The following is a 55873-nucleotide window of genomic DNA, read 5'->3' as shown; positions in this document are numbered from 1 at the left end:
TTCTGCTGCGTCACCTGGTCCATGTGGGCGATGGCCTGGTTGACCTGGTCGACGCCGATGCTCTGTTCGCGCGAGGCGATGGAAATTTCCTGCATGATGGCCGTCACCTGCTTGACGGAGCTGACCACCTGCTCCATGGTGGCGCCCGCGCGGTTCACCTGCAGCATGCCGGCGCCCACCTTGCCGACGGAAATTTCGATCAGCTGCTTGATGTCCTTGGCCGCCACGGACGAGCGCTGCGCCAGGTTGCGCACTTCGCCCGCCACCACGGCAAAGCCCCTGCCCTGCTCGCCGGCGCGCGCCGCTTCCACGGCCGCGTTCAGGGCCAGGATGTTGGTCTGGAAGGCGATGCCTTCGATCAGGCCGATGATGTCGACGATCTTCTTCGACGAGGTATTGATGTCGTCCATGGTGGTGATGACTTCGGAAACGATCTCGCCGCCCTGCACGGCCACTTTCGAGGCGGCCACGGCCAGCTCATTCGCCTGCACCGAGTTGTCCGCGTTCTGTTTCACGGTCGACGAGAATTCCTCGATGCTCGAGGCCGTCTCTTCCAGGCTGGCCGCCTGCGATTCCGTGCGGCCCGACAGGTCCATATTGCCGACGGCGATCTGCTTGGTGGCCACGGCCATGGTTTCCACGTTGATGCGCACGTCGCGGATGGTGGCGATCAGGTTGCTGTTCATCTGTTGCAGCGCGCGCAGCAGCTGGCCCATTTCATCCGTGCTGTCCGTTTCAAAACTGCCCGACAGGTCGCCGGCGGCAATCGCCCGCGCGCCGTTCAGGGCCTTGCCCAGCGGCTTGAGCACGGACATGCGCAAGGTGTACCAGAGGAAAACGTTGATCAGGAAGCCGAACAGGGTGGCGCCGAAGATGGCGTAATTGGTGATCTTGCCGCCGCTGGCGAACAGGCTGATGACGCACACCAGCAGTTGCAGGCAGTTGACGATGGAGGTGGCGGCCCAGATGCGCAGGTTGAGCGACATGTGCGTCAGGTTGTGCAGCAGGTGCGCCAGGCCCGGGCGCACGATCTGCCCGTGCTTGATGACGATGTTGCCGCCTTCCTTGTTGCGGATGGCCGCGTAGGCTTCCTCGGCCGCCTTGACCTGGTCCTTGTCGGCCTTCACGCGTACCGACATGTAGCCGATGGTCTTGCCCGCTTCGCGGATGGGCGTGACGTTGGCGCGCACCCAGTAGAAATCGCCGTTCTTGCAGCGGTTCTTGACCAGGCCCGTCCACGGCGTGCCGGCCTGGATCGAGGCCCACAGGTCGGCAAACGCTTCGGCCGGCATGTCCGGGTGGCGCACGATGTTTTGCGGTGAACCGAGCAGTTCTGCCTCGCTGAAGCCGCTGACCTGGCTGAAGTACGGATTCACGTAGACGATATTGCCGTTCATATCCGTTTTCGACACGATGGCCTGGTCGTCCTGGACGAGGACTTCACGGTTAGTCACTGGCAAATTTTGTCGCATGGTCGCGGCTTCCTGATCGGTTAAATGAGCAATTGGTGAGTAAGACTTGCACGATTGCAAGAATGGAGATCAGTGTAAGGAGTCGCCTGCGCAAATTTATTGATGTAGATCAAAATCCTCCAGATTGGTCGTGCTTGTACGCATTTAGCGATAGCAATGCGGCATTGTTTTAAAGGTACTGGTTGCCGGCGGCGGCTAATCCACGCCCGCCGTCAGGGGCCGCAGGCTGCCCACGGCGTAGCCTTGCGCGTAGTCGATGCCCAGTTCGCGGATGATGGCCAGGGTGGCGTCGTCTTCCACGTATTCGGCCACCGTTTGCAGGCCCATCACGTGGCCCACTTCATTGATGGCCTTGACCATGGCGCGGTTGATGGCATTGGTGGCGATGTCGCGCACGAAGACGCCGTCGATCTTCAGATAGTCGACGGGCAGGGCCTTCAGGTAGCCGAACGAGGAAAAGCCGCTGCCGAAGTCGTCGAGCGAGAAGCGGCAGCCCATGGCCTTGAGCTGGCGCATGAACACTTGCGCCTTGGGCAGGTTGGCGATGACGGCCGTTTCCGTGATCTCAAAGCAGATTTGCTCGGGCGCAATCGCGAATTGCACGAACTGCTCGGTGATGTAGTCGTGCAAGCCCGTGTCGGCCAGCGACATGCCCGACAGGTTGACGGAATACAGGGCCGGTGCGCGGCGCCGGCTTTCGGCCAGCGCCTCGAGCGGCGGCAGGCTGTCGCGCACGCTCTGGATATGCGCGCAGACGGCGCGGATGACCCAGCGGTCGATGGACAGCATCATGTCGTAGCGTTCGGCGGCCGGGATGAAGGCGCCGGGCAGGATCAGGTCGCCCTTGCTGTTGCGGATGCGGATCAGCACTTCGTCGTGGTGTTCCGGATTGTCGCGCAGGTGCACGATGGGCATGGCGTACAGGCGGAAATATTCGTGCGTGAACGCTTCGTTCAGGCGTGAAATCCACAGCATTTCGCCATGCCGCTGCGCCAGCATGACGTCGGACTCCTGATACACGTGCAGGCGGTTGCGGCCCTGCTCCTTGGCCAGGTAGCAGGCCTGGTCGGCGGCGCTCAGCAGCTCGCTCATGGATTTGCTGTCCTGGTTGATTTCCACGATGCCGATGCTCACGCCCAGCTCGAAGCTGCGTTCATCCCAGGCGAAGCGGAATTCGCGGATGGATTGGCGCAGCTGTTCGCCGATCTGGCGCGCGTGCTCGAGCGGACAGTGCGGCAGCAGCACGCCCAGTTCGTCGCCGCCCAGGCGCGCCAGGATGTCGCTGTCGCGCATGCGGCCCTGCAGCATCTTCGCCAGCAGCTGCAGCAGCACGTCGCCGGCGCCGTGGCCGCAGGTGTCGTTGATGACCTTGAACTGATCCAGGTCCAGGTACAGCAGCGCATGCGTGTGGCCGTCCTGCTTGGCCGTGTGCAGGGCACCGGCCACCAGGTGCTCGAATTCGCGCCGGTTGATCAGGCCCGTCAGGGCGTCGTGCGTGGCTTGCCACGACAGCTGCTGGCTCAGCTTGCGTTCGTGGCTGACGTCGCGAAACACGACGACGGCGCCGAGGATCTCGCCGTCGCGCGACCAGATCGGCGCGGCCGACTCCTCGATGGCGATGCGCCGGCCTTCGCGCGTGACCAGTTGCGAGCGGGGGGAAATGCCGATGGCCTGGCGCTGTTGCAGGCAGCGCATGGCCACGTGCTCGAGCGCTTCGCCCGTGCGTTCGTCGGCCAGCGGCATGGTCTGGCCGATGTCCATGCCCCGCGCCATGTCGCTGCTCCAGCCCGTCAACTGTTCGGCCACCCGGTTCAGGTAGCGCGTCTTGCCCTGCGGATCGGTGGTGATGACGCCGTCGCCGATGGAGCTGAGCGTCACTTCGGCCAGTTCCTTGCGCTCGGCGATCATCAGCTCGCGCGCCATGTGCTCGGTGATATCCCAGATGATGCCCAGGGTGCGTTCGGGATGCCCGGCGTCATCCATGAACACTTGCGCCTTGGCCGCCAGCCAGTGTTCGCTGCCGTCGGGCCAGACGACGCGGTATTGCAGGGCGTAGCCTTCGCGCCGGCGCACGCCGTCCTGCAGCACTTTGATCACCTTGTCGCGGTCGCCGGCGTGCACGCAGTCGAGAAAGGCGCGGAACGGCTGCGTCAGCGGGCGTTCTTCCAGGCCCAGCAAGGCAGCGCCCTTGGCCGACCAGCTGACCGTGCCGTCGATGACCTGGCCATCGACGATGCGCGAATCCCAGATCGCCATGTGCGCCGCCTCCAGTGCCATCTGCAAACGTTTCTGCTGGTCGCCCATCATCCCCTCCCGACATGGATACGGAGATAGACGGGGCGGTGGCGTTTAAGTTCCCGGCACGTCCACCGGCGCGAGCGGCGTGGCGCGGGCCACGTCGCGCACGTTCTTTTGCACGGCCACGGCGGCGAACAGGCTGAGTAAAAACGCCATGGCATAGAAACCTTTTTCGCTGTTTTGCAGGGTGGCATTCCACAGGCCGACCGTCAGCAGCAGCAAGGCCAGCAGGACGGAAATCCAGCACAGGCCGAAATACATGCCCGTCACGGCGATGCCTTCCGCGCGGTCGCGCACGGACTTTTGCAGCGAGATGGCGGCGAACAGGCCGTACATGAGGATCGTAAAATAATAGCCCTTCTCGTTGAGGGCCATGCTGGCGTTCCACAGGCCGGACAGGTAAGTGACGATGCCGATCAGCAATGCCGCCCAGGACGCGCCGATGAAGGCGCTGCTGGGGCGTGGGGCGGGGGAAGCATGCATAGGGTCTCCATGGGCAGCGGGCGCCGCCGGCATGGCCGGGGCGGCAGGCACGGATGCGCCTGCCGCCCCATCAGACCAGAAAGTTTATTTGCTGGGCTTGATCATGCGCAACAAAGCCGACACGGCGGTGACGCCGGCCAGCACCAGGCCGCCGGCGATCAGGCCGGCCACCGCGTTGATCAGGCTGGGCGTGACGGCCGCCAGCACGGGGCCGATGCCGGCCACGCCGCCGACGGCCTCTTCCGCATGGTGCAGCATGGCGCTGGCCCACGGCCAGCCGTGCGTCAGGATGCCGCCGCCGACCATGAACATGGCCAGGGTGCCCACGACGGACAGGAATTTCATCAGTTTCGGCGCCGCCGACACGAGCATGCGGCCAAAGCCGCGCACGCCGTCCATCAGCGCGCCCGCGCCCTTGCGCGCGGACAAATAAAAGCCCGCGTCATCGAGCTTGACGATGCCGGCCACCAGGCCATACACACCCACCGTCATGAGGAGGGCGATGCCGACGACGACGGCCACCTGCTCGGCGAAGGTGGCCGCGGCCACCGTGCCCAGCGCGATGACGATGATCTCCGCCGACAAAATGAAATCGGTGCGGATGGCGCCCTTGATCTTGTCCTTTTCCAGCGCCACCAGGTCGACCTGCGGGTCGCGCAGCGCCTGCGCCAGCTCGGCCTTGTGGCTGTCGTCCGGGTGCAGGTATTTGTGGGCGATCTTTTCGAAACCCTCGAAGCACAGGTAGGCGCCGCCCACCATCAAGAGGGGCGTGATGGCCCACGGCGCAAACGCGCTGATGGCCAGCGCGGCGGGCACGAGGATGGCCTTGTTCTTCAGCGAACCGACGGCGACGGCCCAGACGACGGGCAGTTCGCGCTCGGCGCGCACGCCGGCCACTTGCTGCGCGTTCAGGGCCAGGTCGTCGCCGAGCACGCCGGCCGTCTTCTTGGCGGCCACTTTGGTCATCAGGGAAACGTCATCGAGGATGCTGGCGATGTCGTCGAGCAGGGCCAACAGGCTGGAGCCGGCCATCTCAGCGCGCTCCCACGGTGGCGGCAGGAAATTGTGGAGCGAGGAAAGTGTTATTTTTCATGGTGTTGTTCTTGGTTGTACGGCAAGGGATGGCGTCGGTAAGGCGTGACTGCGATCTTACCCCAGGGCGGGCCGGCAAGGCCGCACTGACCGGGTTAAAATTGCCTCTTGCCACCATTTTTTTGGGAAACCGCATGCACTTCGCCACCTGGATCGCCTTTGTCTTCGCCGCCACCATCATTGCCGTCTCGCCGGGATCGGGCGCCGTGCTGTCGATGTCGCATGGCCTGTCGTACGGGGTCAGAAAGGCCAGCGCGACGATTCTGGGCCTGCAGCTGGGGCTGCTGGTGGTGCTGGGCATCGCCGGCGCCGGCGTGGGTTCGCTGCTGCTGGCCTCCGAAGTGGCGTTCAATATCGTCAAGACGGTGGGCGCCTTGTACCTGATCTACCTGGGCCTGTCGCAATGGCGCGCCAAGGTGGCCGTCACGGGCGACCTGCATGCGGACGCCGTGGTGCCTTCCATGGGCCGGCGCGTGCTGACGGGCTTTCTGACCAATGTGACGAATCCGAAAGGCATCATTTTCATGGTGGCGGTATTGCCGCAATTTATCAGCCCGGCAGCGCCGCTGCTGCCGCAGCTGCTGATCCTGGCCGTCACCATGTGCACGATCGATCAGATCGTCATGCACAGCTACGCCTTTTTAGCCTCGTCGATGCAGCGCTTTTTCCGCGACGCGCGCGCCGTGAAAAAGCAGAACCGCTTCTTTGGCGGCTTGCTGATGGCCGTCGGCGCGGCCCTGTTCTTCGTCAAGCGCGGCAGCCAGGCGGCATCCTGAGCCAAGGCAATATGCAAACCAAGATGCAAACATTTGTAAGCCCGCTTGCGATGCCGGCACGATGCGGATGTAATCGGTAATATGTCTTCCTTGTAAGTCCTGCCTGGAGCGCTGCCATGCGTCCTACCCTGTCTTTCCCCCTCCTGAACGCCGTGTGCGCCGTGCTGCTGTCGTCGGCGTGCGCCTTCGCCCTGGCGCAGGACCCGCCCGCCCGCGTGGGCCGCATTTCCACCGTCGAAGGGCAGGTGCTGGTGCGCGCCGGCGATGGCGACGCGCAAAACGCCCTCTTGAACTGGCCCGTCACGACGGATAACCGCTTGACTACCCTGCGCGGCGCGCTGGCGGAATTTCGCGTGGGCGCCGCCGCCGTGCGCCTCGATGGCGATTCCGAGCTGGAAGTGAGCGAACTCGATGACGACAGTTTCAAGCTGCACCTCGGCCATGGCACGGTCAGCGTGCGCGTGCGCAATCCCGATGCGCTGCGCGGCTTCGAGCTGACCACGGCCCAGGCCCGCATGAGCCTGACCCAGCCGGGCTGGGTGCGCATCGAGGCGGGACGCCAACCCGGCACCAGCGTCGTCAGCGTGCTCGACGGCGCGGCCGACGTGGATGGCGCGACGGGCAGCGTCACCTTGCGTGCCGGCAAGCGCGCCGAGCTGACGGATGAGGAATTGCGCACGGGCGCCGTGCAGCGCGTGGCGTTTGACAACTGGCCCGAAGCCTTGCCCGCCGCCGCGCCGGCCTTGCGCTATGTCACGGACGATACCACCGGCTACGAAGAGCTGGACCGCTACGGCGCCTGGCAGGACGATGCGGAGTACGGCCCCCTGTGGCTGCCCAGCGCGGTGCCGGCCGGCTGGGCACCGTACAGCGACGGGCGCTGGACGTGGATCGCGCCTTGGGGCTGGACCTGGGTCGACAATGCGCCGTGGGGCTACGCGCCCTCGCACTACGGCCGCTGGGTGCTGCTGGGCCACCGCTGGGGCTGGGCGCCGGGCCGCGAGCGCGTGCGCGCGCCTTGGGCGCCGGCCGTGGTGGGCTGGGTCGGCGGCAACCACTGGCAGCAGCACGGCCAGCGGCCGGGGCCCGGTGTCGGCTGGTTCCCCCTGTCGCCGCACGACCGCTATGTGCCCGGCTACCGCGCCAGCGCGGACTATGAGCGCCGCATCAACCGCGTCGCCGAGGGCCGCCGCCCGATCATGGGTGAGCGCGAACGCCGCGCCGGCATGAGCATGCTGCCGGGCGAGCGTTTTGGCGGCGCGCGCACGGTCGACGTGCCGCGCCGCAACCGCACCACCATGCCGCCGCCCGTCATGCAAAGCTTGCCGTTGAGCACGGCGCCTGCGCCGGCGGGCAACTGGCAGCGTCCCGTTGAGGCGCCGCGCGGCGACCGGGAGTCCCGGCGCGATTGGGTCAACCGCCCTGGCCGCCTGCAGACGGACGATGGCCAGACGCACCTGGCGCCCCGTCCCATGCAGCCCAACCGGCCGCCCGTGCCGGCGCAGCCGCAACAGCCGCCCGTGCCGGCCCAGCCCGTGATGCCCGCGATGCCGGCCTTGCCCCCGGTGCAAGACCATGTGGCCCGTCCCGGCTGGCGTGGCGAGGAGCGGCCCCGCGCCGATTGGCCCCGCGCCGAACGTGGCCCCCGCCGCGAAGTGCTGCAGACGGCGCCGCCGCCATCTTTGCCCGCCCCGCCGCCCGTGGCACAGCCGCGCCCAGCGCCGCCGCCAATGCCGGCCCCTGCAGCCCGTCCGCCCCAGGAGGCGCGCAGCGCCGAGCGCGCCAATCCGCCCCGTGAACGCAACAATGAGCGCAACAACGAGCGCGGCGGTCCCGGCCGCAATGGCCGGATGCAGGAAGTGGAGCGCTGAGAGCGGCGGCGCGCCCGTCTGTCGCGCCGTATCGACGTTCAAGCCGCAAAATGCGCAGTTCGTCACATGCCGGAGGCAAAGCCGCCGTATTTTGCTTACAGTACGACCACTGCTTATCCTCCAAGTGACAGCACGACTTTTCCGGCTATTTTGTCTAAACGAAATAGTTTTCCGCCAGCTTACCCAGCTGGCTTTTTTTTGCGCCAGGCCGGCGTCATGGCGGCGGGCGCATCCGCCCCCAAAGTTGGCTACAATACGTCTTTATGCAGCCGCCGCGCGATAAGCGCTGCCTGTTCTGACCGGCACTGATTGGATTTCCCATGCAAACGACCCCACCGACCGAAGTGACGATTCCTCCCAGCGAATCGCTGATCGAATATCCGAGCGACTTTCCCATCAAGATCATGGGCCCGACGCATGTCGATTTCGCGCCGACCATGCTCGAGCTGGTCATCAGCCACGATCCCACCTTCCACGCGGGCCGCATGGAAGAGCGTCCATCGGGCAAGGGCAATTACACGGGCCTGACCGTCACCGTGCGCGCCATCAGCCGCGAACAGCTCGACGCCCTGTACACGGCGCTGTCGGGCCACCCGATGGTGAAGATCGTCATGTAAGGCTGGCTGCCGCCACGCTGGCCCGGCTCTTCGTGAGCAGCCAGACGGCGGCAAAGGCGCCACTGGCCGCCGCCGTCACCCACAGCAGCGGTTTTTCGCTGCCGTCCGTGATGGCGGCGATGACGGCGCCGCAGGCGGCCGTGATCGCCATCTGCACGAAGAAGAACAGGCCCGAGGCGCTGCCCGCCTGGGCGCCATACGGCTGCAGCACGGCCAGCTGGCAGGCGGGAATCGCCATGCCCACCGACACCATCACCAGCAGCATGGGCGCCACCAGCGACGCCACGTGCTGCGGCGCCAACGTACCCGCCAGCAACAGGCTGGCCGCCCCCGCCACATTCAGCAGCACCGCCACGCCCAGCATGTGATCGGCGCCCAGGCGCGGTCCCAGCGCGCGGAACAGGCTCGACCCCGCGATATAGCCGCTTACCGTCAGCCCGAACACCAGCGCATACGCGCCAGGCGACAGGTGCATGCCCCTTTGCAGCAGCACGGACGATTCCGCGATGAAGGGGAAATACGTACAATACACACAACCGATGGCCAGCGCATAGCGCAGGAAATATCTGTCGCCCAGCAGGCGGCGGTACAGGGCCAGGGTATTGCCTTGCAGCACGACGTCGGCCGGTTTGGTTTCCGGCACGTATGCGGCGATCAGCCACAGCGACAGCGCACCCAGCAGGCACAGCACGCCAAACACGGCGCGCCAGCCGAACGCCGCGTCGAGCACGCTGCCGGCCAGCGGCGCCAGGATCGGCGACAGGCCCATCACCATCGAGATTTGCCCCAGCATGCGCGCCTGCGTGGCGGGATCGAAGCGGTCGCGCACCATGACCCGGCCGATGATGGTGCCGCTGCAGCCGCCGAACGCCTGCAGCACGCGCGCGGCGATCAGCACGTGCACGTCGGAAGTCACGGTGCAGACGATGCTGGCGAGCACAAAAATGCCCGTGCCGGCCAGCAGCACGGGCCGGCGTCCGTAGCGGTCGGCCAGCGGCCCGCAAGCGAGCATCGAGGCGGCCGAGCCGGCCATGAACAGGCTCAGGGTCAGTTGCAACTGGGCATCGCTGGCATGCAGGGCATCGGCCATGGCCGGCAGCGAAGGGAGATAGATGTCGATGCTGATGCGCGACAGGCAGACCAGCAGCAGCACGATGCCGCCCCAGGCCCATACAGCGATGTGTTTCTGCATTGTTTTATACGATCCTTGCAAACGTGCGCCCCGCTGGCGCACCGGAACGGTGAGAATAGGATGGTTGTGGTGTAATGCGAAGTGCCACTCATCAGAAAACGCATTGGACCACTTGGACGATTATCATGCCGCGAGGAAAATCACCACACGCCCTGGACTTGCCTCGCCCCACCAGCTGGCTCGACAAGGCAGGCGTCAACAAGCAGGATGGCGCGTATGAAGCGCTGCGCTCGGCCATCCTGACGAAGATGCTGCCGGCGGGCAGCCGGCTGCCATCGAGCCGCACCCTGGCGGAACGGTGGGAGTTGTCGCGCGGCACCATCGAAACCGTGTTCGACCGCCTGCACGCGGAAGCGTACGTGACGCGCGTGCCCGGTTCCGGCACGCGCGTGTGCGCCGTGGTGCCGGAGCGTTTTTTGATGGCAGGATTTGCAGAAACCACCCCGGCCGCGCCGGCCAGCGTGCCCGCGCCCGCCCCGGACACGGGCGTGCGCGACGGCTTGCCCTTCGTGGCGCGGCGCGCCGACGCCAGCCTGTTTCCCATGGCCGCCTGGTCCAAGTGCGCCACGCGGGCGCTGGCGGCCGCCACGCCGGAGCAGCTGTGCAGCGCCGATCCGGCCGGCTTGCCCGAACTGCGCCAGCAGATTGCCGATTTCCTCGCCAAGTACCGCGGCATCCGCTGCGATCCGCATGACATTGTCGTCACCACCGGCATCCGCCACGCGATCGACTTGCTGGCGCGCGGCATCGTGCGCGCTGGCGACAAGGTGTGCCTGGAAGAACCGGGCTACCCGGCCGCGCGCGCCCTGTTTGCCCTGGCCGGCGCCGTGCCGGTGGATATTGCCGTCGACGCCGAGGGCATCGATTGCGCCGCGCTGGCCGCGCAGACGGACGCCTGCCTCGCCTACGTGACGCCGGCGCACCAGTCGCCGCTGGGCGTGACCATGTCCGTCACGCGCCGCCTGGCGCTGCTGGAATGGGCGAACGACAGCGGCGCCTGGGTGGTGGAAGACGATTACGACAGCGAATTCAATTACCACAGCGCGCCGCTGGCGGCCCTGAAGGCGCTGGACCAGTACCAGCGCGTGATTTATTGCGGCAGTTTTAACAAGACCCTGTTTGCCGGCCTGCGCGTGGGCTTCATGGTGCTGCCGCCCGCCCTGCGCCCGCAGCTGCTGCGCATCGTGCAGTTGACGGGCCGGTCCGTGGGCGTGACGGAACAGCTGGCGCTGGCCGCCTGGATGGAGGAAGGCGCCTTCGTGCGCCATCTGCGGCAGGCGCGGCTGGCCTACAAGGAGCGGCGCGACCTGCTGCTGGCTTGCCTCGAGCAGCTTGCCCCCGGGCGCTACACGATTTCCGGCCAGCAGGCGGGTTTTCATTGCGTGCTGTGGCTGCCGCCCGATGGCGACGAACGGGCGTTTTGCGCGCGCGCGGCGCAGGAGGGCCTGGCGTTGCAGCCGCTCGGCGATTTTTGCCACAGCGCCAGGCTGGCGCCTGCCGTGCTGCTCGGTTACACGGCGCTGAGCCTGGCCCAGGTGCGCCACGCTGCACAAAAAATGGGCAGATTGTTGCTGTTGCCGGCGCCCTTGGCTGAATGAAACGGCGGCCTGGCTTATAATCACGGCTTCGCCGCAGCGTCCGCAGGGCGCCGGCAGCTGATTACAGAATCTGTCATGACCACCACCCGCACCGAAACGGCGCTGATCCGCGAGCTGGGCCGCGTCGATTACGAGCCGACCTTTGCCGCCATGCGCGCCTTTACCGACGCGCGCACGACCGACACGCGCGACGAACTGTGGATCGTCGAGCATCCGCCCGTATTTACTTTGGGCCTGGCGGCCGACCGCGGCCATCTGCTGGCCGGCGCCGAGAGTGTGCCCGTGGTGCAGACGGACCGGGGCGGCGAAGTCACCTTCCACGGCCCCGGCCAGGTGGTGATTTACCTGCTGATGGACTTGCGCCGCAACAAGCCGGGCGGCAAGCTGTATGCGCGCCAGTTCGTGCATAAAATCGAGCAAGCCATCATCAACGTGCTGGCGGCGTATAATCTCGCTGGCGAGCGCATCGATGGCGCGCCCGGCATCTATATCGCCGGCGGGCCAGACAAGGGTGCGAAGATCGCCGCGCTGGGATTGAAAGTGCGCGGCAACGGCTGCACCTACCATGGCGTATCTCTCAACGTGGCGATGGACCTGGCGCCGTTTTCCTGGATTAACCCTTGCGGCTATTCCGGCCTGAAGACGGTGGACATGCGCAGCATGGGCGTCGCGGCGCCGCTGGCCGAGGTGCAGCGGGCCCTGGCCCATGAATTGACCGTATTACTCGATGTAAGCGAAGTAAACAGCGCCGCAGGCGCGCCTCAGGCAGCGGATGCCTGAGCAAACAAACCAACATGCCCGTCAAGGGCTTGCAGCCATGACTTCTGAGACCATTTCCAGCACCGCCCCCGCCGCTCCCGCCTACAACCCGAGTGAAAAGCAAAAAGGCGCCAGCAAGACTTCGCGCATCCCGATCAAGATCGTCCCGATCGAGCAGATCGAGCGCCTGAAAAAGCCGGACTGGATCCGCGTCAAGGCCGCTTCGGCTTCGACCCGTTTCTATGAAATCAAGGACATCCTGCGCGAAAACAAGCTCGTGACCGTGTGCGAGGAAGCCAGCTGCCCGAACATCGGCGAGTGCTTCGGCAAGGGCACGGCCACCTTCATGATCATGGGCGACAAGTGCACGCGCCGCTGCCCGTTCTGCGACGTGGGCCACGGCCGCCCGGACCCGCTGGACAAGGAAGAGCCGGCCAACCTGTCGAAAACCATCGCCAAGCTGCGCCTGAACTACGTCGTCATCACCTCCGTCGACCGCGATGACTTGCGCGACGGCGGCGCCGGCCATTTCGTCGAGTGCATCCAGCAAACGCGCGCCCTGTCGCCGAACACCCGCATCGAAGTGCTGGTACCCGACTTCCGTGGCCGCCTGGAAAAAGCGTTGAATCTGTTCAAGGATGGCTTGCCTGACGTCATGAACCACAACCTGGAAACGGCACCGCGCCTGTACAAGGAAGCCCGTCCCGGTTCCGACTACATGCACTCGCTGAAGCTGCTGAAGGACTTCAAGGCCATGTACCCGGACGTGAAGACCAAGTCCGGCATCATGGTGGGCCTGGGCGAGACGGACGAGGAAATCCTGCAAGTCATGCGCGACATGCGCGAGCACGACATCGACATGCTGACCATCGGCCAATACCTGGCGCCATCGAACAGCCACCTGCCCGTGCGCCGCTACGTGCACCCGGACGTGTTTAAAATGTTCGAGGAAGAAGCCTATAAAATGGGCTTCACCCACGCCGCCGTGGGCGCCATGGTGCGCAGCTCGTACCACGCGGATGAACAGGCGCACAGCGCCGGCGTGGAATCGGCGCTGAATTTCTAAGCACCTTGCGCCAGATCAAAGCCGCCCGCGATAGCGCTGGCGGCTTTTTTTTGCCTGATTGAAGTGATGTACAACATCCTGTACAATTATTGGCATGTACTTTCCATGGAGCGGTGGCACGGCATGAATATCCTGACTTTCAGCGAGGCGCGCGCGGGCCTGAAAAGCGTGATGGACGACGTCTGCAACGACCATACGCCTACGGTGATCACGCGCGTGAATGGCGAGCATGTGGTGATGCTGTCCTTGTCGGACTACAACAGCATCGAGGAAACCCTGTATTTGCTGGGCACGGCAAAGAATGCCAGCCGCCTGATGGCGTCCGTGGCGCAGATCAAGGCGGGCAAGGCGCAGCCACGAGCATTGGCGCGGCATGAAAAACCGGAAGACTGAAAACAAGCAGCAGGCGCGCGCCGCCGTGCTGGCCTGGACCGATCATGCCTGGGAAGATTATCTGTTCTGGCAAGAGCGCGACCTGAAAATCCTGCAAAAAATCAATGACTTGCTCGATGAATGCCTGGCCGATCCGTTCAAGGGCACGGGCAAGCCGGAACCGCTGAAAGGCGACCTGACGGGCTTTTGGTCGCGCCGCATCGACCGCCAGCACCGGCTTGTGTATCTGCCCGACGCGGGCTGCATCTACGTGGCGGCCTGCCGTTATCACTATGATGACAAATAGGCATTGCCCAGCCGTACCGTAACGCGGTAACGAACGTGACGCGGCTATACTGATTAATGATGTTTTAAAAACATGATTGACGGGGGAGCCATGGACGTACGCATCGACGCATCGTGGAAGGCGCGGCTGGAGGGGGAGTTTGCCCAGCCCTACTGGGAGCGCCTGGCCGCCTTCGTGAAGGAAGAGTACGCGGCGGGGCCGTGTTTTCCGCCGGGTAAAACCATTTTTCGCGCCTTCGACCTGACGCCGTTCGAGCAAGTCAAAGTCGTGATCTTGGGGCAAGACCCGTATCACACGCCGGGCGCCGCCATGGGACTGTGCTTTTCGATTCCCGAAGGCACGCCGCCGCAGCCTAGCCTGCAGAATATCTTCAAGGAATTACAGAGCGACGTGGGCGTGATGCGCACGCGCACGGATTTGTCCGATTGGGCGCAGCAAGGCGTGTTCTTGCTCAACAGCGTGCTGACGGTGCGCGCCGGGGCGGCCGGCTCGCACGCGGCCAAGGGATGGGAAAAGCTGACGGACAGCGCCATCCGCCACCTGTCGGCCGAGCGCGAACACCTCGTGTTCCTCCTGTGGGGCGGCTATGCGCAAGCCAAGCGCAGCCTGATCGACCCCGGCAAGCACCTGGTGCTGACGGCGCCGCATCCATCTCCCTTGTCGGCCAGCAAAGGTTTCTTTGGCAGTAAGCCGTTCAGCCTGGCGAATGCGTATCTGCAGGCGCATGGCCAGGCACCCATCAATTGGGGATAAGTCAAGACACAGTACGGCAACCGACAGCGGCAGGCGTTGCTCCCTGCCGCTGTCTTCGCGCGACTTACAACACCTGGACAGAACCGTAGCGAGCGGATGTGCGGCGTGGCCGAGAAGCGCAGCTGTGCTTTAGCACAGTGAGCATCGGAGGCCGCGCCCCACGCCGCGCAGTAGGTACTGTCAGGTGTTAAAAACTGGTGGACAGGCCTGCGTAGATGCTGCGGCGGGCGCCATACTGCGGTGCTCCCACGCCCACGCCGGAACCGTCGCGCAGCAAATACGACTTGTCGAACAGGTTGATCAGGGCCAGCCGTCCTTCCACCTTGCCCACCGGCGTGTTCTTCCACGTGTGCGTGAGCGCCGTGTTGACGGTGAAGTAACTGGGCAAATGGCCGGAATTCGGTGCGCCGCCGTCCGGCGTCATGCGCAGGCCGCTGCCGTAGAGGAAGTCAGCGCTCACTTGCGAATCGCCGAAGTGATAATGGCCACCTCCCGACAGCGTGTATTTCTGGTCATGATCGAGGTAGACATAGTGGGAGCTGATGTAGTTCAACTCATCGGCGCCAAACAGGGCTTGCCCCGAATTGATGTTGCGGCCCTGCGCCTTTTGCGTGCTGGCGTTGAGGAACAGGCCCCAGTTTTTCTCGCTGTAGATGGCGGACAGTTCCAGGCCCTTTGCGTAGCCGTCCGCATAGTTGAACGGCGTCAGGATTAGCGCTTGGCCGAACTGGCCTTCGTCGAGCAGGTTGTTGATCTTTTTATAGTACACATCGGCCGTCACGGTCAGTTTTGAATTGACCTGGTGGCTGATGCCCACGTCATAGTAGTGCGTGCGCTCGGACTTGACGTTGTCGGACTGGCCGATTTCCGGCGCATTCGTCGTGTTCGCATACAGGTCGATGCTGGCCTGCGCCGCCAGTTCCTGCGGCGGCGGCGTGAAGTAGCGCGAATAGCCGGCGTGCAGGGCCGTGCCCGGCGCGATCTGGTAGGCCAGGTTGACGCGCGGGCTCCATTGCTGCTCGTTCGTGTAGGCCGAGACCTTGTCGAAGCGGGCGCCGTAGTTCAGGGTCAAAGGCTTGCTGATATGCCATTCATCCTGCAGGTAGACACTGGCCAGGGTGCCCGTCTTGCCGCTGTTGTCCAGAATGCTGACCGGCGTGGTGGAGGTTTGCACGCCGTCCAGCGCGGGGAAGACGGCCACCGTGTTGTCGCTGGTCGTCTTCTGGCGCGTGTAGGCCAGTCCCGCGCGCACGGTGTGGTCCTGGTGCCATTTGTAGCTGATGTCGAACTGGGCGCCGGAAGCGCTGTTCGCGCGGCGCGAATCGGAGGCCACGCCGTTGTAGATCAGGTCGCCGATGGCGTCGGGCGTGAAGTGCAGTTCCGAATACTGGTGGAAGGCCGACACCTGGTAATTCACGTCGCCCAAGCTTTTTTGCAGCGACAGCACGAGAAAACGGTTCACTTCGCGCTGGTTTTCATTCAGCTGCGATGAAGGAATGCTGGCCGTGCCCGCCTGCGCGTCGCTATGGCCGGCCAAGCTGAATGCCGGTGCCTGGTCCGGGTTGTTCGGGATCTGGAAGCGGCCGTTGTACGTGCCGAACATGGCGCCCAGACGCGTGTTGTCATCGAGGAAATACGACAGGCTGCCGAACGATTTGTTCTGGCGCGTCTTGTCGTGCAGGGCGCTGCGCGTGGCTTGCGGGTTTTCCACGCCCAGTGCATTGCCGAGATAGCTGCCGGACAGGTAGTAATTGAACTTGCCCATGCTGCCGAAAAATTCGGCACTCGGCTCCACATGGTCGTGGCTGCCGACCATGATACCGATGCGCCCGCCCGGCGTCAGTCCGCCCTCCTTCGTTTCAATATCGACGATGCCGGCCGTGCGCAGGCCGAACTGGGCCGGCAAGGCGCCCGTCATGAAATCCGTCTTGTCGATCAATCGCGTGTCGATCGACTGGCCGAAGCCGCTGATGCTTTCGGGCAGTTGCACGCCGTTGATGCGGTATTGCACGTTGGCATGGTCGTCGCGCACGTGCAGGGCGCCGGAACCCTTCGAATCCTGCGACACGCCCGGCAGGCGCAGCAGCACTTCATTGAACGGCGTGTTGTCGCCCTGGCCCAGCATGTCGACCATATGGCTGTCGATGCTGTAGATGGTGGTGCCGATTTTCGGCGACAGCGCGATGCGCGCGCTTTTCAAGTGGGCGGAGGTGACTTCGACCTTTTGCATTTCCGGCGGGGCGGCATCGGTGCTGGCTTCGGCAGGCTCGGCGGCATGGGCGGAAACGGTAAACAGGCTGGCAAGGGCGAGCGACAGCGCGCTCAGGCGTGGTGTGTGTTGCATGGTAAACCTCAAAGATAGTCAACGCCAGGCGGCCCGGCGCGCAGCAAAGTGCGGCAAGGGGCAGCCTGAAAAGGATAAAAAACAGCGTGGAAACTACAGTGAGGCGGCAGGCGGGCCGCGCACGGGCGGCAGGACGAGGACGGCGATGGGCGCCAGGGTAGCGGGCGCGAGGGCTAGCAGGCGGTACGGCAGTAACTGGGCGGGCGGCTCGGCGATGGCCGGCGGCACGGCGATGTCGGCCACCTTGTCGATGGCGGTGGCGCACAGCGCGCATTCTTCCGCGTCGAGCGTCGTCTTGTGCAGGTGCGAGGCGGCCGTCGACAGCAGGAACACGAGGGCCAGCGCACTGAACAGCGCCACGCACAGCTGCCACGGCGTGCGCGCGAGGGCGGACGCCGGGTAAGGCTTGCGGGTGGGCTGGCGGGAAGACATGGGCGCATAGTAGCAAGAAAATCGCCCCGCTGTCAGCGCTTGTTGCGTCATTTGCGCTGGAGCGGGCTTACACGGTGGCGCGCAGGTCGCGCGGCGACAGGCCGTAATGCTGGCGGAAACGGGCCGCGAAGCGCGATGGCGAGGCATAGCCGCAGGCGGCGGCGATGTCGCCGATGGGTAAGATGCCAGATTGCAATTCCTGCAAGGCCAGTCCCAGCCGCACGTCTTCCAGGATGGCGCGGAAATGGCGCTGTTCCAGGGCCAGCTGGCGGCGCAGGGTGGAGGCACCCAGGTGCAGGTGGCTGGCAACCTTGGCCACGCTCCAGTCGGCGCCCGGGTCCAGCAGCAGCACTTGCTGTACGCGCGCGGCCAGCGGATCGCGGCGGTCCAGCAGCAGCGGGCCGCAATGGCCGCCCAAGGCCAGGGCCAGCAGCAAGCCTTCCGCCTGGTGCGCCAGCAGCGCAGGCGGTGTGCTGCTCGCCAGGCTGGCCATCAGCTGGTCCCAGGCCGGCGCCGCGTGCAGGTCGAGCGGCACGCACAGGCTGGCCGTGGCCGCCTGGCGCAGCTGGGCGTCGACGAGGCCGCCATGGCGCGCGCGGAAACGGGCGATCAGGGCCGGCGAAAAACTCAGCACTTCCGCCCGGTAGCCTTGCGCGCCGGGCAGGTTGGCCACGCCCAGTTCTTGTCCCGCCGGCATCAGCACCACGTCGTGCGCGCCAGCGCGCGCCTGGCGGGCACCCCATTCCAGCAGTTTCGTTCCCTGCCGCACGCGGCACAGCGCGCTCTGGAAGACGGGCACGCGGCGCAGGGTTTGCGCGCGGCGCGCCTCGATGGTGCCGTGGGCGATGCGCAGCTCGCTCAGGGCCACCGCTTCCACGTCATCTGCCATACAGTCCCGTCAGCTGTGCCTTGCCCAGCGCGTTGGCGTTGAGCATGTAGCCCAGCATGGCGCCGCTGGCGTGCCGGTCCAGCGGCAGTTTGTCCGTTTTCAGGGCCCAGACCGTGAGCTGGTAGCGGTGGGCCTGGTCGCCCGGTGGCGGGCAGGCGCCGCCGTAGGCGCTGTCGCCGTAATCGTTGCGCCCTTGTACGGCGCCGGCCGGCAAGGTGGCGGTTGTCGTTCCCGCAGGCAAGGACGTGGTGCTGGTTGGCACATTGAACACGCTCCAGTGCCACCAGCCGCTGCCCGTGGGCGCGTCCGGGTCGTACACGGTGATGGCGTAGCTTTTGGTGCCGGCCGGGGCATTGCTCCACGACAATTGCGGCGACAGGTTGCCGCCCGTGCAGCCGAAGCCCTGGAACACTTGCGCGTTCGCCAGGCGCTGGCCGGGGGCGATATCGGTGCTGGTCACCGTGAAATCGGCGGCGTGCGCGCCCAGGTGAAGAGCGAGACCCAAGGTGGCGGCGAGGAAGCGGGAGGCGGTCATAATTTTCCTTTCGATAAGTATAGGGGAAAGTGTATGCCGCGCAAGATAACCGCGCGATGCCGATGCGCTCGCTGATGGTGCCAAAACGCTCGTTTTCGCGGACTTCCAACGTTGCCATGAGCGTGTTGTGTGGTTTGCCGCTTTCTGACCGCGCATGATTTTCACTGTGGGGCTTTCATGCTATCGTTTCGCAGCCAAAATTTCCCCAAAGTTTACATGTCCCGACGCCCGATCAAGTGGTTGCTCAGCAAACTGCACCTGTATGCGGGGCTGTGGTTCGGCGCCCTGTTCGTCCTGCTGGGCTTGACGGGCTCCGCCATCGCCTGGATGCCGGAGCTCGATGCGTATCTGAATCCGAATTTGTTGCAGGCGAGCACGCCCGCGCCGGGCCAGGTGTTTCAGGTGACGCCGCGCACGGTGCAGGCGGTGGTGGACCAGCTTACGGCCGACCCCGCCTACGGCAAGCCGAGCCAGCTCAATCCGCCCGCCGACGCGCGCGACGTGTACGTGGCCTCGTACCGCCAGGCCGGCAAGCCTTCCCCCTTCAGCCAGGCCATCGTGCGCCAGGTGATGGTCGACCCCTACACCCTGCAAGTCAAAGGCGAACGCGACTGGGGGCGTTTCGGCCTCACGCGCCCATTGCTGATGTCGGGCATGTTTCATTTGCACCGCTATGTCTTGTCCGGCGACGCGGGCAAGACGGTCACGGGGATTTCCGGCGTGATGCTGCTGCTGATGGCCTTGAGCGGCATCTATCTGTGGTGGCCGCGCCTGCAGTGGACGGCGATCCGGCGCGCCCTGACGGTGTCGCATGGCGGCTCCTGGCCCCGTTTTAATTACACCTTGCACAAGGCGGCGGGCTTCTTTGCCGCGCCCGTGCTGGCCGTGCTGGCCTTTTCCGGCATCTATTTCAATTTGCCGCAATTGATCGTGCCCCTGGTGGAGCTCGTGTCGACGGTGCCGGACACGGCAAAGTTGAAGAATGTGGCCCAGGATGGCGCCCTGCTCGATGCCGGCCAGGCCATGGCCGCCGCGCAGCAGCTGTATCCGCAGGCGCGCGTGTCGCGCATCGTGCTGCCGGCCAAGAAGGATCAGCCATACGACGTGCGCGTGCGCCAGCCCGGCGAAATCGCCCACGGCGACGGCGCCACGCGCATCACCCTGGACGCGCGCAGCGGCTTGCCCCTGCGCATACGCGATCCCTTGCGGGCGCCGGCCGGCGATGTCTTCCTGGGCTGGCAATTCCCCCTGCATTCGGGCCAGGCGTTCGGCGTGGCCGGGCGCGCCTTCATTACCGTCTTCGGCCTGATGCCCTTGCTGTTCCTGCTGACGGGGACGCTGGTGTGGTGGAAGCGGCGGCGCGGCAAAAAATAGCTGCGCTCAAACCATTGCCGGGAAAGTTGCTATCATCATAGTATTTTCCGGCAGATCCGCTGTCCGGACCGACCCGCACAAGGACCAGCATGAGCAATCCCGACATCACCGTAGCAATGTTGAATGAACGCGGCACGGGCCGCCTGCCCGGCCACCTGGGCATCGTCATCACGGCCGTGGGCGACGGCCAGCTGACGGCGGAATTGCCCGTCTTGCCGCACCTGCTGGCGCCGAACGGCTACCTGCACGCGGGCAGCGTGGTGACGCTGGCCGACACGGCGTCCGGCTATGGCTGCATCGTCAACCTGCCCGAGGGCGCGACGAATTTCACCACCATCGAGCTGAAATCGAACCACCTGGGCACGGCCCGCGAAGGCACGCTCACCTGCACGGCCAAGGTCGAGCACAAGGGCCGCAACACGCAAGTGTGGGATGCCGTGGTGAAAAGCAAGGAAACGGGCAAGACGATTGCCCTGTTCCGCTGCACGCAGATGATTCTGTATCCGAAATAAGCCGGTAGGTCGGGTTAGCAGCGGCGCTGCGTAACCCGACATTTCCTTATAGCCTGACCCAGTTACCTTTATACAAAATCGGTCCCGTCGGTCCGTCCGGATTCGGCGAACCGCCTTTCGGCTCCAGGGTGACGGCCAGCAAGGCTACGTCGCTGCCGATGGCGCGCTGGGACAAGGCCAGTTTCACATTGCCCTTGTCGGCGAGTAAACCCAGGGAGCGCGGGTTGCCGCTCTTCGGCACGGCCCACAGTTCCAGGTCGCGGTCGGCAGGCACGGGCGCGTTGCCCACCATGCGCACCTCGAGCGCGCCGTGGCGGCTGTCGGCCGTCAGCAGCAATGCCGTTTGCGCCCTCTCGTCCGTCAGGCTGGCGACATAGCTGATCTGCGGCGCGTCCATCACGCGCGTGGCCAAGACGATCACCAGCAGCGCGGCGATGGCGCTCGACGCCATGCCCAGGCCACGCCAGAACGACAGCGCATCGCGGAACCAGGACCAGCCGCCCTGCGGCGCCAGGTGCAGGCGCTGCTCGATCTGCTGCCACACGCGCTTGGGCGGCGCCACGGGCGTGGCGAATTCCGCCATCGGTTCCAGGCGCTGGCGCCATTCGGCCGTGATATTGCGCAAATCGGCGTCGTTGTGCAGCCAGCCTTCGAAACGTCGCCGCGCCCCCCCTTTCAGGGTGCCCAGCACGTATTCGGACGCCAGTTTCTGGCGCAGCGCGTCATTGCCGCGGATATTCATGATGCCTCCCGTTTCGCCAGACACGTGCGCAGCCGTTCCAGGCTGCGGCGTATCCACGTCTTCACGGTGCCGATCGGCAGCGACATCTGCTGCGCCACTTCGCTGTGCGACAGGTCGTGATAGAAGGCCAGGGCGACCACCTGCCGGTGCAGCCCTTCCAGGGCCGACATGCAAAACGCCAGCGCCTTGGCGTCACCGCTCAGCTGCAGTGATTCGATCGGCGTGGCCTGGGGGTCCCGGAGTGCATTCATGACTTCGCTATCAAACTGTTCGGCATCGATTTCCACGGTATCGTCGCTGCGCCGCAACACATCGAACGCCTTGTTGCGCACGATGGTGGCCATCCAGGTCATCGGCGCGGCCAGATGGCTCTGGTAAGCGGCGGCGTTGTTCCAGATGGCGACGAACCCCTCTTGCAAGGCTTCTTCAGCGAGCTCTTGCTTATGCAATATACGCAGCGCGAAGCCAAACAGTTTCGATGAGGTGGAAGTATATAGCTGGCGGAACGCCGCGGCGTCCTTGTTCCCGGTGGCAAGCAGCCAGGCTTTGAGTTGCTGCGGGTCAAGCGATTGAGCGGCTGGGGACACGGCTGGCCTTCACAAGGTGAATGGGATCACGCCTGGGAAGGTTATAACAGTTTGGCAACACTTGGCAACAGGGTTTTGTGCCGTGCTGGCAGGCGGGCTTGCGCTGGATCAGCCGGCGATGGCGGTTTCCAGCAGCTTGTGCAGTTCGGCAAATTCCGGCTTGCCCACATAGCGCTTGAGGATCTTGCCCTGCTTGTCGAGCACGAAGGTGGTGGGCGTGAGGGCCACGTCGCCGTAGGCCTTGGCCGCCTCGCCCGTCACGTCGAGCGCCACCTTGAACGGCAGCTGGCGTGTTTCGGCGAAGTTCAGTACGTAGTTGGCCGGATCGTATTTCATGGCCACGGCCACGAATTCCAGCCCCTGCCCCTTGTACTTGTTGTAGGTGTCGACCATGTCCGGCATTTCCGCCACGCAAGTAGTGCACGAGGTGGCCCAGAAATTGACCATCACGACCTTGCCGCGCAGGCTGGCCGAGGTGATCTTCTCGCCATGGATGCCGTGGAAGGTCACGTCCGGCGCGCTTTGCTTGTCGTTCAGCGACAGATAGCCGGCCGCCGCCACGCCCGCCACGAAGACGGCGATCAGGGCGGGCTTGATCCAGGACTTGCTGGCGGAGGGCGAAGTTGACATGGCAAAGTTTCACTAATGTAGAGCAACGATGCGGCTATTATAGACGCATCGTCACTCAGGCGCCGTAGGTCAAACGGCGGAGGCGCTTACTGCTGGACCGTGTCGCTGACGGTGCTCGTCGTGCGTTGCTGCGGCGGGTCGGGCTGCAATTGCTTCAGTTCCGCTTCCGAAATGTAGTCGAACAGCTTGACCACTTTCTGCACGCCGCCCACGCCGCGCGCCACGTCGGCCGCGACCGTGCCTTCGCGCTGGGTCACGCGTCCCATCAGAAAGACGGTGGCGTTTTCCGTGACGACCTTGAACGAGGCGGCCGAGATGGTTTTCATGTCGACCAGGCTGGCCTTGACCTTGGTGGTGATCAGCGCGTCGTTCGAGCGCGAGGTATAGCTGGCCGGGCCGGCGATGATCAATTCATTGGCCACCGATTCCACGCCCTCGATATTGCGCACTTCGCGCTCGACGGCATTTTTCATCGCCTCGTCGCGCACCTCGCCCGTCAGCAGGACGCGGCGGTTAAAGCTGGTGACGTTCACGTGGCCCACGTCGCCGACGATGGAGGGGATGCGCGACTCGCCTTTCAGGGCGATCGACTTGTCTTCGGTCTGGGCGCCCAGGGTGCGGCGGTCCGCCGCGGCAACGCCGCCCATCACCGCGCCGCCGACCATCAGTTCGATGCAGCCGGTGAGCGAGGTGAGCATGGCGCCGCACAGCAGTGCGGTGGCTAGCGGGCGTTGTACGCGTTTCCAGCCTGGGCCAGTACCGAATTTAGTCATTCACGTCTCCTCCGAATAGCGCGACGTCGATGCCGTCGCAGATGCAATGTATGGTGGTCAGATGGACTTCCTGGATGCGCGCCGTGCGCTCGGCCGGCACGCAGATATGCACGTCGGCGTCCGTCAGCATCTTGCCGATGGCGCCGCCGTCCTTGCCCGTCAGCGCCACGACGCGCATTTCGCGCTCGAGCGCCGCTTCCACGGCCGCCATCACGTTGGCCGAATTGCCCGACGTGGAGATGGCCAGCAGGATGTCGCCGGCCTGGCCGAAGGCCTGCACCTGCTTCGAGAAGATCTCGCGGTAGCTGTAGTCGTTCGCCACGGCCGTCAGGATCGATGTATCCGTCGTCAGCGCCAGGGCCGGCAGCGGAAAGCGCTCGCGTTCGAAGCGCCCGACCAGCTCGGCCGCGAAATGCTGGCAGTCGGCGGCGGAACCGCCGTTGCCGCAGGCGAGGATCTTGTTGCCGTTGGACAATGCATAAAACATCAGGTCGATCGCCTGCGCAATGGGTTGCGCCAGCACGGTAGCGGCCTGGATCTTGAGTTCGGCACTTTCGTGGAAGTGCGAGAGGATGCGTTGATTATTCATAGTCTGCCGATTATAGTGCAGGCGCGCGGCATGGCGGACAAGCACTGTTAAAAATGCTTACATATCGAGGATGTTCTTCAGCCAGCTGATGCGCCCGCCGTCGATGGCCAGCGCGTCGAAGCGGCACGGCGGCACGGTTTTTTGTCCCAGCAGCCAGGTTTGCGCGGCCACCGCCATGCGCCGCTGCTTGGCCGGCGTGATGCTGGCCAGGGCGCCGCCGAAGGCCGCGCTGCTGCGCAGCCGCACTTCGACGAAGACGATGGCGGCGCCATCGCGCATGATCAGGTCCAGCTCGCCGCCCTTGCACAGATAATTGCGTTGCAGCAGCACCAAGCCCTGCAGCAGCAGATACGCGAGCGCATCGTCTTCCCCCTGCCGTCCCCGTTCCCGTTTGTTCCAGAAGGGCGGCATGGCGGTGTCCTTATTGTACCGGCGGCATGGTGACAGGTGCCGGCGGGGCCGGTGGCCAGGTGCCCAGCACGCCCTGCTGGTAGGTGGCAGCCTGTTCCGTGCGTTCGAACACGCTTTGATCATTCTCAAAGCGCACGGCCAGGCGGCCCGTCACGCCGTCGAGCGTGAATGGCGCGTTCGGCCGCAGCGCCACTTCGCGCGCCACGCGGAAGGCATCGATGCCCAGAGCGTACAGGCGTTCCATGTCGGCCGTCAAACGGGCGTCAGCCGGTTGCGGCGGCTGCGGATACACCATCACTTGCGGATGGTCGCGCCGCACTTGCCATGGCAGGTCCAGCAGGCGCGCGCCGTCGAGTTCGGGGCCGCTGGCGCCGCGCCCGGCGCCGGGGTTCAGTGATGAGGTGCCATACAGGGGCAGGTCGCTGCCGATGGCCACGCGCAGCTGGCGCGCCTGGTCGGCGTCCAGCGCGGCAAACAGCAGGCCAGGCGGCGTGGCGGCCAGGCGCGCGCGCAGCTGCACCAGTTCCGCATCGCTCAGGTAGCCATTCGTGGCCGTCAAGTCCATCACATCGACCTTGCCGCCCTGGCGCAGCCATTCCTGCTTGAAGGCGGCGCTGATGCGGCGCTGCGAGGGCGAACCGGCCGACAGGATCAGGGCGCTGGCGCCCGGCTGTTCGCTGGCGGCCCAGGCGGCGACCTGGCGCGCTTCCGCCTCGATCGACAGGCCCATCACCAGCAGCTTGGCCGGCAGGCGCGCCTCGCCGCGGTTGTCCGGGTGGTTCAGGGCGATCGTTGGTTTACGCACCAGGTCGCTGTTCGCCACGGCCGTCACCGCCGAGCGCGACAAAGGCCCCACGACGATGTCCTGTTCCTCTTGCGCCTGCGCAAACTTGTTCAGGACGTCGCTGCTGCCGTCGCCCGTGTCGATCACCGTCACTTCGAAGCCGCTGCGATCGCGCTCATACGCGGCCATGAAACCGGCGCGCAGCAATTCGGCGGCCGGCCCCAGGGAGGTGGAGCGCAGCGGCAGCAGCAGGCCGATGTGGTGCAGATTGCCGTCGGATGGCGCCGGCGCCGTGGCGGCCGGCATGTCCTGCGGCGTGCCCGTGGCCGGCTTGGTGGTGATGGGCGCCAGCGGGGCGCCGCTGCCGTCGTAGGCGGTAATATCGGGCACGGCCACGGCGAACGTCACCGGTTCGGGCGCGGGCGGCTTGGGCGGCACGGGAGGCGGCAGCGGCTTCGGTGGCGGCAGCGCCCTTGTGTTAGATTCAATAGGCGCGCACAATTGCCCGGGCGCGTCGCAAGGCGTGCTGCAAGCGCTCAGCATGCCGGTCGCGGCACAAACAAGCAGTAACTTCACACTATTAGCAAGCATTTAACCTCCAAAATGACCGTACAAGAAATCAGTTCCATCGCCAGCCTGCCCATCATGACAGAGGCGGCGCACCAGGTCTATCCTATCGCAACATTGTATATAGTGGCCACGCCCATCGGTAATGTGACCGATATCAGCCTGCGCGCGCTGCACTTGCTGAGCCTTGCCGACGCCGTCGCCTGTGAAGATACGCGCAACACGGCGCACCTGCTGACGCGCTTCGGCTTGAACAAGCCATTGATTGCGGCGCATCAACATAACGAGCGCGAAGTGGCGCAGACCCTGATCGCGCGCCTGCAGGCGGGCGAGCGCATCGCCCTCGTTTCCGACGCCGGCACGCCCGCCGTGTCCGACCCCGGTGCGCGCATCGTCGACGCCGTGCGCGCGGCGGGACTGCGCGTGCTGCCCCTGCCCGGCCCGTCGGCGGCGATCACCGCCATTTCCGCCAGCGGCCTGTTGAATGACCAGTTCTATTTTGTCGGCTTCCTGCCGGCGAAAGCCAAGCAGCGCGAAAACATCTTGCACAGCCTGCGCGGCGTGACGGCGACCATGGTGTTCTATGAAGCGCCGCACCGCATCCTCGATTGCGCCACGGCCCTGGTAGAAGCGTTCGAGCCGACGCGCCAGGTGGTGTTCGCGCGCGAACTGACGAAACTGTTCGAGGAAATCCACCGCTGCCCCCTGTCGGAAGCGGAAAGCTGGATACGTGCCGACGCGCACCGCGAAAAGGGCGAGTTCGTCGTCCTGCTGGAAGGTGCCACCGAGGCGCAGGACGCGGAAGACGTGGAAGCGGAACGCATCCTCAATATCCTGCTGGCCGAATGCAGCGTCAAGCAGGCGGCGAATTTGACGGCGCAAATCACGGGCCGCAAGAAAAACGCCCTGTATGAGCGGGCGTTGCAGTTGAAGGGGCAGGAATAAGGGACTCAGGACGGCGGTGGGGTATCGAGCGCCTGCGCCGCTGCGAGCAGCTGTTGCACATGCTCGATCAACTCGTCGACAAAGCCCTGCGTGACATCCAGCTCGCCCTCGTATTCGGCCAGGTTGCGCTTCTTGTGGGCTTGATTTAGCAGCAGCCATTGCTGTGGCGTGAAACCCAGCGTGTGTTCCAGGCTTTGAAAGACGAGATAGCGGTTGTCGCTGCGATAACCATGTTGACGCAGCGCAGACAGGGCGGCAGCATGCGCCGCGTTATACGCCAGGTCGAAGCGGCTTTCCAGCGACAGTATCGGCTGCCTGGCATCGTGCAGGCGCACGGTAGCCGAGCGCAGCAAGCCCGCCCGTTCGCGTGCGTCCGGTGGCTCAGCCTTGAGCTGGCCGATGCGCGCCAGGTTCGCCAGCGCCTGTGAGCTTGAGGAGGTCATCATTGGCCCCTTTGACAAAAATCTTGGGCTGTTCGAGGACGCGCACGGCGAACGACTTGCCGTCGTCTATTCTTTGCCGCCATTCTTCATGTGTGTACAAGGTGGGGTTGATGCTGCGCCCCAGTTGCTGCTGCGCTGGCTGCAGCGCTGCCAGCAACTGGGCATTCGATGCCATGTTGCCGATCACCATCAGGTCGATGTCGCTGTGCGCCTGTTCCGTGCCCTTGGCCATCGAACCGTACACAAACGCCAGGTCGATTTCCTGCCAATACGGTTGCAGGGCCACGCGCAGCACATCGGCGACACCAAAGGTTTTCAGCACGATGCTGCGCAGCTCGTCGAAGATCGGCGCATCATGATTTGCCTGGTAATGCTTCTGGTTGCCTACTTTCTTGACGGTTACCAGGGCCGATTTCACCAGCTTGGCCAGTTCGCGTTGCACGGCGCCCGAGCCGATGGCCGCGAAGGCGATGATTTCATTCGCATAGAAAGAGCGCTGCGCCTGGCCAAAGAGCAAAGCCAGCACGCGTTGCTGTGTCTTGGAAAACAATGTATCTGCGAAAGTACCCATATTGGGTATGTTAGTACCCAATATGGGTATAGTCAAGCAGCTCATCACCACTTGCAACCGCTATCCTTCTTGTCGAGCAACATCAGCACGGGCGCCAGCAAGCCCGCCCCTGCATAGGCGGTGCGGCAATCGCCGCGCTTGCCTTGCGCGATGTCGCGCGCCAGCTGGGTTTCCGTTTGCAGGGGCTTGTCGGGGATTTGTCCCACGGCCGTGCCCACCTTGGACGGGTCGCGCTCGCCCGCCATCTTGCGCGCCGTCTTCCTGGCCGCTTCCATGTCGAATTTCGGTGCCTCTTGCGTCAATGCATCTGGACTGGCCGTCGGCGTGACTGGTGAGGCCGGTACGACCGTGATGGCTTGCGGGCTGGATTCTTGCGCTGTGGCCGCCGCCGGCGTTTCGCGGGCAGCGGCGCGTTGCGGCTTGCTGATGGGCTTGGGTTCGCGCTGCGGCTTGACGACCTCGACGGGCGGTGGCGGGGGCTTGGCGGCCAGCGGGCGTATCCACACGGCGATCGACTCCACGCGCGGCGCCGCATCCGGCAGCGCAACTGGCTGCACGTGGCGCCACAGATAGATCAAGGCGCCATGCAGCAGCAGGGACACGGCGATGCCCAGGACGATGCCGCGGCCCTTCGGCATGGGCTGGCCGCCGCCGCTTCTTTCTATACTGAAATCCATTGCCGTCGTCGCCTTCATGTGTGTCGGGAAAACTTGCCAAGCCAGTGTCGCATATTTCTTGCGTGTTGAAAAATACATGAGTCACTATGCCGTGCGTAAATAATTTACACAGAGTTTCACCTGACCCTTGACCGAAGCCGATACGGCCTGTATTATCTTGGTCTTCGGAGTGTGGCGCAGCCCGGTAGCGCACCTGGTTTGGGACCAGGGGGTCCAAGGTTCGAATCCTTGTACTCCGACCAAATTTGTAGAAAAAAACCCAAGAGTCTCGGCTCTTGGGTTTTTTTTCGTCTGTATGGTTCAGGCAGGTCAGGTAGGTCGGGTTAGCGCAAAGCGCGTAACCCGACAACAGTGTTGGCCATGGCCCGGGTGGCGTCGGATTACGCGTGGCTCCGCCACGCTAATCCGACCTACGCCGCGAGGCGTTTCGCCGCAATCGCATTGCCCGCGCGGCTGGAACCCTTGCGCCCCAGCTGCTGCGAGATGAACTGCCCCGCGTCCACCACCAGGTCCAGGTCGATGCCGGTGTCTATCCCCAGTCCCTGCATCATGTACAGCACGTCCTCGGTGGCCACGTTGCCCGTGGCGCCCTTGGCGTACGGGCAGCCGCCCAGGCCGGAGACGGACGAATGATAAATCGCAATGCCCACCTCCAGGCTGGCGTAGATGTTTGCCAGCGCCTGGCCGTAGGTATCGTGGAAGTGGCCGGACAGGCCGCCCACGTGGAAAGCCGCGATGGCGCGCTGCATCACCGCCTGCGTCTTTCTTGGCGTGGCCACGCCGATGGTGTCGGCGATGTCGATCTCGTCGCAACCGAGGTCGCGCATGCGGCCCACCACGTCGGCCACGGCGTCCAGCGGCACTTCCCCCTGGTAGGGGCAGCCGAAGGCGCAGCTGATGCTGCCGCGCAGGCGCAGGCCGTGTTCCTTGGCGGCCTTCGCCACGCCTTCGAAGCGGGCGATCGATTCGGCGATGGAGCAGTTGATGTTCTTTTGCGAGAACGCCTCCGACGCGGAACCGAAGATCACTACTTCATCGGCTTTCGCAGCCAGCGCCGCATCGAAACCCTGCATGTTCGGCGTCAGCGCCGAGTAAATCGTGCCGGGGCGGCGCGCGATTTTTTCCATCACTTCCGCGCTGGTGGCCATCTGCGGCACCCATTTCGGCGAGACGAACGACGCCGCCTCGATATTGGCGAAGCCGGCCAGGGTCAGGCGGTCGACCAGCTCGATCTTGACGGCGGCGCTGATGGTGTCCTTCTCGTTTTGCAAGCCGTCGCGCGGGCCCACTTCGACGATCTTGACCTGCTTGGGCAGACTGGTAGTAGGAGTCATTTCAATATCCTTGCGAACGGTTGACGATGCCGGCGACGGAGTCTCCGGCGTGCAGGCGGCGCATCTTGGCGGCGATCTGCGCCACGCTTTCGCGGCGCAGGGTGACGGCCGAAATATGCGGCGTGATGGTGATGCGCGGTTCTTGCCAGAACGGGTGCTGCTGCGGCAGCGGCTCGTTGCGGAACACGTCCAGGGTCGCCCCGGCGATGTGCCCGGAGCGGATCAGGGTCAGCAGATCCGGCTCGGCCAGATGCGCGCCGCGCGCCACGTTGATGACATACGCGCCGGGCAGCAGCATCGACAGGCGCGCGCGGTCGAGCAGGTTGTGCGTCTCCGGCGTGAGCGGCAGCATGCACACCAGCACGCGCGTGTCGCGCAAAAAGGCTTCCAGCCCCTCCTCGCCCGCGAAGCATGCGACGCCATCGATGTGCTTCCGGCTGCGGCTCCATCCGCGCAGGGGGAATTCGAACTGCGCCAGCGCTTGCAGTACGCGCGTGCCCAGCACGCCCATGCCCAGCACGCCGACGGGGAAATCCATCTTGTCGTACGCGGGCAGCGGCTGCCAGATGCCGGCGCGGCCCTGCGCCTCGTAATCGTCGAAACGGCGGAAGTGGCGCAGCACGGCATGGCTCACATACTCGGCCATCTGCACGCCCATGCCCGCGTCGTCCAGGCGCACCAGCGGCACGTGGGCGGGCAGCGCCTCGCCGAATTTCAACAGCGCGTCGACGCCGGCGCCCGTATTGAAGATGGCTTTGACGTTGGCCAGCTCGGGCAGCATGGCGGCGGGAGGCTGCCACACGACGGCATAGTCGCATGGCGCGACCGCCTCGCCTTCGCGCCAGAAGTGGATGCCAGCTTCGGGCAGCAAGTCCTTGAAATCGGCGATCCACGCCGCTTCCTTGCCGTCCGAACGTTGTAAAAGGATGCGCATCGTCGCAGCCTCTATGCGGCGGCCTTGAAGGCCAGCAGCGGCGCGCCATCGGCCACCTGGTCGCCGACCGCATACAGCACGTCTTCCACCAGGCCGTCATGCGGCGCGGCGATCGTGTGCTCCATCTTCATCGCTTCCATGATGACCAGCGGCTCGCCCTTCTTGACGTCCTGGCCTTTATTTACGAGTACGGCGACGACCTTGCCCGGCATCGGCGCCGTCAGGCGCCCGCCCTCCGCTTCCGTTTCGCCCGCATGGGCCATCGGGTCGCTGTAGTGCAGCGTGTAGTGCAAGCCGCCGGTGAATACGTGGAACTGCTCGCCGTCGCGCAGCACCGTGCCATGCACGGCACGCTCGCCCAGCTTGATGTGCAGCTCGTTGCCTGTGCGCGCCGTCAAGATCAGGGGCTGGCCGTTGAACAGCCAGCCATCGGTCTTGTAGGCGATGCGCGCGGCATAGGCCTTGCTGTCGCTGGCCAGCGCGAATTCATCGGCGAACGACAGGCTGCGGCCCAGGGTGCTGTTCAAGCGCCAGCCCAGGGCATTGCCCCACGGGTCGGCGCGGTTGGCCGACTGCGCTTCGGACGCGGTTTTTTCTTCCGTCAGCAGGCTGACTGCCGCCAGCGCCAGGGCCGTGTCGGGCGCTGCCTGCAGGGCGGGGAACAGCGATGCTTGATTGCGCTCGATCAGACCCGTGTCGAGGTCGGCGCTGGCAAACGCCTGGCCTTCCACCAGGCGTTTTAAAAAGGCGATATTGCTGGCCAGGCCCACGATCTGGTAGTCGGCCAGCGCCTGCGCCATGCGCGCCAGCGCCTCGCGGCGGTCCGCGCCCCAGACGATCAGCTTGGCGATCATCGGGTCGTAGAACGGCGAGATGGCGTCGCCCTCGCGCACGCCCGAATCGATGCGCACGGCGGCGGGAACCAGCGTGCCGCCCAGTTCGAACGTCACGGCCGATGGCGACTGCATGTGGCGCAGGGTGCCGATCGACGGCAAAAAGCCCTTTTCCGGATTTTCCGCGTAGATGCGCGCCTCGATGGCGTGGCCGTGGATCGTCAATTCATTCTGCTTTTTCGGCAGCGGCTCGCCAAAGGCGACGCGCAACTGCCATTCCACCAGGTCGGTGCCGGTGATCATTTCCGTCACCGGATGTTCCACCTGCAGGCGCGTGTTCATCTCCATGAAGTAGAACGAGCCATCCTGGTTGGCGATGAATTCCACCGTGCCCGCGCCCACGTAGCCGACGGCCTTGGCGGCGGCGACGGCCGCTTCGCCCATGGCCGCGCGGCGCTCGGCCGGCATGCCCGGCGCCGGCGCTTCTTCCAGCACTTTCTGGTGACGGCGCTGCACCGAGCAATCGCGCTCGAACAGGTAGATGCAGTTGCCCAAGGTATCGGCAAACACCTGGATTTCGATATGCCGCGGACGCGACAGGTATTTTTCGGCCAGCACCTTGTCGTCGCCGAAAGAGCTGATCGCTTCGCGCTTGCACGAAGCCAGCGCGGCCTTGAAGTCGGCGCTGTTCTCGATGACGCGCATGCCCTTGCCGCCGCCGCCGGCGGACGCCTTCAGCAGCACGGGGTAGCCGATCTTGTCGGCCTGGCCGTGCAGGAAGTCCGCATCCTGATTTTCGCCGTGGTAGCCGGGCACCAGCGGCACGTTCGCTTTTTCCATCAGCGACTTGGCCGCCGATTTCGAGCCCATGGCGCGCATGGCGGATGCCGGCGGGCCGATGAAGACCAGGCCTGCAGCCTGGCAGGCGTCGGCGAAGTCGGCGTTCTCGGACAAAAATCCGTAGCCGGGGTGGATCGCCTGCGCACCTGTCGCCAGCGCTACGGCGATGATCTTGTCGCCGCACAGATAGCTTTCCTTGGCCGGCGCGGGGCCGATCAGGACGGCTTCGTCGCAGACGGCGACGTGCTTGGCGTTGGCGTCCGCTTCCGAATACACGGCGACGGTCTGGATGCCCATGCGGCGCGCGGTAGCGGCGACACGGCAAGCGATTTCGCCGCGGTTGGCGATCAGGATTTTAGTGAACATGGTCTCTCTCTATTCTCTCAAAAAGGGGCAGCTGTCTCTTGTCATGGACGTTGTGTGCTGGCGTGTCGGCTTACGCGCTTTGCGCTAAGCCGACCTACGCATTGGTGAGGCGGTATTCGTAGGTCGGGTTAGCCGGCACGGCGTAACCCGACAAGGCTGTCATCAGCAGCCGCACTTCTCTTTCTGCACCGAGTCCAGCATGGCGCCGCGCGTCTGCAGGCCCAGTTTGTTCAACAAGACGCGGTCGTCTTCCGCTTCCGGGTTGTCGGTGGTGAGCAGCTTGTCGCCGTAGAAGATGGAATTGGCGCCCGCCAGGAAGCACATGGCTTGCACGGCTTCGCCCATCTGGCGCCGGCCGGCCGACAGACGCACGCGCGCTTTCGGCATGGTGATGCGGGCCACGGCGATCGTGCGCACGAATTCGAACGGGTCCAGCGCTTCCAGGCCGAACAAAGGCGTGCCCTCTACCTGCACCAGGTGGTTGACGGGCACCGATTCCGGGTACGGATTCAGATTGGCCAGCTGGGCGATCAGGCCCGCGCGCTGCAGACGCGTCTCGCCCATGCCGACGATGCCGCCGCAGCACACTTTCAAGCCCGCTTCGCGCACGCGGCCCAACGTGTCCAGACGGTCCTGGTATTCGCGCGTCGAGATGACGTTGTCGTAGAACTCGGGCGCCGTATCCAGGTTATGGTTGTAGAAGTCCAGGCCCGCATTTTTCAGGCGGTCCGCTTGTCCCTCTTCCAGCATGCCCAAAGTAGCGCATGTTTCCAGGCCCAGCGCCTTGACCTTGGTCACCATCTCTTCGACTTTTTCCATGTCGCGCTCTTTCGGGCTGCGCCAGGCGGCACCCATGCAGAAGCGCGTGGCGCCGTTGGCTTTCGCCTGGCGGGCCGCGTCGAGCACCGTGTCGATGTCGAGGATTTTTTTCGCTTCCACGCCCGTGTCGTAGCGGGCCGCCTGCGGGCAGTAGCCGCAGTCTTCCTCGCAGCCGCCCGTCTTGATCGACAACAGGGTCGCCAGTTCCACGTCGCCGTCGGGGAAATTGACGCGGTGGGTTTGCTGGGCCTTGAACATCAGCTCATTGAACGGCAGGTCGAACAGGGCCAGCACATCGGCGACGGGCCAGGTGGCCGCTTCCGGCACGGTGATGCGCGCCGCTGGGCGGTGCAGTTCGACGGTTTTTGCTGCTTCTTGGACGTGAGACATGTGATTCCTTCGCTTCTATTTTTGGATACGTTAGGTGTTTGGATGCTGCGCCGGCCAGTTGGGCAAGCCGGTGAAATCGAGATACGCCGCCGCCGCTTCCGCGCTGGGCTGCGCCAGGCGCGGCACCCTGCCCAGCAGCGGCGCCGGGATGCGCTCGATCAGCGCATCGATATTTTCGTCGAGGAAGCGCATTTCCACTTCCAGCGTGTTGGCGACCCAGCCGATCACCGTCAGGCCGCGCGCCTCGATGGCTTCCACCGTCAGCAAGGCCTGGCTGATACAGCCCAGACGCATGCCGACCACGAGGATCACGGGTAAATCGAGCTGCTGCGCCAGGTCGGCCGAATCGAAACCGGGCGACAGCGGCACGCGGAAGCCGCCCACGCCTTCGACCACGACGGCGTCCGAGGCGGCGGCGATTTCCAGGTAGGCGGCCAGGATCGGCACCGATTCGATGCTCACGCCTTCGAGCGCGGCGGCGATGTGCGGCGCCGCCGGTTCCTTCAGCATGTAGGGCGTCGTCAGGCTGCGCAGCATGGTGACGTTGCCGGCGGCGATCAGGCTGTCGGCGTCTTCATTATGCAGTTCGCCGTCGCGCATCTCGGCGCCGGCGGCCACGGGCTTCATGCCGCAGGCGCGCACGCCGCGCGCCACCAGCGCGTGCAGCAGGGCCGACGAGGTCAATGTCTTGCCGATTTCCGTGTCGGTGCCGGTGACGAAACAGGCAAAGCGCGAAGGCAGGCCGGTGGCTGCCGGCGCCGGCTGCACGGCCGGCGCCAGGTCCGCCAGCACTTCCGCCACGATAGGGTCATCAAGGCTCATGGCGAGTCCTTTCCAGGGTGTTGACTGCGTTGATCAATTGCGCCACTTCCTGCGCCGTATGGCCGGCCGACAGGGTCACGCGCAGGCGCGCCGTGCCGGCAGGGACGGTGGGCGGGCGGATGGCGCCGACCCACAGGCCTTGCTGGTACAAGGTGGCGGCGATGTCGAGCATGTCCGCATTCTCGCCGATGATGACGGGCTGGATGGCGGAGAGCGATGGCAAGGCTTGCCAGCGTTGCAGCTGCAAGCCCTCGTTCCATTGCGCCACCAGCGCGGCCAGGTGGGCGCGGCGCTGCCGGCCTTCCTCGCCGGCGATGATGTCCAGGCTGGCCAGCAGCGCATGCGCGAGCGCGGGCGCGGCGGCCGTCGTGAAGATGTAGGGGCGCGCCTTCTGGATCAGCGTTTCGATCACGGCTTCATGCGCGCAAACGAAGGCGCCGCCCACGCCGGCCGATTTGCCCAGGGTGCCCACGTAGACCAGGTACGGCGAATGCAGGCCGAAGTGTTCCAGCGCGCCGCGGCCGTTCTCGCCCAGCGCGCCGAAGCCGTGCGCGTCGTCGACCACCAGCCAGGCGCCGTATTGTTCGCACAGGGTCAGCAGCGCGGGCAGCGGCGCCAGGTCGCCATCCATGCTGAAGACGCTGTCGGTGACGACGATTTTCGTTTGTGCCGTGCTGGCCGCCAGCAGGGCCGCCAGGGCATCGAGGTCCGCGTGCGGGTACACGCGCGTCTTGACGCGGGACAAACGCGTGCCGTCGATCAGCGAGGCGTGGTTCAGCGCTTCCGAGAAGATCTCGGTTTCCGCGTCGCCCGCCGACAGGGCCGTCAGCACAGCCAGATTGGCCATGTAGCCGGTGCAGAAATACAGCGCGCGCGCCTGTTCCAGGTTGGCGCCCACAAACGCGGCCAGGCGCTCTTCCAGCTGCGCGTGGGCGCGGCTGTGGCCACTGATCAGGTGCGAAGCGCCGCTGCCGGCGCCATACAGGTCCGCGCCCTCTTTCAGCGCGTCCACGATGCGCGGATGCGCGGCCAGGCCCAGATAGTCATTGCTGCAAAAGGCCAGCATGTCGCGCCCATCGACCGTCAGGCGCGGCGCGCACGGCGTGTCGACGGTGCGGCGGCGGCGGATCAGGCTGCGCTCTTCCAGCCCCTGCAACTGCTGCTTCAAGCGTGTGAGCAGTTCCATTTCAGGCTCCGATCACTTTGTTGAAGACGGCCAGCGTCTGTTGGCCCAGGCCCGCGATTTCGGCGTCGTCGAGAATGTAGGGCGGCATCAGGTAGACGGTCGCGCCGATGGGGCGCATCAGCAGTTCGTGTTCCAGCGCCGTGCTGAAGAAGCGGCGCGAAAAATCGGGCGCCGCTTCCACGGCGTCAAAGGCCCAGATCATGCCCTGCTGGCGGAAGTGTTTTACGCGCTCGTGCTGCGCCAGCGGCGCCAGGGCGTGTGTGATTTTTTCGGCACGTGCGCGGTTGGCCGCCAGCACATCGTCTTCCTCGAAAATCGACAGGGTCGCCAGCGCCGCGCGGCAGGCCAGCGGGTTGCCCGTGTACGAGTGCGAATGCAGGAAGCCGCGGCGCACGTCGGTGCTGTAGAACGCTTGATAGATGTCTTCGCGCGTCATCACGAGGGACAGCGGCAAATAGCCGCCGCTGATGCCCTTCGACAGGCAGACGAAATCGGGCCAGATGCCGGCCTGCTCGCACGCAAAGAAGGTGCCCGTACGCCCGCAGCCGACGGCGATCTCGTCGAGGATCAAATGGACCTGATAGCGGTCGCACAGGGCGCGCACCAGCGACAGGTACAGCGGGTCGTGCATGGCCATGCCGGTAGCGCATTGCACCAGCGGCTCGATGATGATGGCGGCGATTCTTTCGGACTTTTCCTGGAACAGCCGTTCCACGTCGGCGGCCGCGCGGCGCGCCACGTCCTGCGCCGATTCGTTGTCAGCCGCCTGGCGGAAGTCGGGCGACATCACCGTCTGCGAGGCACGCAGCAGGGGACCGTAGGCATCCTTGAACAGGGCGACATCGGTGACGGCCAGCGCGCCGATGGTTTCGCCGTGGTAGCTGCCCTTCAGGCACACGAATTCCTGTTTTTCGCTCTTGCCGCTGTTGCGCCAGGCGTGAAAACTCATTTTCAGGGCGATTTCCACGGCCGAGGCGCCATCGGACGCGTAAAAGCTGTGACCAAGCACGCCGCCCGTCAAGGCGGAGAGCTTTTCCGACAGTTCGATCACCGGTTCATGCGTAAAACCGGCCAGCATCGCGTGTTCCAGCCGGTCCAATTGATCCTTCAGTTCCGCATTGATGCGCGGATTGGCGTGGCCGAACAGGTTCACCCACCAGGAGCTGATGGCGTCCAGGTAGCGTCGTCCTTCGTGGTCATACAGCCAGGCGCCGCGGCCGTGGCTGACGGGGATGAGCGGTACAGTCTCGTGGTGCTGCATTTGCGTGCACGGATGCCACACGCTGCGCAGACTGCGTTCGACCCAGCCCGATTGTTTTTCTGCTTTCAAAACTGCTCCAATGATTTTCTTAATCCATGCGCTAGCCCATGAGCCAACCCGGCTTGCGCTTGTCGAGGAAGGATTGCACGCCTTCGCGTCCCTGCTCCGAGGCGCGGATCTGCGCGATGCGCTCGGCGGTGTCCGCCAGCAGCGCGTCGTCGACCGGCTGGCCAACGATCTCGCGCACCAGCGTTTTCGCTTGCGCCACGGCGTGCGGGCTGTTGCCCGTCAGCGCTTTCAGCACCTCGGCGGTTTTCGCGTCCAGCGCGCTTGCCTCGACTACCTCGTGGGCAAAGCCGATGCGCAGCGCTTCCCGGGCGGAGAATCGCTCCGCCGTCAGGAAATAGCGGCGTGCCGCGTTTTCGCCCATGGCCTTGATGACATACGGTGAAATAGTGGCCGGGATCAGTCCCAGCCGCACTTCGCTCAGGCAGAAATGCACGTCTTCCGCAACCAGAATGATATCGCATGCGGCGACGAGGCCCATGCCGCCCGCATAGCAGTCGCCCTGGATCTTCGCCACCACGGGTTTCGGACACAGGTAAATCGTGCGCAGCATCTGCGCCAGCTGCAGCGCGTCGGCCTGGTTTTCGGCATGCGTGTAGCCGGCCATCTTCTTCATCCAGTTCAGGTCCGCGCCGGCGCAGAAGGCGGCGCCGTTCGCGGCCAGCACGATGGCGCGCACCATCTCGCTGCGCCCCAGGCCCTCGAAGGCACGCGCCAGTTCGGCGATCGTCGTCTCGTTGAAGGCGTTGCGCACGTCCGGGCGGTTCAGGGTCACGGTGGCGACATTGCCCTCGATGACCAGCTTTAAGGTTTCAAATTCCATGCTCTTCTCCCTGAGTGCCGCTTACATGCGGAATACGCCGAACTTCGTGTCCGGGATTTCCGCGTTCAAGGCGGCCGACAGGCCCAGGCCCAGCACCATGCGGGTATCGGCCGGGTCGATCACGCCATCGTCCCACAGGCGCGCGGTGGCGTAGTACGGGTGGCCCTGGTGTTCGTATTGGTCCTTGATCGGCTGCTTGAAGGCGGCCTCCTCGTCCGCGCTCCATGCGCCGCCCTTGCCTTCGATGCCGTCGCGCTTGACGGTCGCCAGCACGGAAGCGGCCTGGTCGCCGCCCATGACGGAAATGCGCGCATTGGGCCACATCCACATGAAGCGGGGAGAGAACGCGCGGCCGCACATGCCGTAGTTGCCGGCGCCGAAGCTGCCGCCGATGATCACCGTGAATTTCGGCACGGCGGCCGTCGCCACGGCCGTGACCATCTTGGCGCCATTGCGGGCGATGCCCTCGTTTTCGTATTTGCGGCCCACCATGAAGCCCGTGATGTTTTGCAGGAAAACGAGCGGGATCTTGCGCTGGCAGCACAATTCGATGAAATGCGTGCCTTTCAGCGCCGATTCGGAGAACAAGATGCCGTTATTGGCGATGATGCCGACTTTGACGCCATAGATGTGCGCGAAACCGCAGATCAGGGTGGTGCCGTAGCGGGCCTTGAATTCGTCGAAATCGCTGCCGTCGACGATGCGCGCGATCACCTCGCGCACGTCGAAGGGCTTGCGCGTATCGACGGGGATTACGCCATACAGTTCCTGTGTCGGGTATGTCGGCTCGACGGATTCGCGCAGCGCCATCTGCTGCGGTTTTGTACGATTCAGGTTCGAGACGATGGTGCGCGCCAGCGACAGCGCGTGCAAATCGTTCTGCGCCAGGTGGTCGACCACGCCGGACAGGCGCGTGTGCACGTCGCCGCCGCCCAGGTCTTCGGCCGTCACCACCTCGCCCGTGGCAGCCTTCACCAGCGGCGGGCCGCCGAGGAAGATCGTGCCCTGCTCCTTGACGATGATCGACTCGTCGCTCATGGCTGGCACGTAGGCGCCGCCCGCCGTGCAAGAGCCCATCACGACGGCGATTTGCGGAATGCCCTTGGCCGATAAATTCGCCTGGTTATAGAAGATGCGGCCGAAATGGTCGCGGTCGGGGAAGACGTCGTCCTGGTTCGGCAGGTTGGCGCCGCCCGAGTCAACCAGGTAGATGCAGGGCAGGTTGTTCTGGTCGGCGATTTCCTGGGCGCGCAAATGCTTTTTCACCGTCATCGGGTAATAGGTGCCGCCCTTGACGGTGGCGTCGTTGCAGACGATGACGCATTCCTGGCCCGAGACGCGGCCGATGCCGGTGATGATGCCGGCGGCGGGCGCCGCGTCGACGCCCTTGGCGTCCTGGTACATGGCGTAGGCCGCCATCTGGGAAAACTCGAGGAAGGGCGTGCCGGGATCGAGCAGCATCTGCACGCGGTCGCGCGGCAGCAGTTTGCCGCGCGCCAGGTGCTTGGCGGCCGCCGCTTCGCCGCCGCCGGCCGCGATCTTTTCCACCTTGTCGCGCAGATCGTCGACGATGGCTTGCATGGCCGCGGCATTGGCCTTGAAATCTTCACTGCGCGGATTGAGTTTGCTTTCGATATGCGGCATTGCGGTTCCTTTTTATGATCGCCCGGTCTCTCGGGTCGCGCTATTCGGGAAAACTGCCGTCGAGATAAAACCAGCGCAGGGCGCCACCGCCCTCGCCCGCCTCGCGCACGAAGCGGCTCACCTCATGCAGGCGGTGCGCGCGGCCGTTGACCTTGTAGCGGGCCACGAATTCGACGGTGTCGCGATGTATCTCTTCGGCTTGATCTGCTGATTCTGCTTTACGTTGACGTAAACGTAAAGCAGATTTTACCTCAAGTCCCAGCCAGTGGACTTTTTCTTCTTCCGCAAATAAGGCGTCGGCGGGACGGGTGCTGGCATGCCAGGTGGCGCGCAGGTACGCTTCGTCGCGCAAGGTAAACGCCGTGTAGCGCGAACGCATCAGGGCTTCGGCCGTGGGCGGCAAGGCGTCGCCCGCGATATACGGGCCGCAGCAGCTGGCGTAGGAGGCGCCGCCACAGGGGCAGGCGGACAATTTCGAAGGTGTGGGCATGCGCTGACGATATGCAACAGAAAAGAGGGAACAGGAAAGTTCCGCAATTATCCGCCATATCGGCAGCAGCGCGTGCGCGCCGCCTTGGCCAGCTATTTTTTCGGACTGAGGAAGTCCAGCGCGAACGGCGGCGCCTTGCCGGCCATGATATCGGCCAGGATGCGCGCCGTGCCGGCGGCAAAGGTAAAGCCCAGCGGGCCATGACCCACGTTGAGCCACAAGTTCGCAACTTTGCTGGCGCCCACCAGCGGCGCGCTGTTCGGCGTGGCGGGGCGCAGGCCGGCCCAGGCCGTGGCCTGGTCGTAATCGGCGCCTTGCGGCATGGCTTCGCGCGCCAGGCGCGTCAGGCCGGCGATGCGGCCCCAGTCGATGCTGTTGTCGGCGCCCACCATGTCGACCATGGCGGCCACGCGCAGGTCGCTGCCGATGCGCGCATACAACACCTTGCGCTCGAAATCCGTGATGCTGATCTCGGGCGCCCGGTGCTGTGCGCGGATGGGCGCCGTCAGGCTGTAGCCTTTCAGCGGATACAGGGGCAGGTAGACGCCCGCCGTGGCGGCCAGGTCGCGGCTCTGGATGCCGGCCGCCAGCACGTAGTGGTCCGCTTGCAGCAGGCCCAGGCTGGTGTCGACGCCCGTGATCCGGCCCTTGTGCGCGACGAGGCGGCGCGCCTCGCCTTTCAAGATGAGCGAGCAGTTCGGGTGCTGCAGCAATCGCGCTTCCAGCGCCAGGCAAAAGGCGTGGCAATCGGCCACCGCTTCTCCTTCCGTAAAGATGCCGCCCGCCAGCACGCCCTGCAAGGCGGCCAGCGCCGGTTCGCGCTGCACGGCTTCCTGCGGCGACAGCACGACGCGCGCCTCTTCCGATTCCGGCCGCGCCACGGCCCGCTGGAAGATGGCGGGCGAGCGGTAGACGATGAGTTTGCCGGCATCGCGCCAGGCATACGCCTCGGGCGGCACCGCCAACTCCAGCTGCGCCATGCCGGCGCGGCTCCATTCGCCCAGTTGCAGCAGCTTGGCCGTCGTGCGGGCATTGCTGGCAGCATTGCAATTGCGCAAAAAACTGGCCAGCCAGCGCCATTGGCGCCAGTCGGCCTCGGGACGGAAGCGCAGCGGACCATCTTTCTGCAGCAGCCATTGCAGGGCTTTGAAGGGTACGCCCGCGTCCGCCAGGGGCGCCACATAGCGATAGCTGAGCTGGCCGCCATTGCGGTAGCTGGCGGCGATTGCCACCTGTTCATTGCGTTCGAGTAAGGTGACCTTGTAGCCGGCCTCGGCCAGCCACCAGGCCGATGTCAGACCGACGACGCCGCCGCCGATGATGATGACTTGTTGCTGCATGTTGCCTCGCTGCGTTGCGCTCCCATGGTGCGGGAGCATTCGATGAGAGCTTAGAGGCTGGCCATCACGTGAGCCAATGAAACATCATGGTGCAGCCATAACTTTCAGGAATGCACTGTTTTTGTGCAAGTTATTCATTATTGCCAATCGCACCACGGTACAAGGTGGTGAGGATCAATTCCTCGCTGCGCCCCATGGCGGAATAGGCGCCCGGATACTGTGCGGGATCGCTGCCCGTGCCGCCCACCAGCATCACCATGCCATTCTTGTGCTTGAAATCGAGCACGAAGGCAGAGACGAGGCCATACGCGTCGCCTAAATGGCCGACCGCATGAAAACTGGCGCCCTCGACCAGGCCATTGCCCTGCCCCGCCACGGCATCGAACTGCTGATTTCCCAGGCCCCAGGCGCGGTACAGGCCCCGTTCGCTGTTGCCATTGCCGCCATCGGGTGCCAGCTGCCATTGCCGGCCAAACATCAAGGCGATGCTGGCCGGCTGCAATAGCTGCGTATTCTGGTAGCGGCCGCCATCGAGCAGCATCCGCATGACGGTGCCCAGTCCGGCGGCGGAAATGCGCAAGCCGCCCGTGGGGCTGAAGACGGTGGCGTTGCTGCCGATTACATAACGCGCGATGCCGGCCGGCGGGCGCTGATCAAAATCGTCGGCCTGGGCGATCCATGGCCCGTGCGGCTGCCACACTTCCGTCTCCAGCGTGCGCTTGCGGTACAGGGTGGCCGTATTGGCGACCTCTTCCGGGGAGAAGGTGGCCGGGTTGTAGCCGCCGCGCACGTCGAGGGGATCGAGCAGCAGGCGCCGCATCAGCAAGTCGAAGCGCTCGCCCGTGACTTGTTCCATCACGGTGCCGATTACACCCCAGTTCAGGTTGGAATACGTAAAGTAGCGGCCGGGCGCCGCGCTGGAATCCCACATCGCGTCCCCGCCGGCCGTAAACACGTCGCGCAGGCTGCGTTCGGGGCCCCAGGCATAGCCGCCTGCGTCGCGCAGCGAGGACGTGTGGCTGAGCAAGCTGCGCAAGGTCACGGGCCGCTGGGGGAAATGCGGGTTGCGCAGGGAAAAGCCTAAATAAATGCCCACGTCCTGATCCAGGCTCAGCTTGCCCTGTTCGACCAGCCGCATCAAGCCCAGGGTCGTCATCATCTTCGATACGGAAGCGATGCGGAACAGGGTGGCCGGCGTCACGGGCAAGCTGTCCGCCGGCGTGGCGACTATGTGCCGGTAGCCAAATTGTTGCTGATACGACACCTTACCATTGCGAATGGCCAGCACGGACAGGCTGGCCAGCGGGTGGGCCGCATCGTCGACGATGGCGGCCAGGGCCGCATCGAGGGCGCGCTGCTGGTCCTTGCCGCTACCGAGCGGAGCGGCCAACGCGCTCCAAGTCGTGCCCAGCAGCAGCAAGCCCAGCAAACCCGTCATTTTATTCTGCATGTTTCCTGTGTCGCGATGTGGTGGAGGCATCGCCAGCATAGGGCGGGATCGTTTCCAAGGCTAATGAAAATTGCTTATTTATCTATAATGCAAAGCTATACGTACGGTAAAACATTGTTTTTTTAAGTGTATAACCGTTATTTATGCCCATTTTCCATTTATTCATGGGTGGACGGGCTACGCGCAAGCGCCATCGCTATTACACTAGGAGGACAAGGAGAACTGTATGAGCCAGACCAGCGTAGAACTCAAGGTCGATTTAAATGACAATTCGCCTTTATATATGCAGATCGCCCGCAAGCTGAGCGATGACGTACGCAACGGCCGCTACCAGGTAGACCAGGCCCTGCCATCTGAACGTACCCTGTCCGAACTGCTCGACGTATCGCGCGTGACTGCCCGCAAGGCCATCGACCAGCTCGTCGAGCAAGGTCTCGTCGTGCGCCGCCGCGGTTCGGGCAACTATATTGCCCCGCGCATCGAGCAGCCGCTGTCGAACCTGTCGAGCTTTTCCGAGCAGCTGCAGCAGCGCGGCTACCGCCCCGGCTCGCGCTGGCTCAAGCGTGAAGTCGTCATCGCCAGCAGCGACGAGCAGCTGAGCCTGGGTCTGGCGCAGAACACGAAAGTGGCGCGCCTGGAGCGCCTGCGCCTGGCCGACGACGTGGTGATGGCGTATGAAGTGAGCGTGCTGCCCTTCAGCGTGGTGCCGGACCCGGCCGCCATGGGCGACTCGCTGTATGAATACTTGAGCAGCATCAAGAAGGCCCCCGTGCGCGCCTTGCAGCACATCCGCGCCATGAATGCGACGGACGTGCTGGCCAAGCAGCTGGGCATCCCCGATGGCCAGGCCGTGCTGTTCATCACGCGCATCGCCTACCTGGAGTCGGGCGAGGCGGTGGAACTGACGCATTCGTATTGCCGCAGCGACCATTACGACTTCGTGGCGGAAATGCGCCGTTCTCCTTAATTCAGCTGTCTGAATTACTGCTGGATCAGGCGGATCATGGATTCGGCCACGCCCACGGACGACTCCCAGCTCATGCCGGTCACCAGTCGGCCATCGACCTCGACGTGACTCTTGCCGTTGGCGCCGTGCCTGAAGATGCCGCCATGGCGCTTGATGCTCGCTTCCGCCGAGAAGGGATAGGCCTTGTATATCGGCGATTCCTTGTTGAGATACGCATCGGGGAAGGACGTGAGCACCTTGCCCTGGATCAGGAAAGTACCGTCACTGAGCTTCACATTCTTGATCCCCTCGGTGCCATGGCAGATGGCCGCGATCACCCCGCCTTGTTGTTCATAGATCCGCACAGCGATGTCCTGCAGCGGCTTGTTGTCCGGGATGCCGACGATGGCCGCGCCGCCGCCGACGAAAGCCATGCCCGCATACTCGTCGGCCCTGACCTCGGAGACGGGCTTGGTATGGGCCAGTGCCCACATGAAATCACTGTCGTACAGATGCTTTTTGAGCAATTCGTCCGACGTGACGATCATTTCCAGGGGAATGGCGCCCCCCTCGGGACTGACGAAGTCGACCGCGTACCCTGCTTTGCGAAAGGCATCGTAGGTATAGGCCAGTTCGGGAAAATTATTGCCTGCGTTAATTTTTGTGCCGGGATATTGATGCACATTCGACACGACCAGCAACACCTTGCGTGCATGGCGCGGGGCTGCTGGCTCGCGATCGGCCGACTTGCTGATGATCTTCCAGTTGCCGGCGATCTTTTTCAGAAGAAATACATCCACATAGCGGACCCCTTGCTGGGGAATGTGGATCTCGGCCTTGGCGGTGGCCACCTTGCCGCTCACCTCCACCTTGATCAGCCGCCCGTGACGCCCATTGAATTGGCCTATTTTCTCTTGGGAAAAGAGTTTGGCGTATTCCGGACCGCTGAGCTCCCATTCCGTATCGTTTTTGCCGTCCAGATAAAGACGGGCGGTAGCATGGAAGGCCTGGTTGATCTCGTCCTGTACGTTGAAGCTGGTGCCATGCAGATACAAGCGCACGGTTTCCCGGATCGCATTTTCGTCCTGGTCGGCGGTTGCGGCGGTGCCGACGGCGGCGCTGCCGAGCAAGCAACAGGCGAGTACCGTTCGCAATAAAAACTGAATCATGACTTTACCCTGAGTGAATAACTGCGTTTATCGGAGCAACGACTATTTCAGGTCGTTGCTGGTCGATAAGTTATCGAAATGCAGGGGAGTTGATGTCGCCAAACAGGATTTCAGACTCCGGAATGGCGATTCCGGAGCGGTTTTACGCGGAAATGGCCGTGGCCGCCTGGCTGGGTTGGGCGCGGAAGCTGGCGGGAGTCTGCCCAGCAACTTTCTTGAAGGTCGAGTAGAAGGTGGAACTGGAATTGAACCCGCAGCGCTCGGCAACGGTATCCATGTTCAATTGCGGCTCGTCGGCCAAGACCTGTTTCGCTTCGGCGATACGGTATTCGTTGACGTAGGTAGTGAAGCTCTTGCTCAGCTTGTCATTCAGCACCTGCGACACCTGCGCCTGCGTACATCCCGCCCGCTTGGCCAGTTGGGCCAGGGTCAGGTTCGGATTCAGATAGGATTTCTGCCCGCTCATCTGTTGTTCCAGCGCAGCGAGCACGGCAAGCGCATCGTCGTGCGTCAGGCGGCTGTTCTGGTACTTCGGCTTCGGTTCGGCAGGCGTCGAGGTTTCCTTTCTCAGAAGAAAGACCATGACCGCGACATGCAGCGAGAAGGTAAACGACAAGGCGCCGACAATATACGACGTGAACGGCGTGCTCGCGTACGCCGCCAACATGACACAGCTGCCCGCAAAGACGCTCAGCATCAGCATGCTGCTGGTCGCCATCCGCTGTCCGTCATTCAGCCATGCATGGCGGGTTTGCCAGAGCAAGCTGGCGGTCGCCAGCAGGTAGCATAGCCAGAACAGATGAATCGCATGACTTGAACGGTCCCACACAGGACGATACGCGGAATACGGAAAGGCAACGCCTATGCCTATCAGCAGGAAGGACAGGCCGAGATGCCAGCGCCATTGTTGGCCGGCAGGCTGTTGCGCGAGTCCGGCCAGGAAAGAGCGCACGTACAGATAGGTCAAGGGACCGATCAGCAGGCAAGCCGACAGGCCCAGCTGTCGGAATTCGATGGCGATCGCAGGGTTGAAGTAGAGGAAGGCGGATTTGGCGGTGCGCACCCCCACGGCAAGCAGCAATGCACCCAGCATGCAGTCGGCCAGGCAGCGAGGCCGACGGCTGAAAAAATAGACGGCCAGGAAAATGCCGTTGATGGCGCCAAGGGCGCTAAACAGGAACAGCAATTGGCGAGCGATCATGGGGCGTGTCGTGAATTTGGGCATCGAACCCAAGTATAGACATAAACGGGAGCGTATCGAAGTACAAGTAGGACACCAGGTTCCTGCGCCAGCCATAAACTCCCGTTATGCCCGCCCGCCAACCTTTCATGGTTGATCTTGCTCGTTGGTATTAAACTGGTTTCACCTTCAACCATGTTCTGAAATCATGTTGAAAACTGAAACCCCGAGCCGGCGGCATCCGGATCTGGACCTGTATCCGGTGGAGCAACTGGTGGCGGCGCTGGTCGATGACCAGTTCTGGGCCGTCGAAGCCGTGCGGCTGGCGTCGCCGGAAATCGGGGCCGCCATCACGGCCGCCCTGCCCCGCATCGCCGCCGGCGGACGCTTGCTGTACGTGGGCGCGGGCACGTCGGGCCGTCTGGGCGTGCTCGACAGCGTTGAATTGACGCCCACGTTTTCCTGGCCGCCCGAGCGGGCCGTCGCCATCCTGGCCGGCGGCGCGGGCGCCATGTTCACGGCCGTCGAAGGGGCGGAAGATGATGTACAGCAAGGCGAGCGGGATGTGCTGGCCTTGTTGCCCCAAGAAAATGACGTCGTGATCCTGCTGGCCGCCTCCGGCGCCACGCCGTATGTGCTGGGCGCGCTGCTGGCCGCGCGCAAGGCGGGTGCCTTGACGATAGGCATCGCCAACAATGTGGACGCTCCCGTGGCGCACGAGGCGCAATGCGGCATCGTGCTCGACACGGGCACGGAAGTTATTTCCGGCAGCACGCGCCTGAAAGCGGGCACGGCGCAAAAAATCACCCTGAACACGATTTCCAGCGCCCTGATGGTGGGTTTGCACAAAACTTACGGAAACTTGATGGTAGACTTGAAGCCGACCAACGCCAAGCTGATCTGGCGGGCGGTGCGTCTGACCATGCATGCCACGGGCGCCAGCGAGGTGCAGGCCAGGACCGTGCTGGAGCAATGCCACTATCACGTCAAGGTGGCGATTGTTGCCTTGATCAAAAAAATCAACACAAACCAGGCACAGGCATTGTTGGCCGGCGCGGGCGGCAGTGTGCGGGCGGCACTGGCGGCGTGATCCGATGGCGCGGCATTCTTCTGTCTGGGAGACAAAGAAGGATGTATGGAGCCAGTGAAACAACCCGTCCCGGCGCGCGCGAAAAATCCGTGGCTGTGGATCCCTTCCCTGTATTTCGGCCAGGGCATCCCCTATGTAGTGGTCATGACCTTGTCCGTGATCATGTACAAGAATTACGGCTTTTCCAATACGGATATCGCGCTGTACACGAGCTGGCTGTACTTGCCGTGGGTTATCAAACCCCTGTGGTCGCCCTTCATCGATATGTACCGCACCAAGCGCTTCTGGATCGTCGGCTTGCAACTGGTGATCGGCGCCGCGCTGGCGCTGGTGGCCCTGACGACGTCGCTGCCCCATTTCTTCCAGATCAGCCTGGCCATCTTCTGGCTGATGGCCTTTAGTTCCGCCACGCATGATATCGCCGCCGACGGCTTTTATATGCTGGGCCTGGAAGAGCATCAGCAGGCGGCCTTCGTCGGCGTGCGCAGTACGTTTTACCGTCTGGCGATGATCGCCGGCCAGGGCGGCCTCGTGTATCTGGCCGGCTATCTGACGCATGCGACGGGCAATGTGCAGCTGGCCTGGTCCGTCGTGTTCGCGATCCTGGCGGGCCTGTTCATCGCCCTCTTCCTGTACCACTATTTTGTCTTGCCGAAACCGAAGGACGACCGTCCCAGCATCCAGGGCGCTGGCATTTCTCCGCTGCAAGAGTTCATCGCCACCTTTGCCGCCTTCTTCAAGAAGAAGGATATTCTCGTCATCCTCGGCTTCTTGCTGCTGTTCCGCCTCGGCGAAGCGCAATTGCTCAAATTGGCCGCGCCCTTCCTGCTCGACCCTATCGTCAAGGGTGGCCTGGGCCTGAGCACGGAACAGGTGGGTCTCGTCTACGGCACCATCGGCGTAATCGCCCTGACCCTCGGCGGCTTGCTGGGCGGATTCATCATTTCCCGCTTCGGCTTGAAGCGTTGCCTGTGGATTATGGTGTTGTCCGTGCACCTGCCCGACCTGGTCTTCGTCTACCTTGCCAGCGCCTTGCCCAGCAACATCTATGTGATCGCCAGTGGTATTGCGTTGGAGCAATTTGGCTATGGCTTTGGTTTCGCCTCGTACATGTTGTACATGATCATGGTCTCCGATGGCGCGCATAAAACGGCCCATTACGCCATTTGCACGGGTTTCATGGCCCTGGGCATGATGTTGCCGGGCATGGCCAGCGGCTGGATACAGCAAATGCTTGGTTACCAGCACTTCTTCATCTGGGTCTGCATCGCCACCATTCCCGCTTTCATCATGGCCGCGCTGGTCAAGATCGACCCGGAATTCGGCAAGCAGGCCGAGGCCTGATTCTTTTGAACCGTGCGCCCGCAAGGATGGCGGGCGCACAGTAAAATGCCCGCACCGATAGACCTGCGCTTCACCACTGCAAGGAATTGTTTTGTTGTCTACTTTCAAAAAACGCCTGGGCGCCACGGCCGGCGTGCTGGCCGCTTTGGCCACCGCCACATTGCTCAGCAGCTGTACCAGCACCAAACTGCCTTCCGCAGTGACGCCAGGCGAAGCGGGCTTGCCGGCCGTGCCGCCCGTGCAGCACATCACGGGCGAAGTGCCGCCGCCGGCGCCGCGCGAATTCCGCGCCGCCTGGGTCTCGACGGTGGCCAATATCGACTGGCCTAGCCGCAACAATTTGCCTGTCGCCAAGCAGCAAGCCGAAGCCATCGCCATCCTCGACCGCGCCAAGTCCTTGAATCTGAACGCGATTGTGCTGCAGGTGCGCCCCAGTGCCGACACGATTTACCCGTCGCAGCTGGAACCGTGGTCGGAATACCTGACGGGCAAGCAAGGCCAGCCGCCATTGCCCATGTATGACCCGCTGGCTTTCTGGGTGGCGCAGGCGCATGCGCGCGGCCTGGAATTGCACGCCTGGTTCAACCCGTACCGGGCCCGTCATGCCACGGCCAAGTCGCCGCTGGCGCGCGACAGTTTCGCGTCCACCAACCCGGCATCCGTCAAGCAATACGGCCGCTACCTGTGGATGGACCCGGGCGATGCAGCCGCCTCGAAGCATACGACGGACGTGGTGCTGGACGTGGTGCGCCGCTACGATATCGATGGCGTGCACATCGACGACTACTTTTATCCGTATCCGATCGACGCGCCTGGCGCCGGTGCGGGAGCCGAAACGGCCGCGCTGGACGCGGGCAATGGCGGCGCCAAGCGCGAACTGCCATTTCCCGATGAGCCTTCCTGGCAGCAATATCTGCTGGCCGGCGGCCAGCTGGACCGCGCTTCCTGGCGCCGCCAGAACGTCAACCAGCTGATCGAAGCCTTGTATACCGGCATTCACCGCGAAAAGAGCTGGGTGCGTTTCGGCATCAGCCCGTTCGGCATAGGCCGCCCGGACCGCCGCCCTGCCGGCATCGTCGGCTTCAGCCAGTACGATAAATTGTATGCGGACGCGGAACTGTGGCTGGCCAAGGGCTGGCTCGATTACCTGTCGCCGCAGCTGTACTGGCCCGTGGCGCAGGCGCCGCAGGCGTTTGGCGTGCTGCTCGACTACTGGCTGGCGCAGAATCCGTACGGCCGCCACGTGTGGCCAGGCTTGTATACGAGCCGCATCGACAATTCCGCCAAATCCTTCACGCCGCAAGAGATCATCAAGCAGATCGAAGTGACGCGCACGCGCCCCGGCGCGAATGGGCAAGTGCATTTCAGCATGGTGCCCCTGATGCAGAACCGCAAAGGTGTCAGCGAGCAACTCAAGGCGAGCGTGTATCAAAGCCCGGCCCTGATTCCCGCCACGCCATGGCTGGGCAAGGAAGCACCGGGCACGCCCGTGCTGGCTTTGCGCCGCGATTCCACCAGCCTGAACGTCAAGTTGACGTCGGGCGGCGGCAAACCCGTGGCGCAATACGCCATCTGGGCCCGCTACGGCGAAGACTGGCGTTTCACCGTGGTCACTGGCGTGCAGGCTGAACTGACCCTGGTCGACGACGCCATCGGTAAAGTCAATGCGGTGGTGGTCAGCGCCGTGGACCGCCTCGGCAACGAAAGCCCCCGCGTCACCGTGCGCGCACCGTTTACGGCCCCCGCCAAGTAATTGTTGACCGTTCACCGGCAGTCCATAACCTGCAGGCATGAAACATGCGCAAGCTTTCATGCCTGCAAGACCCGCTTGGCTTTACACTCATGCCATGATTTCCTTCCCTACAGCCAATAATGCGGTGCCCGTGCTGGGCCTGGGCATCGACGCGGGCGGCACGCAGACGCGCTGGGCCCTGGCTAGCGGGGACGGCGCCATCGTGGCCGACGGCGCCGTGGAAGGCTTGTCTGCCTTGCAATTGAGCAGCGATGCGGGCCGCGCTACTGTGCATGCCACGTTTGCAACATTGTGCAAGCAAGTGCTGGCCCTCGGCCAGCCGCGCGCCGTGGTGGCCGGTTTGACGGGCTTTGGCGGCGACGATGTTGTGCTGGCACAAATGTTGTCCGCCTTGCTGGCGCTGGATGCCGGCGATGTCCGCATCGGCAACGATATCGACATCGCCTACCGCGACAGTTTTGAACCAGGCGAGGGTTATCTGGTCTACGCTGGCACGGGTTCGATCGCCGCCTGGATCGATGCGGACGGCGTGTTTCACCGCGCCGGCGGGCGCGGCGTGCTGCTCGACGATGGCGGCGGCGGCTACTGGATCGCCCGCGAAGCCTTGCGCCACATCTGGCGCCGCGAAGACGAGGCGCCCGGCAGCTGGCACAGCTCGCCCATGGCCGGGGCCGTATTTGCGCAATTGGGCGGCAGCGACTGGTCGCTGTCGCGCGCCTTCATGTATGGCCAGGACCGGGGCGCCATCGGGCGGCTGGCGCTGGCCGTGGCCGCCAGTGCGGATGCCGACCCGCTGGCGCTGGACATCTTGCGGCGTGCGGGCCAGGAACTGGCGCGGTTGGCGCTGGCGCTGACGGCGCGCTATGGCCCCCGTCCTGTGGTGCTGGCCGGGCGCGCGGCGCAATTGCACCCGGCCATCGCGGCTGCCATGCGCGCCGCTTTGCCTGTATCGTTGATGATGGAGCAAAAAGTTGCCCGTTCGCATGAGGCCGCGGCCAAGCTGGCGGCCAGGACGGCGAGCCAGCGCATTGGCAAGAACTGAACATTTTATTAACCCGAACACGGATCTTTCATGAAAAAAATCGCCCTCGCCCTGCTGGTGGCCCTGCTTTCCGCCTGCACCACGCCCGCGCCGCACCTCGACCATAGCTTGAATGCGCGCAGCCAGAGCCCGCGCGTCAAATTCATCGTCATCCATTACACGGTCAGCGACCTGCCCCGCTCGATCAAGATCCTGACGGAACAAGTGGTCAGCAGCCATTATTTGCTGACGGACACGGACAAGCCGAAGTTTTACGTTTTGGTCGACGAATCGCGCCAGGCCAATCACGCGGGTGTGAGTAACTGGAAGACTTATACACAGTTGAATGTCAGCTCGATCGGCATCGAAATCGTCAACCCTGGCTACAAGGACACGCCGGAAGGCCGCCTTTGGTATCCGTTTCCCCAGGCACAGATCGATGAGCTGATTCCGCTGTTAAAAGATATCCAGGCCCGCTACAACATCGCGCCGGAAAATATCCTGGGCCACAACGAAATCGCCCCGCAGCGCAAGCAGGACCCGGGTCCGTTGTTTCCATGGCGCCAGCTGGCCGATGCGGGCCTGATCGTCTGGCCCGATGCCAACCGCGTGGCCGCGCAACGCCTCATTTTTGAGCAGCAAGTGCCGGACGCCGTCTGGTTCCAGAAAAAGCTGGCCCAGCATGGCTATGCGACGCCGAATACGGGCGTGTTCGACGAAGCGACGCGCAATGTGCTGATCGCCTTCCAGATGAAGTACCGCAATACGTGCTTTGACGGCATGCCCGACGGCGAGACGGCAGCCCTGCTGGAAGTGCTGACGATGCCGGCCGCAGCTGTTGTAGCAAAGTAGCATGGCCATTTCAGCCCATGACTTTTTCTTATATGCTGAACGTTACGGCCCAGGCGGCCAAAGCAAGGTAAAGGAATAGCTCATGCGGCTGCGTCATATCGAAGTGTTTCACGCCATCATGCAAGTTGGCACCATCAGCGGCGCCGCCCAGGTGCTGCATATCTCGCAGCCGGCCGTGACCAAGGTCTTGCAGCATTGCGAGTTGCAACTGGGCATGCCGCTGTTCGAGCGCGTGCGGGGCAAGCTGTACCCGAAGCCCGAGGCGCACCGTTTGTTTGTCGAAACGGAAAAGCTCAACCGCGATTTATTGGGCATCCGCCGCCTGGCGGCCAGCCTGAAGGGCCACGCGGTGGAAACCATCCGCCTGGTGTCCACGCCGACGATCGCCATCAGCGTCTTGCCATTTGCCATGACGCAGTGGCGGCGCGACTTTCCTCACACGCGTTGCCAGCTGGCTACTCACCACACGGGCGAGATCGTCAATACCTTGCGCCTCGGTGAAGCGGACTTGGCCGTATCGCTGCAAGACCCGCGTCATCCGGGCATCGTGGCCGAACCGATCGCGCAGGGTGTCATGACGGTGATCGCGCCAGCCGGCACCTGGCATGCGGCCGATTGCGGCACACCGTTGACGGCGCATGGCCTGAATGGCGAACTGATCGGCCATGCGGACAACGATCCGCTGGGCGAACTGGTGGTCGCCGCCTGCGAGGCACAGGATATCCACCCCGTGTTTTCCACCGTGGTGCAGACCTATCAAATCGCCCGTTCCCTGGTGGAAGCGGGCGCCGGTATGGCCGTGGTCGACCCGTTTACGGCCGCGTCCGGCTCGCCCGAGCGGCTGCAGCGCCGCCCCTGGGCGCCCACCATCCCCATCCAACTGTATTTATTGACGGCGAGCCACTCGCCGCTGTCGCATGGCGCGCGGCGCCTGGCCGACAGCATCGGCGTGGCGGCGCGCAACTGCCTGGAAAGAGGAGTCTGATGTCTGTTGCAAGTTTGCAATTGGAAGCGGTCGGCAGCGATCCGCAATTTCGCCACCTGAGCAGCATCGCCGGCATCGCCGTCGACTTGCGCTATGCCACGCCCGACAATTTCGTTGGCCGCGACTTATACAGCCCCATCGATTGCTCCTGGCTGCACCGCGACGCGGCCGCCGCGCTGGAGCAGGCCGTGGCCTGGCTGGCCGCGCAGCGCCCCGATCATCATCTGTTGGTGCTCGACGCCCTGCGCCCGCAGCGGGTGCAGCAGCAATTGTGGGATGCGCTGCAGGGAACGGAGTTGCTCGGCTATATCGCCGAGCCGTCGCGCGGCTCGATCCACTCGTTCGGCATGGCGCTCGACATCACCATCGTGGGGCCCGACGGGCAGGAACTGGATATGGGGACAGGCTTTGACGACCTGAGTGAGCGCTCGCATCCGGCGCTGGAGCTGGTCTTGCTGGAGAAGGGGGAAATCACGGAGGAGCAAGTGGCACACCGCCGTTTGTTGCGCGACGCCATGTTCCAGGCGGGCTTCTTCGGCATCAACAGCGAGTGGTGGCATTTCGATTGCGGCGACCGGGTGCTGGTGCGCCAGACCTACACCCGGGTACTCTGATTAGAAGACCTTTAAACCCTTCAGCATCACGATCAGGATCAGCACGGGCGAGACAAAACGCAGCAGGAACAGCAGCACGTGCGCCAGAGTTCTATTCTGCAACTGGCCATGGTTGCTGATCGCCTCGATGAAATGCTGCTTGCCCCAGGCCCAGCCTGTAAACAAGGCAATGGCGATGCCGCCCACGGGCAGGAAGATATTCGACGAGACGAAGTCGAACAGATCAAACATATTCAAATTGAATAGCTTGAAGTCCGCCAGGGTGCTGTTACTCAGCGCGCACACGGAACCGAGCACGGCCAGCAGCAGCATGGTCACCATGGTGGCTCTGGTGCGCGTCCAGCCGAAACGTTCATGGAAAATCACCACGGGCACTTCCATCAGCGACAGCATCGCCCCCGTGGCGGCGACGGCGGCCAGGATGAAGAACACCACCATCAGCACTTGTCCCATGGGAATTTGCGAAAACACGGCGGGAATCGTGATGAACACGAGCGACGGTCCCGCACTGGGAGCGAAGCCAAACGTAAACACGGCGGGGAAGATGGCGATACCGGCCAGCATCGATACACCGAGGTCGGCCGCCATCACGCGCAAGGTGGTCACGGGGATATTCTGGTCATCGCGGAAATAGCTGCCGTAGGTCATCATCGTGCCCATGCCGACGGACAATTTAAAGAAGGCCAGGCCCATGGCCGTCAGCACGACGGAAGCCGTCAGCTTGGAAAAATCAGGACGGAACAGGAACGCCAGTCCCTCGCCCGCCTTATCGAGCGACAGGCTGACCGCGCACAGCAGCAGCAACAACAGGAACAGCAGCGGCATCAGTTTCTTGGCGATCGCCTCGATGCCCTTGGTCACGCCCAGCATCAATATGCCGCCGATAAACAGCAGCACGCCCCATTGCCACAACAGCGATTGCAAAGGATTGCTGATCAGCGAAGCGAAGGCCGCTTCCGTCACAAGTTTGTCGCTGCTGAGGATGGAGCCGTCGATGGCCTTGGCGATATAGGCAAACACCCAGCCCACCACTTCCGAGTAGAACGCGACGATCAGGAAGGCGGCGACCATGCCGATGAGGCCGACCAGCCACCAGGGCTTGCCCTTCGGTGCCAGCTGTTCCATGGTGGAGATCGGATTGACCTTGGCGCGGCGTCCGAGGGTGATTTCCGCGATCATCACGGGCAGTCCTACTAATAAGGTAGCGAGCAGATAGATGAGCAGGAAGCCGGCGCCGCCATTGGCGCCTGTCAGATAGGGGAACTTCCAGATATTGCCGAGACCGACTGCGGAACCGAGGGTGGCGGCGAGCACGCCGAAGCCAGTGGTAAAGCCAGCTCGTTTCAGGGTCAGGCCTGATCCTTGAGCTTGTTGTTTCATGGTGAATCTTCTATGGTGGGACGCGAATTTGCGCTGAGGGGGCGAAATTGTAGCAGTTCGATGCAATTCGTCCGGAAAAGCCTTGCTACTCCGGGGGCACTTTGCTATAGTTCGCCTCCCCAATGAGACGCAGTCAAATGCGGCAGTTGAGGATCCCCGGAAACGGCGATGCAGTAAAAAGAAGGAGTTGACGATTGTGCTGAAATGCTTCATACTCTTCCTTCTTCGCAGCTGACAAACACAACGCTTTGTCGATAGCGCGAAAGCAGTAACCGAATACAGTTCTTTAACAATTAACAGTCGATAAGTGTGGGCATTTGATGTAAGTGCAGCGCTGCGCAAGCAGCGTAAAACTTAAAATATCAAATGTTCACGAATAAATAAATGAAATAGGACGCTTCGCAAGAAGTGGCCTGTCAGTTGTTTTTGAAGTGAGCGACCCGTCAGCAATGACGGTGCCTGTAAAAGGGCAAAGTAACA

54 protein-coding genes and 1 tRNA gene (1 of these 55 cut by a window edge) are annotated in these 55873 nt (G+C 63.9%); 21 read left to right on the top strand and 34 right to left on the bottom strand.

The window, feature by feature from the left end:
* From AC07VH_RS17340 to AC07VH_RS17325, 4 genes are all read right to left on the bottom strand, one after another.
* Positions 1–1472 carry the 5' portion of a methyl-accepting chemotaxis protein gene (locus AC07VH_RS17340; RefSeq protein WP_475417239.1) on the bottom strand. Its footprint begins 187 nt before the window's first position, so 1472 of the gene's 1659 nt are visible here — the first part of the coding sequence; it begins with the start codon at positions 1470–1472; its stop codon lies beyond the left edge, outside the window.
* 195 nt (positions 1473–1667) lie between these two features.
* A complete protein-coding gene (locus AC07VH_RS17335; protein WP_494787687.1) occupies positions 1668–3749 on the bottom strand; it encodes an EAL domain-containing protein in 2082 nt (693 codons plus the stop codon).
* 72 nt (positions 3750–3821) lie between these two features.
* The gene (gene yiaA / locus AC07VH_RS17330; RefSeq protein WP_494787649.1) at positions 3822–4253 is read right to left on the bottom strand and encodes an inner membrane protein YiaA; all 432 of its coding nucleotides are present in this window, start codon (positions 4251–4253) and stop codon (positions 3822–3824) included.
* 84 nt (positions 4254–4337) lie between these two features.
* The gene (locus tag AC07VH_RS17325) at positions 4338–5285 is read right to left on the bottom strand and encodes a DUF808 domain-containing protein (RefSeq protein WP_475417236.1); all 948 of its coding nucleotides are present in this window, start codon (positions 5283–5285) and stop codon (positions 4338–4340) included.
* Positions 5286–5479: 194 nt separating this feature from the next.
* Between AC07VH_RS17325 and AC07VH_RS17320 the strand changes: the two genes are divergently transcribed.
* From AC07VH_RS17320 to AC07VH_RS17310, 3 genes are all read left to right on the top strand, one after another.
* Positions 5480–6121 carry a LysE family transporter gene (locus tag AC07VH_RS17320; protein WP_489629357.1) on the top strand — a complete coding sequence of 214 codons (642 nt, stop codon included), beginning with the start codon at positions 5480–5482 and terminating at the stop codon, positions 6119–6121.
* 116 nt (positions 6122–6237) lie between these two features.
* Entirely contained in the window at positions 6238–7992 is a 1755-nt protein-coding gene (locus AC07VH_RS17315; protein ID WP_494787650.1) for a DUF6600 domain-containing protein, read from the top strand.
* A gap of 320 nt (positions 7993–8312) precedes the next feature.
* Complete coding sequence (locus tag AC07VH_RS17310) at positions 8313–8609, top strand: DUF493 family protein (RefSeq protein ID WP_034752493.1); 297 nt, start codon at positions 8313–8315, stop codon at positions 8607–8609.
* Here AC07VH_RS17310 and AC07VH_RS17305 read toward each other — a convergent pair.
* Positions 8602–9801, bottom strand: a complete 1200-nt coding sequence (locus AC07VH_RS17305) for a multidrug effflux MFS transporter (RefSeq protein WP_475417233.1) — start codon at positions 9799–9801, stop codon at positions 8602–8604. The genes AC07VH_RS17310 and AC07VH_RS17305 overlap by 8 nt on opposite strands.
* 125 nt (positions 9802–9926) lie before the next feature.
* On the opposite strand from AC07VH_RS17305, the gene pdxR reads away from it, so the two are divergent.
* The 6 genes from pdxR (at position 9927) to ung (ending at position 14656) form a co-directional block, all read left to right on the top strand.
* Entirely contained in the window at positions 9927–11399 is a 1473-nt protein-coding gene (gene pdxR, locus AC07VH_RS17300) for a MocR-like pyridoxine biosynthesis transcription factor PdxR (RefSeq protein ID WP_494787651.1), read from the top strand.
* Between the two features lie 75 nt (positions 11400–11474).
* Positions 11475–12179 (top strand): lipoyl(octanoyl) transferase LipB, encoded by a 705-nt coding sequence (gene lipB, locus AC07VH_RS17295; RefSeq protein WP_494787652.1) that lies wholly within the window; start codon positions 11475–11477, stop codon positions 12177–12179.
* A gap of 37 nt (positions 12180–12216) precedes the next feature.
* Positions 12217–13224, top strand: coding sequence for a lipoyl synthase (lipA, locus tag AC07VH_RS17290; protein WP_326459871.1), 1008 nt, complete (start codon positions 12217–12219; stop codon positions 13222–13224).
* 123 nt (positions 13225–13347) lie between these two features.
* A complete protein-coding gene (locus AC07VH_RS17285; RefSeq protein WP_070223351.1) occupies positions 13348–13617 on the top strand; it encodes a type II toxin-antitoxin system Phd/YefM family antitoxin in 270 nt (89 codons plus the stop codon).
* A complete protein-coding gene (locus AC07VH_RS17280) occupies positions 13598–13903 on the top strand; it encodes a Txe/YoeB family addiction module toxin (protein ID WP_070288956.1) in 306 nt (101 codons plus the stop codon). The genes AC07VH_RS17285 and AC07VH_RS17280 overlap by 20 nt, the downstream gene beginning before the upstream one ends.
* 90 nt (positions 13904–13993) lie before the next feature.
* On the top strand, positions 13994–14656 hold the full coding sequence (gene ung, locus AC07VH_RS17275; RefSeq protein ID WP_494787653.1) for a uracil-DNA glycosylase: 663 nt from the start codon (positions 13994–13996) through the stop codon (positions 14654–14656).
* Between the two features lie 187 nt (positions 14657–14843).
* Here the strand turns inward: ung and AC07VH_RS17270 are convergent, their stop codons facing one another.
* The 4 genes from AC07VH_RS17270 to AC07VH_RS17255 all read right to left on the bottom strand — a co-directional run bounded on the left by AC07VH_RS17270 (position 14844) and on the right by AC07VH_RS17255 (position 18856).
* Complete coding sequence (locus AC07VH_RS17270; RefSeq protein WP_494787654.1) at positions 14844–17000, bottom strand: TonB-dependent receptor; 2157 nt, start codon at positions 16998–17000, stop codon at positions 14844–14846.
* A gap of 93 nt (positions 17001–17093) precedes the next feature.
* Complete coding sequence (locus AC07VH_RS17265; protein ID WP_475417227.1) at positions 17094–17432, bottom strand: hypothetical protein; 339 nt, start codon at positions 17430–17432, stop codon at positions 17094–17096.
* A gap of 67 nt (positions 17433–17499) precedes the next feature.
* Positions 17500–18321, bottom strand: a complete 822-nt coding sequence (locus AC07VH_RS17260; RefSeq protein WP_494787655.1) for a helix-turn-helix transcriptional regulator — start codon at positions 18319–18321, stop codon at positions 17500–17502.
* The gene (locus AC07VH_RS17255) at positions 18311–18856 is read right to left on the bottom strand and encodes a YbhB/YbcL family Raf kinase inhibitor-like protein (protein ID WP_494787656.1); all 546 of its coding nucleotides are present in this window, start codon (positions 18854–18856) and stop codon (positions 18311–18313) included. The genes AC07VH_RS17260 and AC07VH_RS17255 overlap by 11 nt, the downstream gene beginning before the upstream one ends.
* Before the next feature lie 216 nt (positions 18857–19072).
* On the opposite strand from AC07VH_RS17255, the gene AC07VH_RS17250 reads away from it, so the two are divergent.
* Together AC07VH_RS17250 and AC07VH_RS17245 are read left to right on the top strand one after the other, a co-directional pair.
* On the top strand, positions 19073–20230 hold the full coding sequence (locus tag AC07VH_RS17250; protein ID WP_494787657.1) for a PepSY-associated TM helix domain-containing protein: 1158 nt from the start codon (positions 19073–19075) through the stop codon (positions 20228–20230).
* An 89-nt stretch (positions 20231–20319) separates the two neighbouring features.
* A complete protein-coding gene (locus AC07VH_RS17245; RefSeq protein ID WP_070288962.1) occupies positions 20320–20742 on the top strand; it encodes a PaaI family thioesterase in 423 nt (140 codons plus the stop codon).
* Between the two features lie 46 nt (positions 20743–20788).
* Here AC07VH_RS17245 and AC07VH_RS17240 read toward each other — a convergent pair whose 3' ends face one another.
* From AC07VH_RS17240 to AC07VH_RS17210, 7 genes are all read right to left on the bottom strand, one after another.
* Entirely contained in the window at positions 20789–21484 is a 696-nt protein-coding gene (locus tag AC07VH_RS17240; protein WP_494787658.1) for an anti-sigma factor, read from the bottom strand.
* The gene (locus AC07VH_RS17235; protein ID WP_475417221.1) at positions 21481–22071 is read right to left on the bottom strand and encodes a sigma-70 family RNA polymerase sigma factor; all 591 of its coding nucleotides are present in this window, start codon (positions 22069–22071) and stop codon (positions 21481–21483) included. Before AC07VH_RS17235 ends, AC07VH_RS17240 begins: the two co-directional genes overlap by 4 nt.
* Before the next feature lie 108 nt (positions 22072–22179).
* Positions 22180–22701: a peroxiredoxin family protein gene (locus AC07VH_RS17230; protein WP_152258939.1), complete on the bottom strand. Its 522-nt coding sequence runs from the start codon at positions 22699–22701 to the stop codon at positions 22180–22182.
* A gap of 86 nt (positions 22702–22787) precedes the next feature.
* On the bottom strand, positions 22788–23474 hold the full coding sequence (locus tag AC07VH_RS17225) for a BON domain-containing protein (RefSeq protein ID WP_077398288.1): 687 nt from the start codon (positions 23472–23474) through the stop codon (positions 22788–22790).
* Positions 23467–24063, bottom strand: a complete 597-nt coding sequence (locus AC07VH_RS17220; RefSeq protein WP_034752465.1) for a phosphoheptose isomerase — start codon at positions 24061–24063, stop codon at positions 23467–23469. Before AC07VH_RS17220 ends, AC07VH_RS17225 begins: the two co-directional genes overlap by 8 nt.
* A gap of 57 nt (positions 24064–24120) precedes the next feature.
* A complete protein-coding gene (locus AC07VH_RS17215; protein WP_475417219.1) occupies positions 24121–24474 on the bottom strand; it encodes a YraN family protein in 354 nt (117 codons plus the stop codon).
* Positions 24475–24484: 10 nt separating this feature from the next.
* A complete protein-coding gene (locus AC07VH_RS17210; protein ID WP_494787659.1) occupies positions 24485–25696 on the bottom strand; it encodes a penicillin-binding protein activator in 1212 nt (403 codons plus the stop codon).
* Between the two features lie 165 nt (positions 25697–25861).
* Between AC07VH_RS17210 and rsmI the strand changes: the two genes are divergently transcribed.
* Complete coding sequence (rsmI, locus tag AC07VH_RS17205) at positions 25862–26770, top strand: 16S rRNA (cytidine(1402)-2'-O)-methyltransferase (protein ID WP_493044237.1); 909 nt, start codon at positions 25862–25864, stop codon at positions 26768–26770.
* 5 nt (positions 26771–26775) lie between these two features.
* On the opposite strand, the gene AC07VH_RS17200 is transcribed toward rsmI, so the two are convergent.
* From AC07VH_RS17200 to AC07VH_RS17190, 3 genes are all read right to left on the bottom strand, one after another.
* Complete coding sequence (locus AC07VH_RS17200) at positions 26776–27216, bottom strand: hypothetical protein (RefSeq protein WP_493044236.1); 441 nt, start codon at positions 27214–27216, stop codon at positions 26776–26778.
* Positions 27152–27763: a nucleotidyltransferase domain-containing protein gene (locus AC07VH_RS17195; protein WP_493044235.1), complete on the bottom strand. Its 612-nt coding sequence runs from the start codon at positions 27761–27763 to the stop codon at positions 27152–27154. The genes AC07VH_RS17200 and AC07VH_RS17195 overlap by 65 nt, the downstream gene beginning before the upstream one ends.
* Positions 27764–27828: 65 nt before the next feature.
* Entirely contained in the window at positions 27829–28461 is a 633-nt protein-coding gene (locus tag AC07VH_RS17190) for a hypothetical protein (protein WP_494787660.1), read from the bottom strand.
* 165 nt (positions 28462–28626) lie between these two features.
* Between AC07VH_RS17190 and AC07VH_RS17185 the strand changes: the two genes are divergently transcribed.
* Positions 28627–28703: transfer RNA gene (locus AC07VH_RS17185), tRNA-Pro, on the top strand.
* 168 nt (positions 28704–28871) lie between these two features.
* On the opposite strand, the gene AC07VH_RS17180 is transcribed toward AC07VH_RS17185, so the two are convergent.
* The 12 genes from AC07VH_RS17180 to AC07VH_RS17125 all read right to left on the bottom strand — a co-directional run bounded on the left by AC07VH_RS17180 (position 28872) and on the right by AC07VH_RS17125 (position 43059).
* Complete coding sequence (locus AC07VH_RS17180; protein ID WP_494787661.1) at positions 28872–29795, bottom strand: hydroxymethylglutaryl-CoA lyase; 924 nt, start codon at positions 29793–29795, stop codon at positions 28872–28874.
* Position 29796: 1 nt separating this feature from the next.
* On the bottom strand, positions 29797–30729 hold the full coding sequence (locus AC07VH_RS17175; protein WP_494787662.1) for a 2-hydroxyacid dehydrogenase: 933 nt from the start codon (positions 30727–30729) through the stop codon (positions 29797–29799).
* Between the two features lie 11 nt (positions 30730–30740).
* Positions 30741–32768: an acetyl/propionyl/methylcrotonyl-CoA carboxylase subunit alpha gene (locus AC07VH_RS17170; RefSeq protein WP_494787663.1), complete on the bottom strand. Its 2028-nt coding sequence runs from the start codon at positions 32766–32768 to the stop codon at positions 30741–30743.
* A gap of 162 nt (positions 32769–32930) precedes the next feature.
* Positions 32931–33977, bottom strand: coding sequence for a biotin synthase BioB (bioB, locus tag AC07VH_RS17165; RefSeq protein WP_494787664.1), 1047 nt, complete (start codon positions 33975–33977; stop codon positions 32931–32933).
* Between the two features lie 30 nt (positions 33978–34007).
* Positions 34008–34799 carry a dethiobiotin synthase gene (gene bioD / locus AC07VH_RS17160; RefSeq protein WP_494787665.1) on the bottom strand — a complete coding sequence of 264 codons (792 nt, stop codon included), beginning with the start codon at positions 34797–34799 and terminating at the stop codon, positions 34008–34010.
* Entirely contained in the window at positions 34789–35985 is a 1197-nt protein-coding gene (gene bioF / locus AC07VH_RS17155; RefSeq protein WP_494787666.1) for an 8-amino-7-oxononanoate synthase, read from the bottom strand. The genes bioD and bioF overlap by 11 nt, the downstream gene beginning before the upstream one ends.
* 1 nt (position 35986) lies before the next feature.
* Positions 35987–37315, bottom strand: a complete 1329-nt coding sequence (gene bioA / locus AC07VH_RS17150) for an adenosylmethionine--8-amino-7-oxononanoate transaminase (RefSeq protein ID WP_494787667.1) — start codon at positions 37313–37315, stop codon at positions 35987–35989.
* A gap of 31 nt (positions 37316–37346) precedes the next feature.
* Positions 37347–38135, bottom strand: a complete 789-nt coding sequence (locus AC07VH_RS17145) for an enoyl-CoA hydratase/isomerase family protein (protein ID WP_492964186.1) — start codon at positions 38133–38135, stop codon at positions 37347–37349.
* Positions 38136–38156: 21 nt separating this feature from the next.
* A complete protein-coding gene (locus AC07VH_RS17140) occupies positions 38157–39779 on the bottom strand; it encodes a carboxyl transferase domain-containing protein (RefSeq protein WP_494787668.1) in 1623 nt (540 codons plus the stop codon).
* Between the two features lie 40 nt (positions 39780–39819).
* A complete protein-coding gene (locus AC07VH_RS17135) occupies positions 39820–40269 on the bottom strand; it encodes a YchJ family protein (RefSeq protein WP_409027544.1) in 450 nt (149 codons plus the stop codon).
* 92 nt (positions 40270–40361) lie between these two features.
* The gene (locus AC07VH_RS17130) at positions 40362–41648 is read right to left on the bottom strand and encodes a D-amino acid dehydrogenase (RefSeq protein ID WP_494787669.1); all 1287 of its coding nucleotides are present in this window, start codon (positions 41646–41648) and stop codon (positions 40362–40364) included.
* Between the two features lie 91 nt (positions 41649–41739).
* The gene (locus tag AC07VH_RS17125) at positions 41740–43059 is read right to left on the bottom strand and encodes a serine hydrolase domain-containing protein (RefSeq protein WP_494787670.1); all 1320 of its coding nucleotides are present in this window, start codon (positions 43057–43059) and stop codon (positions 41740–41742) included.
* Positions 43060–43285: 226 nt separating this feature from the next.
* On the opposite strand from AC07VH_RS17125, the gene AC07VH_RS17120 reads away from it, so the two are divergent.
* On the top strand, positions 43286–44026 hold the full coding sequence (locus tag AC07VH_RS17120; RefSeq protein ID WP_494787671.1) for a GntR family transcriptional regulator: 741 nt from the start codon (positions 43286–43288) through the stop codon (positions 44024–44026).
* A 14-nt stretch (positions 44027–44040) separates the two neighbouring features.
* On the opposite strand, the gene AC07VH_RS17115 is transcribed toward AC07VH_RS17120, so the two are convergent.
* Complete coding sequence (locus AC07VH_RS17115; RefSeq protein WP_475417203.1) at positions 44041–45174, bottom strand: nuclear transport factor 2 family protein; 1134 nt, start codon at positions 45172–45174, stop codon at positions 44041–44043.
* A gap of 142 nt (positions 45175–45316) precedes the next feature.
* On the bottom strand, positions 45317–46375 hold the full coding sequence (locus tag AC07VH_RS17110; RefSeq protein WP_475417202.1) for a helix-turn-helix transcriptional regulator: 1059 nt from the start codon (positions 46373–46375) through the stop codon (positions 45317–45319).
* 187 nt (positions 46376–46562) lie between these two features.
* On the opposite strand from AC07VH_RS17110, the gene AC07VH_RS17105 reads away from it, so the two are divergent.
* The 7 genes from AC07VH_RS17105 (at position 46563) to AC07VH_RS17075 (ending at position 54013) form a co-directional block, all read left to right on the top strand.
* Positions 46563–47444 (top strand): N-acetylmuramic acid 6-phosphate etherase, encoded by an 882-nt coding sequence (locus AC07VH_RS17105; protein ID WP_494787672.1) that lies wholly within the window; start codon positions 46563–46565, stop codon positions 47442–47444.
* A gap of 45 nt (positions 47445–47489) precedes the next feature.
* Positions 47490–48788: an MFS transporter gene (locus AC07VH_RS17100; RefSeq protein ID WP_494787673.1), complete on the top strand. Its 1299-nt coding sequence runs from the start codon at positions 47490–47492 to the stop codon at positions 48786–48788.
* Between the two features lie 91 nt (positions 48789–48879).
* Positions 48880–50541 carry a glycoside hydrolase family 10-like protein gene (locus AC07VH_RS17095; protein WP_494787674.1) on the top strand — a complete coding sequence of 554 codons (1662 nt, stop codon included), beginning with the start codon at positions 48880–48882 and terminating at the stop codon, positions 50539–50541.
* 94 nt (positions 50542–50635) lie between these two features.
* Positions 50636–51583 carry a BadF/BadG/BcrA/BcrD ATPase family protein gene (locus tag AC07VH_RS17090; protein ID WP_494787675.1) on the top strand — a complete coding sequence of 316 codons (948 nt, stop codon included), beginning with the start codon at positions 50636–50638 and terminating at the stop codon, positions 51581–51583.
* Between the two features lie 30 nt (positions 51584–51613).
* Positions 51614–52414, top strand: coding sequence for an N-acetylmuramoyl-L-alanine amidase (locus AC07VH_RS17085; protein ID WP_494787676.1), 801 nt, complete (start codon positions 51614–51616; stop codon positions 52412–52414).
* Positions 52415–52496: 82 nt separating this feature from the next.
* Positions 52497–53399 (top strand): LysR family transcriptional regulator, encoded by a 903-nt coding sequence (locus tag AC07VH_RS17080; protein ID WP_219309855.1) that lies wholly within the window; start codon positions 52497–52499, stop codon positions 53397–53399.
* On the top strand, positions 53399–54013 hold the full coding sequence (locus AC07VH_RS17075; protein ID WP_494787677.1) for a M15 family metallopeptidase: 615 nt from the start codon (positions 53399–53401) through the stop codon (positions 54011–54013). The genes AC07VH_RS17080 and AC07VH_RS17075 overlap by 1 nt, the downstream gene beginning before the upstream one ends.
* On the opposite strand, the gene AC07VH_RS17070 is transcribed toward AC07VH_RS17075, so the two are convergent.
* Positions 54014–55393, bottom strand: a complete 1380-nt coding sequence (locus tag AC07VH_RS17070) for a sodium-dependent transporter (protein ID WP_475417195.1) — start codon at positions 55391–55393, stop codon at positions 54014–54016.
* Positions 55394–55873: the final 480 nt, after the last annotated feature.

This window comes from Janthinobacterium sp. GW821-FHT03C10, from assembly GCF_059420865.1.
The sequence above is the reverse complement of the archived record's forward strand: the minus strand, read 5'-3'. Positions and strand labels throughout refer to the sequence as shown.

What these genes read in the sequence shown, in the direction of transcription:
- AC07VH_RS17310 (WP_034752493.1), top strand. Translation starts at nt 8,313, where the DNA reads ATGCAAACGACCCCACCGACCGAAGTGACGATTCCTCCCAGCGAATCG.
- AC07VH_RS17230 (WP_152258939.1), bottom strand. Translation starts at nt 22,701, where the DNA reads ATGTCAACTTCGCCCTCCGCCAGCAAGTCCTGGATCAAGCCCGCCCTG.
- AC07VH_RS17285 (WP_070223351.1), top strand. Translation starts at nt 13,348, where the DNA reads ATGAATATCCTGACTTTCAGCGAGGCGCGCGCGGGCCTGAAAAGCGTG.
- AC07VH_RS17320 (WP_489629357.1), top strand. Translation starts at nt 5,480, where the DNA reads ATGCACTTCGCCACCTGGATCGCCTTTGTCTTCGCCGCCACCATCATT.
- AC07VH_RS17135 (WP_409027544.1), bottom strand. Translation starts at nt 40,269, where the DNA reads ATGCCCACACCTTCGAAATTGTCCGCCTGCCCCTGTGGCGGCGCCTCC.
- AC07VH_RS17070 (WP_475417195.1), bottom strand. Translation starts at nt 55,393, where the DNA reads ATGAAACAACAAGCTCAAGGATCAGGCCTGACCCTGAAACGAGCTGGC.
- AC07VH_RS17220 (WP_034752465.1), bottom strand. Translation starts at nt 24,063, where the DNA reads ATGAATAATCAACGCATCCTCTCGCACTTCCACGAAAGTGCCGAACTC.
- AC07VH_RS17305 (WP_475417233.1), bottom strand. Translation starts at nt 9,801, where the DNA reads ATGCAGAAACACATCGCTGTATGGGCCTGGGGCGGCATCGTGCTGCTG.
- ung (WP_494787653.1), top strand. Translation starts at nt 13,994, where the DNA reads ATGGACGTACGCATCGACGCATCGTGGAAGGCGCGGCTGGAGGGGGAG.
- AC07VH_RS17260 (WP_494787655.1), bottom strand. Translation starts at nt 18,321, where the DNA reads ATGGCAGATGACGTGGAAGCGGTGGCCCTGAGCGAGCTGCGCATCGCC.
- AC07VH_RS17140 (WP_494787668.1), bottom strand. Translation starts at nt 39,779, where the DNA reads ATGCCGCATATCGAAAGCAAACTCAATCCGCGCAGTGAAGATTTCAAG.
- AC07VH_RS17080 (WP_219309855.1), top strand. Translation starts at nt 52,497, where the DNA reads ATGCGGCTGCGTCATATCGAAGTGTTTCACGCCATCATGCAAGTTGGC.
- bioF (WP_494787666.1), bottom strand. Translation starts at nt 35,985, where the DNA reads ATGGAACTGCTCACACGCTTGAAGCAGCAGTTGCAGGGGCTGGAAGAG.
- AC07VH_RS17280 (WP_070288956.1), top strand. Translation starts at nt 13,598, where the DNA reads ATGAAAAACCGGAAGACTGAAAACAAGCAGCAGGCGCGCGCCGCCGTG.
- AC07VH_RS17335 (WP_494787687.1), bottom strand. Translation starts at nt 3,749, where the DNA reads ATGGCACTGGAGGCGGCGCACATGGCGATCTGGGATTCGCGCATCGTC.
- AC07VH_RS17270 (WP_494787654.1), bottom strand. Translation starts at nt 17,000, where the DNA reads ATGCAACACACACCACGCCTGAGCGCGCTGTCGCTCGCCCTTGCCAGC.
- AC07VH_RS17170 (WP_494787663.1), bottom strand. Translation starts at nt 32,768, where the DNA reads ATGTTCACTAAAATCCTGATCGCCAACCGCGGCGAAATCGCTTGCCGT.
- AC07VH_RS17125 (WP_494787670.1), bottom strand. Translation starts at nt 43,059, where the DNA reads ATGCAGAATAAAATGACGGGTTTGCTGGGCTTGCTGCTGCTGGGCACG.
- AC07VH_RS17180 (WP_494787661.1), bottom strand. Translation starts at nt 29,795, where the DNA reads ATGACTCCTACTACCAGTCTGCCCAAGCAGGTCAAGATCGTCGAAGTG.
- AC07VH_RS17090 (WP_494787675.1), top strand. Translation starts at nt 50,636, where the DNA reads ATGATTTCCTTCCCTACAGCCAATAATGCGGTGCCCGTGCTGGGCCTG.
- bioD (WP_494787665.1), bottom strand. Translation starts at nt 34,799, where the DNA reads ATGAGCCTTGATGACCCTATCGTGGCGGAAGTGCTGGCGGACCTGGCG.
- AC07VH_RS17100 (WP_494787673.1), top strand. Translation starts at nt 47,490, where the DNA reads ATGGAGCCAGTGAAACAACCCGTCCCGGCGCGCGCGAAAAATCCGTGG.
- AC07VH_RS17085 (WP_494787676.1), top strand. Translation starts at nt 51,614, where the DNA reads ATGAAAAAAATCGCCCTCGCCCTGCTGGTGGCCCTGCTTTCCGCCTGC.
- AC07VH_RS17175 (WP_494787662.1), bottom strand. Translation starts at nt 30,729, where the DNA reads ATGCGCATCCTTTTACAACGTTCGGACGGCAAGGAAGCGGCGTGGATC.
- AC07VH_RS17190 (WP_494787660.1), bottom strand. Translation starts at nt 28,461, where the DNA reads ATGGATTTCAGTATAGAAAGAAGCGGCGGCGGCCAGCCCATGCCGAAG.
- AC07VH_RS17215 (WP_475417219.1), bottom strand. Translation starts at nt 24,474, where the DNA reads ATGCCGCCCTTCTGGAACAAACGGGAACGGGGACGGCAGGGGGAAGAC.
- lipB (WP_494787652.1), top strand. Translation starts at nt 11,475, where the DNA reads ATGACCACCACCCGCACCGAAACGGCGCTGATCCGCGAGCTGGGCCGC.
- AC07VH_RS17265 (WP_475417227.1), bottom strand. Translation starts at nt 17,432, where the DNA reads ATGTCTTCCCGCCAGCCCACCCGCAAGCCTTACCCGGCGTCCGCCCTC.
- AC07VH_RS17225 (WP_077398288.1), bottom strand. Translation starts at nt 23,474, where the DNA reads ATGACTAAATTCGGTACTGGCCCAGGCTGGAAACGCGTACAACGCCCG.
- lipA (WP_326459871.1), top strand. Translation starts at nt 12,217, where the DNA reads ATGACTTCTGAGACCATTTCCAGCACCGCCCCCGCCGCTCCCGCCTAC.
- AC07VH_RS17255 (WP_494787656.1), bottom strand. Translation starts at nt 18,856, where the DNA reads ATGACCGCCTCCCGCTTCCTCGCCGCCACCTTGGGTCTCGCTCTTCAC.
- AC07VH_RS17240 (WP_494787658.1), bottom strand. Translation starts at nt 21,484, where the DNA reads ATGAATATCCGCGGCAATGACGCGCTGCGCCAGAAACTGGCGTCCGAA.
- bioB (WP_494787664.1), bottom strand. Translation starts at nt 33,977, where the DNA reads ATGTCTCACGTCCAAGAAGCAGCAAAAACCGTCGAACTGCACCGCCCA.
- AC07VH_RS17130 (WP_494787669.1), bottom strand. Translation starts at nt 41,648, where the DNA reads ATGCTCCCGCACCATGGGAGCGCAACGCAGCGAGGCAACATGCAGCAA.
- AC07VH_RS17250 (WP_494787657.1), top strand. Translation starts at nt 19,073, where the DNA reads ATGTCCCGACGCCCGATCAAGTGGTTGCTCAGCAAACTGCACCTGTAT.
- AC07VH_RS17200 (WP_493044236.1), bottom strand. Translation starts at nt 27,216, where the DNA reads ATGATGACCTCCTCAAGCTCACAGGCGCTGGCGAACCTGGCGCGCATC.
- yiaA (WP_494787649.1), bottom strand. Translation starts at nt 4,253, where the DNA reads ATGCATGCTTCCCCCGCCCCACGCCCCAGCAGCGCCTTCATCGGCGCG.
- pdxR (WP_494787651.1), top strand. Translation starts at nt 9,927, where the DNA reads ATGCCGCGAGGAAAATCACCACACGCCCTGGACTTGCCTCGCCCCACC.
- AC07VH_RS17325 (WP_475417236.1), bottom strand. Translation starts at nt 5,285, where the DNA reads ATGGCCGGCTCCAGCCTGTTGGCCCTGCTCGACGACATCGCCAGCATC.
- AC07VH_RS17115 (WP_475417203.1), bottom strand. Translation starts at nt 45,174, where the DNA reads ATGATTCAGTTTTTATTGCGAACGGTACTCGCCTGTTGCTTGCTCGGC.
- AC07VH_RS17105 (WP_494787672.1), top strand. Translation starts at nt 46,563, where the DNA reads ATGTTGAAAACTGAAACCCCGAGCCGGCGGCATCCGGATCTGGACCTG.
- AC07VH_RS17245 (WP_070288962.1), top strand. Translation starts at nt 20,320, where the DNA reads ATGAGCAATCCCGACATCACCGTAGCAATGTTGAATGAACGCGGCACG.
- AC07VH_RS17145 (WP_492964186.1), bottom strand. Translation starts at nt 38,135, where the DNA reads ATGGAATTTGAAACCTTAAAGCTGGTCATCGAGGGCAATGTCGCCACC.
- rsmI (WP_493044237.1), top strand. Translation starts at nt 25,862, where the DNA reads ATGACCGTACAAGAAATCAGTTCCATCGCCAGCCTGCCCATCATGACA.
- AC07VH_RS17315 (WP_494787650.1), top strand. Translation starts at nt 6,238, where the DNA reads ATGCGTCCTACCCTGTCTTTCCCCCTCCTGAACGCCGTGTGCGCCGTG.
- AC07VH_RS17075 (WP_494787677.1), top strand. Translation starts at nt 53,399, where the DNA reads ATGTCTGTTGCAAGTTTGCAATTGGAAGCGGTCGGCAGCGATCCGCAA.
- AC07VH_RS17120 (WP_494787671.1), top strand. Translation starts at nt 43,286, where the DNA reads ATGAGCCAGACCAGCGTAGAACTCAAGGTCGATTTAAATGACAATTCG.
- AC07VH_RS17110 (WP_475417202.1), bottom strand. Translation starts at nt 46,375, where the DNA reads ATGATCGCTCGCCAATTGCTGTTCCTGTTTAGCGCCCTTGGCGCCATC.